Consider the following 55,501-nt stretch of genomic DNA (forward strand, 5'->3'; position numbering starts at 1 on the left):
GGCCAAGGGAATTCCAGTCCCTCAGCCCTGACGCGCCCGCCCTCTCCTCAAGAAAGCATGCCACCGTTTCGGCGCAACGGCCTGCTGACGTGCATACAGACGCACACCCGGCACTGACAGCGCAACGTCGGTGCCTCGTGCTGGCCTGGACCAGATGCGCAGGGTGCCGCCCAGGCGCGCTGAGCGCTCGTGCATTCCCTGCACGCCCCAGCGCCCCTGCTTCACGGTGCCCTCCACCATGCCCCGGCCGTTGTCGCGTACTCGCAGGCAGAAGGTGTGGCCGAAACTCAGCTCAATGTCAATGTCCGTGGCGGCCGAATGCGCCAACGCATTGCGGATTGCCTCGCGGCCGATCAGGAACACTTCTTCGGCGGCGGCGTCGTTCAGGCGCGGCGCTTCGCCCGAGACCACCACCCGCAACCGCGTGCCCGCCGGGTTCGTCTCTTCGTTGTAGACATGGGTGAGCGCCGCAGCGAGATCGAGCCCGGCGCCGGTGTCACTGCGCAGCGAAGCGACGCGTTCGCGGCCTTCCCGGAGACTGTCTTCCGCAGCCTGCATGGCCGATTCAAGCCGCGCCTGCGCCTCGTCCGGAAGGGAAGGCATGGCGCTGATCGCGTGCAGCCGCAACAACAGGCCCTGTCCGCCCTGCAGCAGGGTGTCGTGCAGGTCACGGGCAATGCGCTCACGTTCCTCCAGCCGCTCTTCGTAGCGCGCTTTGACCAGGGCGGTGATGTGGCGGCCCCGCACGCGCGCGGCCGCAGCGACCAGCACCACCAGCGCGATCAACAACAGCCCGCGGAACCAGAACGTCTGCGTCAGCAGCGGCTCGATCCGGAAGGCACGCGTGGTTGGGGCGCTCCCCCATACGCCGTCTTCGTTGGCAGCCAGCACCTCGAACGTGTAGCTGCCCGGTCCAAGGTTGGTGTAGTACGCCGTGGTGGCGCTGCCGGCGTCGCGCCAGCCGGAGTCCACGCCGGAAAGCCGGTACCGGTAGCGGTTGCGTTCCGGGCGGGCCAGCGACTGGGCGACGAAGTCGATCTGCAGCTGGGTGATGCCCGCGGGAACCACGGTGCCGTCGCGCAGGGGCAGGGTTTCATCACCGAAATGCACATCGCCGATGCGCGCGCTGGGGGCGGCGCGCGTGCGGTGGAGGCGGGTGGTATCCAGCCACGCCAGGCCCTGGTTGGTTGCAAGCCACAGCAGTCCATCCTTCGAAAGTTGCGCGGTGGGAATCGGGCCGCTCTGCAGCGCGATACCGGGCATGCCATCGACGTCATCGAACAGCCTCGGCGAAACCGCGTTTCCGGTGCGCGCGCTGTTGATCGCATCGGCAAGATCCAGGCGCACCAGGCCGCGCCCGCCGTTCAACCACACCTGCTGGTCCGGGTCGATGACGATGCCGGTAATGCCTTCCAGCACGCCGGGAATGTCGGCGGTTACCGCGCTGAACGTACCTCCGTTGCTGCTGATGCTGAAGCCCTTCTCGCCGGCAACCAGCAGCAGGTGCTCATGCGCAAGCACGGCGGTGACCGGGCCTGCGTCGAGGCCCCGGGTCGAGCCGATGCGGTGCACCCCGGTCGCGTCGCGCAGCACCAGCTCCCCGCTCGCATAGCCGAACAGCAGGCCCTGCGCGCTGCCCGGTGCAATGACGGTGCAGCCGGGCAGGGTGATGCGCGCGTCCTCCGTCCAGGAGCCGCGCAGGTAATGCACGACGCGGTTCTCGCCCACGCAGGCCCAGGCCTCTTCGGCGCCCGGAAAATGCAGTGCCTGCGGTTGCAGGCCGCGTGCAGTGCCGGGGAACTGCACTACCTCCAGCGCCGTTCCCATGCGCCGGGCGAGGCTGGTCCATTCGAACTGCCACAGCGGGCGGGTGTCCCTCAATGCCGCGCGCTGCAGACCGGCCCGATCCAGGCCAAGGCCGTGGCGGTCGAGGTCATACGGCACCATGTCTTCGCCATACCCGAACAGCGCGCCGCCCGCATTCCTCGCCAGGATGCGGTAAGGATCGTTGGGCCCTTCCGTGAGAGTGCGGACGCTCTGCGCGCGGAAGCGGTTGAGGCCGAGGTTGGTACCTACCCACACGTTGCCCTCGCGATCCTCGAAGACCGGCACGGCCGAGGTGGAGGTCAGCCCCTGCGGAACATCGAAGCGCTCCATGCGCACCGCGTGCTTGCCGTCGAACAGCACCCGCAGGATGCCGCCGCCCCCGCGCATGGGCGCCCACATGGCGCCGTCCGAGGTGAAATGCAGGCGGCTGGCCAGCACGTCCGGAAGCAGGCGGGCCTGCCGTTCAGCGGCCGGGAGCAGGCCGTTGGCATCGGCGATGGGCACCGCACCGCGGCGCCGGTCGGCCAGCCAGATCTCGCCCGACGGGCTTTCGGCCAGCGTCGCCATCAAGGAGACCTCGATGCCGGTGGTGACGAACGCAGCGCCGCCCTTGGGAATGAACCACACCTTCTGGCCGACCAGCGCCCAGAACCGGCCCCGGGAATCGTTGAGCAGCCAGTGCGCGTGGCGCTCGGGCAGGCCCATGGATGCGGGCGGTTTTTCCCAGCGCGTGCCGTTGAACCGGCGCAGGCCTTCGTCAACCGCTGCCCAGAGCACGCCGTTGCTGTCGTATGCAAACCCCGACACCACGCCCGGCGGCACCCCTTCATTTCGCTGGTAAGAGCGCAGGGTGCCGTCGCTGCCCAGATGGGCGATGCCGGCGTGGTAATACCCCAACCACAGGCCACCGCTCCTGTCGCCCCGCAGGGTCACCAGGTTGAGCGAGGGCTGCGCAGCACCGGCGTTCGTCTGCTGGCGTACGTACCGGTGCCCATCGAAGCTGTACAGCCCGGAGCCTGTCGCCAGCCACAGCGTGCCGTTGGGGTCCTGCTGGATATCCCAGATATCGCCCGGTGCGCCCTGGCCGGCCCGCCACGCGGTGTGGTGGTAGCCGGTAAACCCGGTACCAGGCGACGGATACTGTTGCGCAAGACCCGGCGGAGACAGGGTGAAAAGAACAACCAGCAGCAGCGCACGCATGGCTTGGCCGGGGAACGAAGACAACAGGGGCATGCGGTGAACTACGGGGCCGGGGCAGGGGCCCGCTGCGGTGACGACCGCAGCGGGACGCGCCGGAGCTTATCACCCGCCGCTGGGCGGCACCGGCGTGTTGAGCAGCTGCTGCTCCCACAGGTAGGCGATGCCACTGCCGGCGGCGTGCTGCTTGAATACCTCGGTCACTTCGGCCACGTGATCCAGCCGTGCCCAGTCGCGCTGCCATTCGCCAGCCAGGGCCATCCAGGTCATCACGTTGGCGCCGGCGGCGATCATGCGCTGGATGGCAACCTGGTGCGCTTCCACCGACACCGCGCCACATGCATCCGTAATGACGGTGACATCCCAGCCCTCGCCGAGCGCCTGGATGACCGGCATCGCCACGCAGATCTCGGTCCACAGACCGGCGATGATCAGCTGCTTGCGGCCGGTGGCCTTGACCGCATCCACCACCGCCTTGTGCTGCCAGGTGTTGATCAGGGTGCGGTCGATGACCTGCTGGTCTGGAAACACATCGGTGATGTGCGGGAAGATCAGCCCGCCGCGTTCGGCGATCACGCTGGTGAGGATGGTGGGAACGCGGTAAGCCTTGGCGGTCTTGGCCAGGGCCGTGGCACTGTTCACCACGGCATGCGGGTCGTGGCTGTTGAGGTTGGCCAGCTGGTAGGGCTGGTGGTCGATGAGCACGAGGACGGAATCTTCGGGGCGAAGCAGCGAGTCGAGGCCATTGCGGAAGGTCATGGATGCATCCTGTGTGGGTGGGGCAGAACAAGCCCAAACCTTGTCATTCCCCTCCGTGAGGCGGTAGCCGCGTTCCGTGCCAAGCTGTGTCGCGGAAAGTGGAACGCGCGTTGGGCCATTGCTGTGTCAGGCTGGTGGGCGAACCCGGGAGGAACGGCGTGGATATCGAAGACCTGCGGACATTCGTGGAAGTGGCCAGCGCCGGTGGCGTGTCACCGGCGGCGCGTCGACTCGGCGTGGCCAAGTCGATCGTCAGCCGACGGCTTGGGCGCCTCGAAGGCGAGCTGGGCGTGCAACTGCTGGCGCGGACCACGCGCGGTGCATCGCTGACCGAGGCCGGTGCCACGTTCCGTATCCACGCGGCCAAGGCCTGCGCCGAGATCGATGCGGCGCGCGATGCCATCCTGCCAAGTGGCGACCTGCGCGGGCGGCTGCGCGTTGCAGCGCCGCTGACTTTTGGTCCCACCCACTTCGCACCGGTCTTCGCGGACCTGGCACGGCGACATCCCCAGCTGCACGTGCATGCTACCTACAGCGATCGCTTCGTCGATCTGGTGGGAGAAGGCTATGACTGTGCGATCCGCGTGGGGTATCTGCAGGATTCCAACCTGATCGCGCGCTGCGTCGGGCCGCTCCACGGCGGCCTGGTCGCCAGCCCGGGCTATGTAACCGCGAACGGCTCCCCGCAGTCGCCGGACCAGCTGGCCGACCACGAGGCGCTGATGCAGGGCACCGAAGCGTGGCAGTTCATGGACGGCGACAGCGTGGTGACGGTGCATCCGCGTGGTCGCTTCAAGGCCGACAACGGTACCGCGCTGCTTGCCGCCGCCCTGGCCGGCCTCGGCATCGCGTGGCTGCCCGATGGCATCACCCGTGAGCACCTGGATGCGGGTGCGCTGGTGCCGGTCATGCCGCGCCATCCGCCACCGCCGGCCGGCATCTATGTCGTCAGGCCGCCGGGCCAGCACCCGTCATTGAAGGTGCGGGCGCTCACCGAGCTGCTGATCGCGTGTTTCGATCTGGCGCCTCTGCCAGTGAAGCATTCGAGGTAGTGCCTCAGGCTGGCCGCGTCGGGGCCATCATCTACGCTGTTTGATCGCGTGCTCGGCGGGAAAGAAGCGCCCGCCCAGCCCCAACGCCACGCGGACCAGCAGCACCAGCACGGGTACTTCGACCAGTGGTCCGATGACGGCGGCAAAGGCCACCGGGGAGGCAAGCCCGAAGGCGGCGATGGCAACGGCGATGGCCAGTTCAAAGTTGTTGCCGGCGGCAGTGAAGGCTATGGCCGTGGTACGCGGATAATCCCTGGCGATGAGCCGCCCCATGAAGAAGCTGAGGCCGAACTGGATGATGAAATAGAGCGTGAGCGGAATGGCGATGCGCACCGCATCGAACGGAAGGCGCAGCACGTCGGCGCCCTTCAGGCTGAACATCGCCACGATGGTGAGCAGCAGTGCGACAAGCGTGATCGGGCTGATCGCCGGCAGGAAGCGCTCTTCGTACCAGCGCTCACCCCTGGCGGCTCGCAGCCAGCGACGGGTGAGGTAGCCGGCGAGGAATGGAACGCCCAGGTAGATCAGCACCGCTTCGGCGATGGTCCACATGCTGACGTTGACCACGCTTCCCTGCAGGCCGAACATCGGTGGCAGCCAGGTAAGGAAGAACCAGGCGTACACGCTGAAAAACAGGATCTGGAAGATCGAGTTGAAGGCCACCAGCCCGGCCACGTACTGGTTGTCGCCGCGTGCAAGCTGGTTCCACACCAGCACCATGGCAATGCAGCGCGCCAGCCCGATCAGGATAAGCCCGGTCATGTACTCGGGGGAATCGCGCAGGAACAGCACCGCCAGGCCGAACATGAGGCACGGCCCCACGATCCAGTTCTGCAGCAGCGAGAGCGCCAGCACCCGTTTGTCGGCAAACACCTCTGGCAGCGCCTCGTACTTCACCTTGGCCAGCGGCGGGTACATCATCAGGATCAGGCCGATGGCAATCGGCACGTTGGTCGTGCCGATCGACAGGCGGTTCAGCGCGGTGGGAACGTCGTGGAACAGTGCACCCAGGCCCACGCCCACCGCCATCGCGGAGAATATCCACAGCGTCAGATATCGATCGAGGAAGGACAGGCGGGAGGTCTTCATGCGCATGGAAGGAACTCAGCAGCAGCCAGGCCGCTCGGACGGCGTGTCGTCAGCGCAGCAGTTCTCGGTGAGGTAGCCGACCAAGGCGTTCATCGCAGTGAAGTTCGCCCGATAGCAGATGGACCGGCCCAGGTGTTCGGCGGTAATCAGCTTGGCGGCTGACAGTGCCTTCAAGTGGAAGGACAGCGTCGCGCCAGGCAGGTTGAGTGCCTGGGCGATATCGCCCGCCGGTTTGCCGCCCGTACCGGCCTGTACCAGGAGACGGTAGATGGACAGGCGGGTGGCATGGCTCAGGGCACCAAGGGCCCGGGTTGCGTGCTTATGTTCCATAATTCTAGAATAGTCGAAATTATGTCGCGGGACAAACCATGACCGACCTCCCCAACCTGGTTCCGGGTGCGCTGGGTACTCCCATGGCCGCCCGGTTGGACGCAGGGACCGTGCTGGCGCATCGTCCGCGCATCCTGATCCTCTATGGCTCGCTGCGGCCCCAGTCGTTCAGTCGCAAGTTGGCCTTGGAGGCGCAGCGCCTGCTCGAACACCTCGGGGCTGAGACGCGGCTGTTCGATCCGCACGCGCTGCCGATGCTCGACTCGGTGCCCGCCACGCATCCCAAAGTGCAGGAACTGCGGCAGGCCTCGCTCTGGTCCGAAGGCCACGTGTGGATCAGCCCGGAACGGCACGGCACGCTGACGGCGGTGTTCAAGAACCAGATCGACTGGTTGCCGCTGGAGGAAGGCAGCGTGCGGCCCACCCAGGGACGCACGCTGGCGGTGATGCAGGTGAACGGTGGCTCGCAATCCTTCAATGTGGTCAACGCGCTGCGCGTACTGGGTCGCTGGATGCGGATGGTGACGATTCCAAATCAGTCGTCGGTCCCCAAGGCCTGGCAGGAGTTCGATGAGCAGGGGCGGATGAAGCCGTCGGCGTACTACGACCGCGTTGTGGATGTGATGGAAGAACTGGTCAAATTCACCCTGCTGGTTCGCGGCCGCAGTGACTACCTGGTAGAGCGCTACAGTGAGCGAAAGGGGGCAGTGGAAGCTGCGAGCCTGGCTGCTGCTGCCGGCGTCGTCGAAACCGTTCTTGATGAGGAGGGCACATGAAGGCCGTCATCTACCACAACCCGAAATGCGGCACCTCGCGCAACACGCTGGCGTTGATCCGGCATGCGGGGATCGAACCTGAGGTGATCGAGTACCTGGTTGATCCGCCAAGCCGTGCGCGCCTGGTCGAACTGATCAATGCCGCCGGCGTTAACGTACGCGGCGCCATCCGCAAGAAAGAGAAGCGCTACCTGGAATTGGGGCTGGACGACATTGCGCTCAGCGATGACGCATTGCTGGATGCGCTGATGGACAACCCGATCCTGATCGAACGGCCGTGGGTGCAGACCGATCTGGGAACGCGCCTGTGTCGGCCTTCCGAGGTCGTCCTGGAAATTCTTCCGACCGTCACCGCGCCCTTCGCCAAGGAAGACGGTGAGGTGGTGATCGATCAGGACGGCAAGCGGGTTTACTGATCACCGCCGTAGTGCAGCCAGGGTCAGCCCTGTTGGAGCCGAGAACATGTTGTCCTTCAAGCAGATGGCATTGAACGCAGAGGTCATTGCGTTGCTTCAACGCGTCGGGTTGCCCACCGAAGACCTCGACCCGGTGTCCACCACGTTCTGCGGTATGTGGGAAGACGAAATGCTGTGCGGGGTCATCGCGATCGAGCCGTACCACGATGTCGGACTGCTGAGGTCGCTCGCGGTCAGCCCCGCGTTTCGAGGCCGCGGCCAGGGTGAGGTGCTGGTGGGCAAGGCGGAGGAGCTTGCCCGCCGCGTGGGCGTGGAGGAGCTTTATCTGCTTACGGTCTCTTCCAGCACCCTGTTCGAGCGCTGCGGCTTTGCCCACGTTGGACGGGACGATGTCCCCGTTTCGATTCGGGAAACCAAGCAGTTCTCCGGCCTGTGCCCGGCCACCTGCGCGGTCATGCGCAAGCGGATCTGATACGCATCGCCCGCCGCACGGCGGGCGATGGTCGCAGGCCGCGCTTACTTCGCCGCCAGCCGCTTCAGCAGCACGGCGGCGGTTTCAGCGGACGACGCGGGGTTCTGGCCGGTGATCAGCAGGCCATCGCTGACCACGTAAGAGCCCCAGTCCGGCCCCTTCGAGTAGTCGCCGCCCAGCGCCTTGAGCGTGTCTTCGACCAGGAAGGGCACTACGTCGGTCAGGCCGACGCCGGCTTCCTCGCTGTTGGTGAAACCGGTGACCTTCCGGCCCTGCACCAGCGGCTTGCCGTTGGCGGCCTTGACGTGGCGAAGCACGCCCGGGGCGTGGCAGACCAGCGCGACCGGCTTTTCGGCGGCGATGAACGATTCGATCAGCGCGATGGACCGGCTGTCTTCGGCCAGGTCCCAAAGCGGCCCGTGGCCACCGGGATAGAACACGGTGTCGAAGTCGGCCTGCGAAACGCTGTCCAGGCGAACGGTGTTGGCCAGTTGTGCGGTCGCCGCCGCATCGGCCTCGAAGCGACGGGTGAGGTCGGTCTGGAAGTCGGGCTCGTTGCTCTTTGGATCCAGCGGCGGCTGCCCGCCGTTGGGCGAGGCCAGGGTGATGGTGGCGCCCGCGTCCTGGAACGCGTAGTAGGGCGCGGCAAGTTCTTCGAGCCAGAAGCCGGTCTTGCGACCGGTGTTGCCAAGCGCGTCGTGGGAGGTGAGGACGATCAATACCTTCATGGGGAACGGTTCCTGGTAGATGGAGGATTACAGTAGACCGGTCGTCTAGAATGCCGGCGTGAAAAAACGCCCACAGGGCGTGAAGTACCTTCGGCCTGGGGTCAGGCCGAAGGGTGGAGAATCTGTTGCGTGGTCCGCCACGCGGTGTCGAAGGGCTGGGTATCGCGCACGATTTTCACCATCAAGCTCGCCCCCAACCACAGCGCGTAGAGGCTCTGCGCCACTGTGTCGGGTTTGCCGGTGAAGGCAAGCGAGCCCTCGGCGGCGCCCGCTTCAATTACATGCGCCAGCCGCTCGATGATGCCGGCGGTGCCCCGCTGCAGCGTTGTGCGCATGCTGTGGGACAGGTCTGCCACTTCGGCGCCGAGTTTCACCGCCAGGCACTTGCCCTGGCAATCCTCGAACGACTGGTTGTCCTTCCAGGCGGCGAAATACGCCTCCAACTGCTGCGCGCGGTTCTTCCCGGGCTGGGCAAAGGTACGGTCCATGTCGGCCAGATAGGCCGCGAAGTAGTCGTCAAGCAGGGCGTCGCCGAAGGCTTCCTTGGACGCGAAGTAGTGGTAGAACGAACCTTTCGGTACGCCCGCGGCACTCAACACTTCATTCAAGCCCACCGCCGAGAACCCCTTGCCGCCCATGATGCGCTGGCCGGTGGACAGGATCCTGTCGCGGACGTCGGTGCTTTCAGTGACTGCGGTCGGGCTCATGGACCGCACTGTACTCTGGATTAGACCGGTCGTCTAGTGTCGCGGCACGGTCGGCCGGCGGCCAAGCTAGCTGGCCTTCCGGCTGCAGCCCAACGCACGCTCCACGTGGGACAGCAGGTCGTCTATCTCGAACGGCTTGGCGATGAACGGCACCGCCTTGTGTGCAGCGGGCACCGCCTGCAGGTACACGGCGGACGCAAACAGATACGGTGTGCCCAGGCGCGCAAGGCGATCAGCGACCGGGAACACGGCGCCGTCGCGCAGCTCAACGTCCAGGATCGCCGCGTCGAACGGCTGGTCGGCAATGGCGAACAGGGCATCGGTCACCGAGTAGGCCGGAACGACCGTGTAGCCCGCGCCACTGAGTACTTCAATGAAGAGTCTCGACAGCTCGATTTCATCCTCGACCACCAGGATGACCTTGTTTGTACGTGATGACGCCAGGGTGCTCATGAAGTGCGCAGGAACGGTAGATACGCCTAAGGTCTACCTTCAGGTGTCAACGCGGCGGAAAGTCCTCTAGTCGCGGTCTTCATCGCAGCGGTCGACCCTGCTGCGGGCAATGCGGGCCGAACCGCAGTAGAAGTACGGTTTTTGGCGCGCGGGGCCATTGCTACGCTCCAGCTTTCCGCGTTGGAGATCCCGCCGTGAATCACGACGTTACGCGCAAGTCCCACTTCGCCCTCCCGTTGGTCGCCCTCGCCTTCGCGGTGGCCATATCCGCCTGCCGACGGGAGCCGGACGCGCCCGCCGCAGATGCAGCCAGTGCGCCACCGGCGCCTGCTTCATCAACGGCGCCACCCGCACCGCCGCCCGCAGAGCCCAACCGCGCGCCAGAACCCGGAAGCGTGCCGGTGACCGCCGACAGCTTCGTGCGCGCCGAATCCGATCGCTATCTCGGCGCGCTGGTGAAGGAGCAGGGACTGGGCAAGCTGTTCCATCATCGCGAACCGGCATCGATCGACAGCCAGACCGTGGTCCGTTTGAATCGCGACACGCTGTACTCCAGCGCGGTGTTCGACCTCGATGCCGGCCCGGTCACGATCACGCTCCCCGATGCGGGTGATCGCTTCATGTCCATGCAGGTCATCGACGAGGACCAGTACACCACCCAGGTCAACTACACGCCCGGCGACTACACGCTCAGCCGTGGCAAGGACGGCACCCGCTACGTGGTGGTCGCCCTTCGAACGCTGGTGGATCCATCCAGCCCGGATGACGTCGCAAAGGTGCACGCGCTGCAGGATGCGATCAAGGTCCAGCAGGCCGCGCCGGGCAGCTTCGAGGTACCGAAGTGGGACACGGTGAGCCAGGACAAGGTGCGCGCCGCGCTGCTGACGCTGGCATCCACGCTGCCGGACACCCGGCACATGTTCGGCACCCGCGACACGGTCGACCCGGTGCGCCGCGTGATCGGTGCCGCCTCGGCCTGGGGCGGCAACCCTGACAAGGACGCGATGTACCTCAACGTGGTGCCGGCCCGGAACGATGGCAGCACCGTGTACCGGCTGCACGTGGCCGATGTGCCCGTGGACGGGTTCTGGTCGGTGAGCCTGTACAACGCCGACGGGTACTACGAAAAAAACCCGCAGAACGCCTACACACTCAACAACCTCACCGCGAAGAAGAGCGCCGACGGCTCGATCGACATCCAGTTCGGTGGCTGCGATGGCCAGGTGCCCAACTGCCTGCCCACCATGGCCGGCTGGAACTACATGGTGCGGCTGTACCGGCCCCGTGCGGAGATCCTGGAAGGGCGCTGGACCTTCCCTGACGCCGTGCCGGTGCAATAGCGCAGCCGGCCGCGGCCCCTCCGTACAGGTGCCGTGTACGCGGCACCTGCGATGCTGTGCGCATGAATCCGTCGACCCGTTCCGATCATGAAGCCAGTGTGGCAGCAGACAACCCGCCGCGCTCGCGAGCGTTCGCACTACGCCGCTGGCTGGGCTGGCTGGTGTTTCCGCTGCTGCTGGGCCTGGTGCTGCTGACCCTGTGGAATGGCGAGTGGCTCAAGGCGCCACGCGCGATGTGGGAGCTGTCGCGCATGCCCGCGCCGACGACGTTGCCGGTCCCGGTGGACGGGGTTGCGGCCCGGCGCATCGCCGATACGTTCGGCGCGCCGCGCGGACGCGACCGCACCCATGCCGGCGTGGACATCTTCGCCAAGCGCGGCACGCCGGTACGCAGCGCGGCGCCAGGCGTGGTGGTCGCGGTGCGCGACAGCGGGCTGGGCGGGCGCCAGGTATGGGTCATTGGACCGGCGCGCGAGCGCTACTACTACGCGCATCTCGAGGACTGGCGCGAGGGGCTGGCCGAGGGCGAGGTGGTCAGCGAAGGCACCGTGCTGGGCTACGTCGGTGACAGTGGCAATGCGGCCGGTACGCCGCCGCACCTGCACTGGGGGATCTACGGTGCCGATGGCGCCTACGATCCGCTGCCGCTGCTGAAGGCGCACCGCACGACCAACGGTCGTGCGCTACCCCGGTAGGTAACGACCGTTGGTCGTTACGCCTTCGACCGCCGGCCGGACACGTGCGCATGCCCGCGCACATGCCAGCGCCATGGGAACTCCACGGCGCGGCTGATGCCGATCCGCGGCCCAGCCACCGGATCGTCCGGTGGGGGCATGCCGTCCGACACGATGCGGATGCCTCGATCGTTCCTGACCAGATCCGCGCCATCCAATGCCTTGTTGATGCCCATCGCCTGCGACAGCCGCCCCGGGCCGCTGGCAAGCTCGTGGTCGCGGCGGATCGCGGGCCGCGCGTTCCGAATAAGGGCCAGACCGTGCACCGGTTCCAACGCCCGCAGGAGCACGCCCCAGCCCTGGCCCACCTCACCGCACACCGCGTTGCTGCCCCAGTGCATGCCATAGGTGAAGTAGACATACAGGTGGCCGCATTCGCCGAACATGCTGGCCGTGCGCGCGGTCATGCCCCGGAAGGAGTGTGCAGCCGGATCCTGATCGCCCGCATAGGCTTCCACTTCAACGATCCGGCCTGCACGGCCATCGTCGCGCACCAGCAGTTTGTTGAGCAGCTCGGGCGCGACCTCGGTGGGGTGTCGGCGGTAGAAGCGGCGCGGCAACGTGCGCCAGCGCGACGGAGGCAACAGGGCAGGTACGGCGTCGGTTACGGGCATGGCAGGCTCCAGCAGGGCGACCTCCACCATGCACCGGCGCCGGTGGTGGTGGCATCAAGCCGTGCAACGGCCTGTCTCACTGCAGCGGCGCCGCCTGCTGGGACGCGATCCGCGCCAGCTTGTTCGGATTGCGCTGCACCAGGACTTGGGTGATGCGTTCGCCATCGGTATCGAATGACATCGCCGAATCCAGGTGCTCGCCGAAGTAGCGCAGCAGCCCCATCCGTCCGTTGACGAAGGCCGGGACCATGCGCAATTCGGCCCGCCGCCGCAGCGTGGGCGCGAACAGGAGCCGGGCGATGCGCGCACCGCCAAGCATCGGCCTGGGGAAGCTGCTGACGACACCGCCGCCGTCGCCGATCAGCTGCGCCGACGTGTCCATCAGCGCGATCATCGACTTCAGGTCGCCCTTGTCCAGCGCCTCGGTGAACGCCTGCAGCAGTTGCTGGTGGGTGCGGTGCGGCACCGCGTGCAGCGGGCGCTCCTCGCGCAGGCGGGCGCGCGCGCGGTGCACGATCTGCCGGCAGGCTGCTTCGCTCTTGCCGAGGATGCGGGCGATCTCGGGATAGTCACGGTCGAACACATCGTGCAGCAAAAAGGCGGCGCGTGCTTCCGGCGCCAGCCGTTCCAGGACCGCAAGGAAGGCAACGGAGAGATCGCTGGCCGCTTCGTGCAGGCGCTCAGGCGTGCTGGCATCGTCGGTCAGTACCGGCTCGGGCAGCCAGATGCCCACATAGTGCTCGCGGCTGCGGCGCGCCATGCGCAGCTCGTCGATGGCGATGCGGGTGGTGGTGGCGACCAGCCAGGCTTCGGCGTTCTCGATGGCGTCGCGGTCGGTGCCGTTCCAGCGCAGCCACACCTCCTGCGCGACATCTTCGGCTTCGGCCATGGAGCCCAGCATGCGATAGGCCACGCCAAGCACGCGGGGGCGCAGCTGGGTGAAACGGTCGAGGGAAGTATCCATGGCGGCATTCAACACGAGCGCGCGCCGCAGGGACAGTGCCGTAAGCAGCACATTGTCGACCCACGGTGTTGAGCGCTGCGCACCAATTCAACAGACGGGGGCTGTCACAGGGCATCGCGCTGGTCCGTCTGCCTTGCATGAGCACCCTATCCACCGCCGACGCCGCAGGCCTGCCACGCCCCGCCGACCAGGTCTGGACCACGTTCCTGTCTGCGCTGGAGGCGCTGCCTGCCGACGCCCGCCTGCTGCTGTTGCTGCATGACGTGGCCGGTGCGTCCATCGAGGAGCTCATGCCGTTGCTGGGGTTGCCTGCTGCTGAATGCAGGCAAAGGCTGGAAGCGGCCCACGCCTGCCTGCGCGCACATGCGCGCCATCTTGGAGCGCCGCCCGCATGTCCCTGACTGATCCGGCCACCGTAGACGACGGTGTCGACCCGCTCACCACCGGCTTTTCGGCCAGCTACGCCGGGGTGATGGCGTTCATTGCCGTGGCCCACGAGGGCAGCTTCTCGCGCGCGGCCGACCGGCTCGGCATCGGCCGCTCGGCGGTCAGCCGCAGCGTGCAGAAACTGGAGGGGCAGCTGGGCGTGCGCCTGTTCCTGCGCACCACCCGGTCGACCTCGCTCACCCGCGAAGGCGAGCTGTTCCACGACGGCTGCCGCCCCGGTGTCGACCGCATCCTGCAGGCGCTGGAGGAAATGCGCGACCTGCGTGACGGGCCGCCACGGGGGCACCTGCGGGTGAGTGCCACGCATGGGTTCGGGCGCAAGGTGATCGCGCCGCTGCTGTCTGCATTCCGGGCCCACTTCCCCGAAGTCACGCTCGAACTGCAGCTGGAAGAGCGTCCGCTGGACCTGGCCGCCGACCGGATCGATGTGGCGTTCCGCGACGGCGTGCTGGAAGACAGCGAGGTCATCGCAAAACACCTGATCCCGATGCAGCTGCTGGTCTGCGCCGCACCGGACTACGTGGTGCGGCACGGCCTGCCGGCCACCGTGGGCGAGCTGGCCGCGCATGCCTGCATCAGCCAGCGCCAGGCCAACGGGCGGCTGCAGCCTTGGGAGTTTCGTGTGGACGGCCGGCCACTGAGCGTGGAACCGGCGTCGGCGCTGGTGTTCAACGACGCCGACCTGGCGCTGCAGGCGGTCCTGCAGGGACAGGGCCTGGCGCAGCTGCCGAACTACCAGGTGCGCGCTGCGCTGGATGACGGGTTGGCGGTCAGCTGCCTGGACCAGTACGCCGCCGACGACCGCGGGCACTACCTGTGCTATCTCAGCCGACGCCAGCTGCCCAAGCGCATCCGCGCGTTCATCGATTTCATCACCAGCGAGGTGCGTGCACTCGACCTGGACGTGGTGACCCATTGGGAAAGCGTGCAGCAGGCCAGTGCACCGGCGCGCGACGTCGATGCCGGCGCGTGGCAATGAACGCCATTGGTGCCTGACAGGCAACAGTGCGCGTCCGCGTGCGGACCTACTGCCGCCGCAGCGGCCTGCCTAGCATCGTCACATGCCCCGGCCACCGGGGTTCCTCCTTCCCCTTCTGGAGCAAGAACATGAAGATCCTGGTCATCGGCGGCACCGGCCGCATTGGCAGCAAGGTGGTCGACCGCCTGCGCGCGGGCGGCCATGACATCGTCATCGCCGCACCGTCCACCGGCATCGACATCATCAGCGGCGACGGCCTGGAGGCGGCCATGGCCGGCACCGACGTGGTCATCGACCTGGCCAACTCGCCGTCGTTCGAAGACGCGGCGGTGCTGGCCTTCTTCCAGACCGCCGGGCGCAACATCCTGGCCGCCGAAGCCAAGGCCGGCGTACGCCATCACGTGGCCCTCTCCGTGGTGGGCACCGACAAGCTGGCGGCCAGTGGCTACTTCCGCGGCAAGATCGCGCAGGAGAGGTTGATCCGCGAGGCGGGCATCGCCTACACCATCATCCATTCCACCCAGTTCTTCGAATTCCTGCCGGGCATCCTCCAGTCCGCCGGTGAAGCGCTGCGCCTGCCCACCGCGCTGGTGCAGCCGATTTCGGCGGACGACGTGGCCGACGCAGTGGCGCGCATCGCGCTGCAGCCTGCCGTCAACGGGGTGGTGGAGATCGCCGGCCCCGAGCGCGCACCGATGGACGAACTGGCACAGCGCTTCCTCGACCGTACCCACGATCCCCGCCAGGTGGTGGGCGACGCACAGGCACCGTACTTCGGTGCGCAACTGCAGAACGACACGCTGGTGCCGGTCGGCCAGGCGTGGCTGGGCCGGCAGGGCTTCGATGCCTGGCTGCAGCAGTCCGGGTTGGTACGCAGCAACTGATTGCCCGTCCGCCCGCACCTCGTGGAAACGCCATGTCCGACCTGAAGCCGCCGTCGCCCACCGTTCTCGACAAATACCGTGGCGACGAGGTGCGCCCGCTCTACACCGGGCGGGTGCGGGTGAGCGGCGGCGAGACGGGACACGGACGCGCTTCGGGCGTGGTCGTCTCCGACGATGGCGCCTTGGCACTCGACCTGCGCCTGCCTCCCTCGCTGGGCGGTCCAGGTGGCGGCAGCAACCCCGAGCAGCTGTTGGCTGCCGGCTATGCGGCCTGCTTCCACGGCGCGATGAACCTGCTGGCCAGCCGTGCCGGGCTGGTGCTGGTAGACCCCTGCATCGAGGTGTCGGTGACCTTCTCGCGCGACCCGATCGACGGCCTGTACCTGCTGTCGGCCGAGGTGGAAGCGTACCTGCCCGGCCTGGAGGCGGGCGTGGCCGCCGAGCTGGTGCGCAACACCGAACGTGTCTGCCCCTACGCAAAGATGTTCCGCAACGGCATCACCCACGTGGTGAGCGTGGTGCCCACCGCCGCCCCCTGAGCGGCGTTTCCCCCTGCTGGAGAAAACCCTCATGCACGCCGGCCGCTCCTATACCTTCACCGAATTCCTGCTGTGGACCCGCCGCCCGCTGTATCTGTTGATCCTGCTGGATGTGGCGCTGGTGGCGCTGTACCAGCTGGGCGGAATGCATTGGCTGGCGGTGCCATGGAACGTGATCTTCATGCTCGGTACCAGCGTGGCGCTGATCGCAGGCTTCAAGAACACCCAGACCTACAACCGGCTGTGGGAAGCGCAGCAGGTGTGGGCCTCCATCACGGCCGCCAGCCGCCTGTGGGGCACGATGAGCCGCGACTACGTGGCCCATCCCGAACACACCCGGCGGCTGGTATATCGCCACCTGGCGTGGCTGACCGCGCTGCGTTACCAGATGCGCGAAGCCAAACCCTGGGAGACCGTGCAGCTGGCGCCCAACGTCGAGTACCGCAAGCGCTATGACGTACCGGAACAGGTGCGCACGCTGGATGCCGAACTGATCAAGTACGTCACCCCCGAAGAACGCGCGCGCATCCTGGGCGCTGGCGGCAAGGCCACCGAAGTACTGTCGCTGCAGGGCGCATCGCTGCGTCAGCTGCTGGATGCAGGCGACCTGCCGCAGGCCAGCTTCGCCGAACTGCAGCGCGTACTTCGCGACCTGCACGACCAGCAGGCGCGCAGCGAACGGATCAAGAACTACCCCTATCCGCGCCAGTACGCGGTGATCAACGTGATCTTTGTGCGCATCCTGTGCCTGCTGCTGCCACTGGGCATGATCGACCTGCTGGCACCCATGAACGACACGGTGGGCGGGGCGATGGCCGGGCACAGGGTGTGGCTTGCGATTCCGCTGAGTGTGCTGGTGTCGTGGATGTATGCCGCGCTGGACCAGGTCGGCGAAAGCAGCGCCAATCCCTTCGAAGGTGGCGCCAACGACATTCCGATCTCGCAGCTGTGCACCTCCATCGAGCTGGACCTGCGCCTGCTGCTGGATGAGCGCGACATTCCGGTGCCGCAGGTGCCGGCCAGCCCCATCGTGATGTGATCGCGCCAGCGTTGCGCACTACGTTGGCCTCTGCCGCGGGTGCACCTTCCCAATCCAATGCCCGCACCGCCGACCGTCATCGTGCGGTCTTCAACGCCCGCTACAACGTAGGCACTGCGCGGACAGGGCAGGATGCAAACGGATCCTGCCCTAAAGTCCAGGCGAATGCGGCCGATACCGATGCGTCCTTCTGTCTGGAGTGCGTCATGTCGGCCATCCCCCGCCGTGTGCTGTCGTCCCTTGCCCGCAGGGCTGAACCCCTGCGCCGGCTCAGCGTGGCGCGCAAGCTGAAAATCAGCCTGGTGGCCTGTGCAGCGGGCCTGCTTCTGGTGGCCGCCGTGTACGCTTGGACAAGGTACAACAGCGAACGCGCCGCCGACACCTTCGCCACCCACCAGCAGGCGACCAGCCTGATGGCGCTGCTGGGCACCCAGGTGGCCGATGCCCGTCGCCTGCAGACCCGCTACGCGGCGAGCTTCGACGATACCGACCGGAACGCGCTGCAGCAGGCACGCCAACGCCTGCAGGTGTCGCTGGAGGCACTGCAGCGCACCGCCGCCGCCAACGGCAATGCGGCTTCACTGAGGGTCCTGGGCACCCGCATCGGCGAGTTTGCCGAGGGCATCAACGCGCTGAATGCACGCGTGGATGAAATGGGAAGGGGCGAGGCCGGGTTGCGCGCGCAGCTGGAGGCCGCCGCTGCTGCGATGGAGGCCGCGCTGGGCCCCCTGCAACGACCCGCACTGGACGCCCAGTGGGAGGCCATCCGCCGGCAGGAAGCGCTGCTGCTGCTCACCGGCGATTCCACCCATGCCGACCGCGCCAGCGACGCCAAGCTGCCGTTCGAACTGGCGCTGACAGCGCCGGGCGTGCCGGCGGCCGCACAGGACGCGCTTCGCACCGCGATGGACAGCTACCAGGGTGCACTGCTTGGCTACACCGCCGCGCGAGTGGGGCTGGATGTGGAAGCGCAGTCGCTGGCCGATACCGCTGCACAGATCGCGCCGTCGCTCGAGCAGGCGCAGCGTGCGCAGGAAACGGCACTGGAGGCCGCGCGCGGGCGCCTGCAGGCACAAGCGAGGGCGATGACGGTGGTGTTCGCGGTCACGCTGCTGCTGGTGGCTGCGTTGCTCATCGCCACGCTGCTGCTGACCCTGCAGGCGGTGCAGCGCCCGATCGCGAACACGTTGCGCTTCGCCGAGGACATCGCCGAGGACCGGCTGGATACGGTGCTGGTCGTGCATAACCCGCACGATGAATTCGGCCAGCTGGCGCAACGCCTGCGACATATGCAGGAACGACTGCGCGGCCGGATCGAGGCCGAGAGGGCCGCCGCGCGCGACAACACCCGTGCGCGCCAGGCGCTGGACAGTGCCCAGACCGGCTTGATGGTGCTGGAGCCTGACGGCCGCATCGGCTTCCTCAACCAGGCGCTGTGCACTGCGCTGGGCTGCACGCCCGGGCAGTGGCATGGCCAACCGGCGCAGGTGCTGCATCCGGTGTTTGCGGGCGTCGCCGCGCAGCTGCAGCGCGGCCATGCCAGTGCACACGAGATCGAGCAGGGCGGAATCCGCTATCAGCTGGTACTCAACCCCATCCTCGACCACGACCAGTTGCTGGGAGCCGCGGTGGAATGGCGCAGCCGCGCGCTGGAAACCACGGTCGAAACCGAAGTGGCCGCGCTGGTGGATGCCGCCGCGCAGGGTCAGCTGCAGGCGCGCATCGCGGTGAACGACAAGCAGGGCTTCGTGCTGACCCTGGCGGTGAGCATCAACCGCCTGCTGGATACCTTCCAGGGCAACCTGGCCGGGCTGCAGGCGCTGCTGTCCGGGCTGGCGCACGGCGACCTGGGCGTCCGCATGCAGGGTGACTACCAGGGCGTGTTCGCGCAGATGCGCGACGATGCCAACGCCAGCGTGGCACAGCTGGCCGACATCGTGGCGCGCATCCAGCACGCCACCTCGGCGATCAACGGCGCGGCCGGTGAAATCGTGGCCGGCAACCGTGACCTCGCCGAACGCACGGAACGGCAGGCGGCGCATCTTGAAGAAACCGCGTCCTCCATGGAGGAACTCACTGCAACCGTGCGCGAGAACGCGGATTCGGCGCAGCAGGCCAACCAGCTGGCGATGGATGCCGCTGCCATTGCGGGGCAGGGCGGCAACGCGGTGGCACAGGTCGTGTCCACGATGCACGACATCGCCGCCTCCTCACGGCACATCGGCGACATCACCGGGGTGATCGACGGCATCGCCTTCCAGACCAACATCCTTGCCCTCAACGCTGCGGTGGAAGCCGCACGGGCCGGCGAGCAGGGCCGGAGTTTCGCGGTGGTAGCGGGCGAAGTACGCCTGCTGGCCCAGCGCAGCGCCGATGCCGCCCGCCAGATCAAGCAGCTGATCGAAGCCTCGGTGGAGACGGTCAACGCCGGTACCCGCCTGGTAGGCGAGGCTGGTGCCACCATGCGCCGCATCGTCGGCAGCGTGGAGCAGGTCACCGCGATCAGCGCCAGCATCGCGGCGGCCTCGCAGCAGCAGAGCGTGGGCATCGAGCAGGTGGGCAGGACGTTGTTGCAGATGGACGGCAGTACGCAGCAGAACGCAGCGATGGTGGAGGAAGCCTCGGCGTCCGCGCAGGCGATGCAGCGGCAGGCGGCGCTGTTGTCCGAAGCGGTGGCGGCGTTCGTGTTGGCACGGCCTGCGCTGGTGCGCGGGCTTCGTCCGGCGGTAGTGTGATGGGTTTGTGATTGCGGCGTCTACGTGGGCCGCCCAACGGGCGGCACCACCGGCGGTATGCTTCCCACCATGAGCACACGTCGAAAAACATCGTCTCCCGCCCAGCCCCGCAACGCATTTGTCCGCGTGCGCGGGGCGCGCGAGCACAACCTGAAGAACGTCGACGTGGACATCCCGCGCGATGCGCTGGTGGTGTTCTCGGGAATTTCGGGATCCGGCAAGTCCTCGCTCGCCTTCGGCACACTGTATGCCGAAGCGCAGCGTCGCTACCTGGAGTCGTTGTCACCCTATGCGCGCCGCCTGATCGACCAGGTGGGCGTGCCTGATGTGGATGCCATCGACGGCCTGCCGCCGGCGGTGGCGCTGCAGCAGCAGCGCGGCACCGCGAGCATACGCTCCAGCGTGGGCAGCGTGACCACGCTGTCCAGCCTGCTGCGCATGTTGTATTCGCGCGCTGGTACGTACCCGGCCAGACAGCCGATGCTGTATGCCGAGGACTTTTCGCCGAACACACCGCAGGGCGCCTGCCCGAACTGCCATGGCCTGGGCCACGTGTATGAAGTGACCGAACAGTCCATGGTGCCCGATCCCTCGCTGACCATCCGCGAGCGCGCCATCGCCGCATGGCCGCCGGCGTGGCACGGGCAGAACCAGCGCGACATCCTGGTGACGCTGGGCTACGACGTTGACATTCCCTGGCGCGACCTGCCGAAGAAGCAGCGCGACTGGATCCTGTTCACCGACGAGCAGCCGGTGGCGCCGGTGTATGCCGGCTTCACCCCGGCAGAAACCCGCGCCGCGATGCGCCGCAAGGAAGAGCCCAGCTACATGGGCACCTTCAGTGGCGCGCGCCGCTATGTGCTGCACACCTTCGCCACCACCCAGAGCGCCATGATGAAGAAGCGCGTGGCGCGCTACATGGTGGGTACGGTCTGTCCGGTCTGCGATGGCAAGCGGCTCAAGCGTGCTGCCTTGTCGGTGACCTTCGCCGGCATGGACATCGGCGCGCTGTCCCAGCTGTCGCTGGCGGCGATGGCCGAGGCGCTGCGGCCGGCGGCGGAAGGTCGCTTCAACGCGCCGGCAAAGGGGGCAACGCGCAGCCGCGCAGCCGGGCGCAAGGCCGAACAGCTGCGGGTGGAGAACGGCGGGCCGCTGCATGCAGGCAGCAGTGACGTGCGCCGCACGCCGGACCTGTCCGAGGAGAAGCGTATCGCTGCCCAACGCATCGCGCACGATCTGGTGGAGCGTATCGGTACGCTCGAATCGCTGGGGTTGGGCTACCTGTCGATGGACCGCGCCACCCCGACGCTGTCGCCGGGTGAGCTGCAGCGTCTGCGCCTGGCCACCCAGATCCGCTCCAGCCTGTTCGGCGTGGTGTACGTGCTGGATGAGCCCACCGCCGGCCTGCATCCGGCAGATGGTGAGGCCCTGTATGGCGCGCTTGACCAGCTCAAGGCAGGCGGCAACACGTTGTTCGTGGTGGAGCACGATCTGGAGATGCTGCGCCGTGCCGATTGGCTGGTGGATGTCGGTCCCGGTGCGGGCCAGCACGGTGGGCAGGTGCTGTACAGCGGTGAGCCCGAGGGGCTGCGCGGCGTCGCCGCGTCGGCCACTGCACCCTACCTGTTCGGCAAGCACGACCGTGCCACCCGCAGCCCGCGCACGCCTGCCGGCTGGCTGGAGCTGCGCGGCATCCACCGCAACAACCTGCACGGGCTGGATTCACGCTTCCCGCTGGGCACGTTCTGCGCGGTTACCGGTGTCTCCGGCTCGGGCAAGTCCAGCCTGGTCAGCCAGGCGCTGGTGGAGCTGGTGGGTGAGCACCTGGGCCATGAGCCGGTGGCGCCCGATGCGGACGATGACCTGCCACAACCCAGCCGGATCGAGCGCACCCGCGGCCGCCTGCATGCCGGTCACACGGCGATCAAGCGCCTGGTGAACGTGGACCAGAAGCCGATCGGGCGCACGCCACGTTCCAACCTGGCCACCTACACCGGCCTGTTCGACCACGTGCGCAAGCTGTTCGCCGGCACCCGCATGGCCAAGGCGCGGCGCTACAGCGCCAGCCGTTTTTCCTTCAACGTGGCGCAGGGCCGCTGCGAAACCTGCGAAGGTGAAGGCTTCGTGCACGTGGAGCTGCTGTTCATGCCGAGCGTGTACGCGCCATGCCCGACCTGCCACGGCCAGCGCTACAACGCCAGGACGCTGGAGGTGGAGTGGAACGGCCGCAACATCGCGCAGGTGCTGGCGATGACGGTGGAGGAGGCGCTGGCGTTCTTTGCCGAGGAAACCGTGGTGCAGCGCCCGCTGCAGCTGCTGCGTGATATCGGGCTGGGCTACCTGCGCCTGGGGCAACCGGCCACGGAACTGTCCGGTGGCGAAGCGCAGCGGATCAAGCTGGCCACCGAACTGCAGCGCAGCCAGCACGGCAACAGCCTGTATGTGCTCGACGAGCCCACCACCGGCCTGCACCCGGCCGACGTGGACAAGCTGATGGTGCAGCTGCACGGGCTGGTGGATGCGGGCAACACGGTGGTGGTGGTCGAGCACGACCTGCGCGTGGTGGCCGATGCCGACTGGGTGATCGACGTGGGCCCCGGTGCGGGCGAGCAGGGTGGGCAGATCGTGGCGGCGGGAACGCCGGAGCAGGTGAGCCGTTCGAAAGCAGGCAGGACGGCGGGCTACCTGCGGCGGTTCTTCGCCTGAGTGGGCATCCGTACCCACCAACGGTGGGCACCTACCGCGTAGTCGCCGGCGCCCCGGCGGTAGGTACCGACCGTTGGTCGGTACTGCCCACCCACCGTTCGATTTCCCCGTCTGCGAACGGTCCCAGTTTCTGCTTGACGATCTTCCCGTCCGCACCTACCAGCACCGTGTAGGGCAGCAGACCCTGGGCGTTGCCCAAGCGCACGCTGGCGTCATCCGGCGCAGGCTGCTCGATCACGATCGGGTAGGTCACCGGCACGCGGTCAAGAAAATCGCGTACGCCGTCCGGCGTATCGATGGCCAGGCCCACCACCTGCACGCCATCGGTCGGCTGTGCAGCGGCAAACGCGGCCAGCATGGGCATCTCTTCCACGCACGGACCGCACCAGCTGGCCCACACGTTGATCAACAGGGGGCGGCCACCGAAGCGGGCGAAGTCCACGGGCTTGCCATCCACGTCCGGCAGGGTGATGGTCGGCATCGCATCGCCGGGTTGGGCCGGCGCGGCGGCCGGGCGGTCCACCGCGGGAAACCGCGTTTCCTGTGGCGTGCGTGCCACGTAGTACACGCCGGTGCCCAACCCCAGCGCCGCAGCCAGCGCCGCCACCACCATCAACGAGGTGCGGGGCGGCGGGGTGCTCATCGCGCGGTGCGCAGCAGCGCTTCTTCCACCAGCGCCTGGGTCAGCACGGTGGGCAGCACGGTCGGCGGTGCGCCGGGGCCGTAGACCACGTACAGCGGCACGCCGACCGCCTTGTGCTCTTCCAGGAACGCAGTGATTTCCGGGTCCACGTTGGTGTAGTCACCGCGCATGTACACCGCGTTGGTACGGCGCAGGGTTTCCTCGAAACCCTGGGTGCCCAGCACCGCGCGTTCGTTGGCCTTGCAGGTCACGCACCAGTCGGCGGTCATGTTGACGAACACCACGCGGTTGTCCTGGCGCAGCCGGTCGAGCATCTGCGGCGAATAGGCCACCACGTTGTCGGCGGCGGCCAGTGCGGCTTTGGCCGGTGCAGCGATGCGGGTCACGCCCCACACCGGCACGAGTGCGCCCAGCAGCAGCACCAGCGCCAATGCGGCACCGACGCGCTGGCTGCGCCAGCGGCTGCGCTCGAACCACCACAGCGCCAGGCCCAGCACCACCAGCCCGGCCAGCACCAGCGCCATCGCATCCACGCCACGCTGCTTGCCCAGCACCCACAGCAGCCACAGCGCGGTGGCGTACATCGGGAAGGCCAGCACCTGCTTCAGGGTTTCCATCCACGCGCCCGGGCGCGGCAGGCGCTTGGCCAGCGACGGCACGAAGCCGATCAGCAGGAACGGCAGCGCCAGGCCGAGGCCCAGCATCAGGAACACCAGCATCGCCGGCACCGCCGGTGCGGTGAAGGCATAGGCCAGCGGCGCCCCCATGAACGGCGCCACGCACGGGCTGGCCACCACGCAGGCGAGCACGCCGGTGAAGAAATCGCCCATCGGTCCGCTGCGCGAGGCCAGCGACTGGCCTACGCCGCCCAGACTGCCGCCCAGGGTGAACACCCCGGACAGGCTCAAGCCCACGGTGAACATCAGGTACACCAGTGCGGCAATGAACCACGGGTGCTGCAGCTGGAAGCCCCAGCCCGCCGCCTGCCCGGCGGCACGCAGCGCCAGCACCAGTGCGCCAATCGCGGCGAACGCCACCAGCACGCCTGCCGTGTACCAGAGCGCGTGGCTGCGCGCGCGCTGGCGGCTTTCGCCGCTCTGCGCCACGCCCAGCACCTTCAGCGACAGGATCGGCAGCACGCACGGCATGAGATTGAGGATCAGGCCGCCGGCCAGGGCCAGCAGCAACGCAGTGATCAGGGTGATCGGCGTGGCACTGCCGCTGCCGCCCGGCGGACGCGTGCGCTGGTCGTTGTCGGCGCTGGCGTCGGGCGTGCCGTCGGCGGGCAGCGCCAGCGCCGGTTCGTTCGGGCGGATCAGCATCGGCTGGGTCGCAATGCCGTTGGCCTCGCGTTCCTGCGCACGCTTATCGCGCGTCACCAGCGGGGCGATCACTTCGCTGCGGCGCGCTTCTTCACCCGCACTGGCGTTGACCTTGCCGGCCGGCAGCGCCAGCTTCACCCGCCGGGTCATCGGCGGGTAGCAGATGCCATCGGTCTGGCAGCCCTGGAAGGTGATCACCAGCGTGGCATCGGCGGCCTCGGCCACGCTGCGGCGCAGCGGCAGCTTCACATCGACCTGGTCGAAATACACCGACACATCGCCGAAGTGCTCGTCGCGGTGCGACTTGGCGGCCGGCCACAGCGGCTTGTCCGCGCGGATGCCCGGGGCGCCTTCCAGCTTCAGCGACGTGCGGTCGCGGTAGAGGTAGTAGCCCGGCGCCGGACTGAAACGCAGCAGCACGGTATTGCCATCGCCGACGATGGCTTCGAAGCCGAAGGCGCGTTCGGACGGAAGCGGCAGTGACGGGGTGCTGGCCGCGCCGGGCAGGCGCAGGCCAGCGGCGGCATTGCCGGCCAGCGGGTTGTTGAACGGCGACGCGGCCGGGCCGCCCAAGGCCGGGGTCATGGCGCTGTCGGCGCGGGCGCCGCCACCCGGCAGCGTGACCTGCACGCTGCGCTTCTGCGGCGGGTAGCACACGCCGGCATCGGCGCAGCCCTGGTAACGCACTTCCAGCGTCACCGTTTCAGCACCGTCGGCAGCCTTGCCGGGCAGTACGGCGGTCAGCCGCTCACGGTAGGTTTCCACTTCGCCGAAGAAGTCATCGTGGTGCTTTTTGCCGGCCGGCATCTGCAGCGCCTCGGCACTGAAGCCGGCGTCGCTCTTGACCGTGGTGCGGTGGCGATAGAGGTAGTAGCCCGGCGCGATCTTCCAGCTCACCTCGATACGGTCGCGGTCGCGCGCCTGCGCGCTCAGCCCGAAGGCTTCATCCACCGGCAGCAGGTCTTTCTCGCTGACGGCCAGTGCCGGCAGGGACACCAGGAACAGCGCGCACAGCGCGGCAACACGACGAAACAGCGTCATCAATCAGTTTCCTCTCGGGTCTGGGCCCGAATCCAATCCAGGTACGCCGGCAGGCCGGCGCGGGTTTCGACCGCGATGCACTCGGGGAGTTCATACGGGTGCAGCACCTGCACGCGCGCGATGGCCGCATCCAGGCGGCTGCCGGTGGTCTTGATCAGCAGTTGGACCTCAGCGTCCTCGGTCACCTCACCGTGCCAGCGGTAGGTCGAGTGCGCCCCGTCCAGCCGGGTCACGCAGGCGGCCAGGCGTTCCTCCACCAGCGCATGCGCCAGCCGCGTGGCGGTAGCCGCATCGGGGCAGGTGGTCAGGAGGATGAATACGGGCTCGGGGGTCGACATGACCGCCGAGTATAGAGATCGCGGCGTGGCGATGCCGGCCGGTTCCGCTTGGGAACCGGCCGGAGAATCGAATCCCGGTGGCACCGGCGGGTGGCCGGCGCACCGTATTGCCCTGGTGCCGGCGCCTGGCCGGCAACCCGGGATGCCTCAGTTCGCCAACTCGCAGGTTGCCGGCTTGGCCGACGTGAACAGGGCAGGCGTACCCCATTCCGGGTGGTCGATGAACGGGTTGCGGTTGCCCTGGAAGCTGTAGATCACTTCATTGCGGGCTTTTTCTGCAGCATCCGGCGGGTCGGACAGGTGCCAGTCGATCAGGGTCGAGAGCAGGCCCATGTAGGCCGGCGAGGCCGAGGTCTTCACGATCCTGCTGCGGTCGTCGGTCAGCTCCAGGTCCGGTTCGGACTGGCCGGTGGCTGCGTCCTTGCCGCCCTCATAACGGATCGCCATGTACATCACCGCACGCGCCATGTCGCCCTTGCGGTGGCCCCACACCTCGAAGGTGCCGGCATTCCCGTCCGGGGTGCGTACCCAGTTGGAATTGCCCGGGTAGCCGCCACTGCCGCCGCCGGTGCCGTTGTTGGCTTCGGTGGCGCGCTCGCCGCAGTTGCTGTCGCACTTGGCGAACGGCTTGTTGCCGCGGTCCGCGTTCCACTGCGCGTCGGTCAGGTACAGCATGTGGGTGTCGGTATAGGGCGCGTACGGCAGGCCCTTGTCGCCGGTGGTGCTGGCAAAGCCCAGTGAATTGGGCCAGGTGTGCTCGCGGTTGTAGGTCAGCCCGCTGCCGGTGCCGGCCCGGTCGGTGACCTTGGCGTAGCTGCGGTTGCGGTACGCGTCCAGGATGCGGCCGCTGTTGTTGGGATCCTCGTCGGCGATTTCCAGGATGGTCCACGTGCTGGTGCCCGTGCCGCTGTACGGGTACGAAGTGTGGCCCTTGATGGTGGCGTGCAGCGAGCAGCGCAGCTGGCTGGGGCTGGAGGTGTTGACCTTCGAGTAGTAGCTGCCCGGATCCGGGTCCGGACCGGGATCGGTACCGCCGGCGGCCACGGTGAACGCGATGCGCGTGTCGGCCGCCGGTCGTGCGCCCTGGGCGTCCTTGATGCGCGCGGCACGGATGTCGAAGCGGCAGGCTTCACCGGCCACCAGCGCGGTGTTGGTCGACAGGGTGAAGCGGGTACCGCTGCTGGCGTGGGTGAGCGGCACCGTGCCGGACTGGCCGCAGCTCAGGGTGAACGCACCGGCGCTGACGGTGACGCTTTCACTGAAGGTCACGGCCAGGTCGGCAGCGGCCGGGAAGCTGGTTGCGCCCTGTTCCGGGGTGGTGGTGCTCACCGACGGCGGGGTGTTGGGCCCGGTGCCGCCGCCGCCGCTGAAGGTCTGGCCGGTGTTGCAGGCACCGAAGGTCTGCGCCGCCGATCCGGCCCAGGTGAAGTGGGTGTACTGGCTGCCGCTGCCGGTGAGCTGCAGGGACGTGCCCGGGGCGGTGCTGTTGCTCTCGCTGACCGGGATGTTCTGGCTGGTCAGGCCGGCGGCCGGGCCGCCGGAGGCGGTGATGGTGCCTTCGTAGCTGATGAACTGGACGACCTTGCCGCTGGCATCCACCAGCGCGATGCCGTCGTTGGCGCCGTTCTGCAGGCCGTTGGTGGGGTAGGTGACGGTGGCGATGCTGGCCTTGCCGCAGCCGGCGGCGGTACCGGCCGGCACGGCGTTGTTGGCATAGACCGTGGCCGCCGACGGAGTGCTGCCGTTGTACAGGTACAGCCGGTAGGTACTGAGGTCCTCCCCGCCGGTGGCGACCACCTCGATGGCTTCGCCGACATCCCCGGCCGGGGTGCTGTCGTCGTAATGCAGTTCATTGATGAATACGCCCGCATGGGCGGAACCAGCGGCCAGCGCCAACAGGCACCCCAGGGACAGCGGTGTGAGCAACCTCATCTACGTCTCCTTGTGATTGGGTTTTGCCGGCCGAATCTAGCTAATCCATATGACACATCTATCGATTTGTCGGATTCGGCACTCCGCAGTGGGACGTGCGTCAAGAAAATGGCGGTCTGGGGGAATTCGTCGGCCCCCCCTTGAAAGGGCTCGGGACAGCACCATCTCTGCCCTGTCCCGCACTGGCGGGTTTTTTCACGAGCGGTGCTGGCAGTCACCTGGGGTGAGTGCTAAGATCGCCGGACTTTTTCAAACCAATCAACAACTTAAGAGGCACGCATGAACATCAAGCCGCTTCACGACCGCGTTGTGGTCAAGCCGATCGAAGCCGACGAAGTCTCCGCCGGCGGCATCGTCATCCCCGACTCGGCCAAGGAAAAGTCGACCAAGGGTGAAGTCGTGGCCGTGGGCCCGGGCAAGCCGCTGGACAACGGCAGCGTGCGCGCGCCGTCGCTGAAGGTTGGCGACAAGGTGATCTACGGCCAGTACGCCGGCAGCACCTACAAGAGCGAAGGCGTGGAATACAAGGTCCTGCGCGAAGACGACATCCTCGCCGTCATCGGCTGAGTTTGCGCCGCCGGGCTCGCCCCGCCGCTTCTTCTTTTTTCAGATCAACGCAGCCGGGCATCGCCCGGCGCCACATAAAAGGTAATCGCAATGGCTGCCAAGGAAATTCGTTTCGGTGAAGACGCCCGCGCCCGCATGGTGCGCGGCGTCAACGTTCTCGCCAATGCCGTCAAGGCCACCCTCGGCCCGAAGGGCCGCAACGTCGTGCTCGAAAAGAGCTTCGGCGCCCCGACCATCACCAAGGACGGCGTGTCCGTCGCCAAGGAAATCGAACTGGCTGACAAGTTCGAGAACATGGGCGCGCAGATGGTGAAGGAAGTCGCCTCGCGTACCAACGATGACGCCGGCGACGGCACCACCACCGCCACCGTGCTGGCCCAGGCCCTGATCCGCGAAGGCGCCAAGGCCGTGGCTGCCGGCATGAACCCGATGGACCTCAAGCGCGGTATCGACAAGGCCGTGGTCGCCGCCGTCGCCGAGCTGAAGAACATCTCCAAGCCCACCGCCGACGACAAGGCGATTGCCCAGGTCGGTACGATCTCGGCCAACTCGGACGAGTCGATCGGCAACATCATCGCCGAAGCGATGCGTGAAGTCGGCAAGGAAGGCGTGATCACCGTTGAAGAAGGCTCGGGCCTGGAAAACGAGCTGGACGTGGTCAAGGGCATGCAGTTCGACCGCGGCTACCTGTCCCCGTACTTCATCAACAACCAGCAGGCGCAGACCGCCGACCTGGATGATCCGTACATCCTGCTGCACGACAAGAAGATCTCCAACGTGCGTGACCTGCTGCCGGTGCTGGAAGGCGTCGCCAAGGCCGGCAAGCCGCTGCTGATCGTGGCCGAAGAAGTCGAAGGCGAAGCGCTGGCGACCCTGGTGGTCAACACCATCCGCGGCATCGTCAAGGTCGTGGCCGTCAAGGCACCGGGCTTCGGCGATCGTCGCAAGGCGATGCTGGAAGACATGGCCACCCTGACCGGCGGCACCGTGATCTCCGAAGAAATCGGCCTTTCGCTGGAGAAGGCGACCATCGCCGACCTCGGCCGCGCCAAGAAGGTGCAGGTTTCCAAGGAAAACACCACCATCGTCGACGGCCAGGGCGACCAGGACGCGGTGCAGGCACGCGTGGCCCGCATCAAGACCCAGATCGAAGACACCTCGTCCGATTACGACCGTGAGAAGCTGCAGGAACGCGTGGCCAAGCTGGCCGGCGGTGTTGCCGTGATCAAGGTCGGTGCGTCGACCGAAATCGAAATGAAGGAAAAGAAGGACCGCGTCGACGACGCCCTGCACGCTACCCGTGCGGCGGTCGAAGAAGGCGTGGTGCCGGGCGGCGGTGTTGCCCTGGTCCGTGCGGTCACCGCGCTGGCTGGCCTGAAGGGCGCCAACGAAGACCAGAACCACGGCATCCAGATCGCCCTGCGCGCGATGGAAGCCCCGCTGCGTGAAATCGTCGCCAACGCCGGCGAAGAGCCGTCCGTGATCGTCAACAAGGTCAAGGAAGGCACCGGCAGCTACGGCTACAACGCCGCCACCGGCGAGTTCGGCGACATGCTGCAGTTCGGCATCCTGGACCCGACCAAGGTGACCCGTTCTGCCCTGCAGAACGCTGCCTCGATCGCCGGCCTGATGATCACCACCGAAGCGATGGTGGCCGAAGCCCCGAAGAAGGACGAGCCGGCCATGGGCGGCGGCGGCATGGGCGGCATGGGTGGCATGGGCGGCATGGACTTCTAAGGTCCCCGCACACGCGACATCCCGTCGTGCTGTAAACGAAGAACCCCGCCGAAAGGCGGGGTTCTTTCGTTATGGGACAAACACCTTGTTGCCGTATTCCCAGGTCCACGGCGCGCCGGTGTCACCCAGGACGTAGCGCACCAGTGCGGGGAATGCCGCCTCCGCACGCACATCGTTGCCCAGGATCACCACGCAGCGCTGGCCACGTGCCAGGCAGACCATCGTGTTGCCCACCGCGTCGTCATGCCCGCCTTTGTAGAAACCATGGCCCTGCGGGCCGTCGAACACCACCACGCCCAGCCCGGCGGCAAGGTCGGCACGCCGCTTCGCCGGGGGCAGTTCGTCCTGCAGCGTGGGGAACTGCGAGGCGGTGGTGATCGGCCACTGCGCGCGCACCAGCTCACGTCGCGATGCGGGCGAAAGGCCTTCACCGCTCACCAGCGCTGCGGCAAGCCGCGCGATATCGGTGATGGTGGTGTCCATCGAACCCGCCGCCCGCACACGGCTGCGCTCGTCATGCGGTTCGGTGCTGCCATCCTGGGTCCAGCCGTCGGCCAGGTTGCCGGCGAAGTCCGCGCGCCAGGTCATGCTGGTACGGGTCATGCCGAGGCGATCAAACACCCGCCGCTGCATTTCCTTGCCCACGTCCAGGCCTACGCCCTGTTCGAGCACGAACTGAAGCAGGATCAGCCCTTCCCCGGAATACGCATATCGCGTGCCCGGGTCGAAATGCAGCCGCAGTTTTCCCTCCGGTTCAAGGAAGGCGAAGTTGGAGAAACCGCTGCGATGGCTGAGCAGCATGCGCGGGGTGATCTGCTGCCAGCGCGGGTCATCCTTCAGGTCGGGCCAAGGCGCGTAGCGCTTGTCGGCCGGATACTCCGGCAGTGGACGGTCCAGGTAGGCGGCGATGGGGCGATCCAGATCCACGATGCCGTCGTCCACCAGCTGCAGCACCATGTAGGCAAACGCCGCCTTGGTCAGCGACGCGGCATACATGATGGTGTCCGGCTGCAGCGGCTCGCCGGCCGCATTGCGCTTGCCGGCCGCGTGCACCTGCACGACCTTGCCGTCATCGATCACGGCCAACGCCAGCCCCTGGGCCTGGGTTGCCCGCATCAGACGCTGCATCTGCGCATCCACTGCGGGCGGGGACGGCAGCGCGTGGGGTGGGGCGGCGGCCAGCGCAACGGACGCGGGCATCAACAGGGAGAACATCAGGACGAACGGGCGCATGCACGGCACTCCTCCGGGTCTCGGCGCCAATCGTACCGTCGGGCCTGCAGCCCTGAACACTGCACCCCAGTTGCGAATGAAACAGTTGGCACTCCCAAACCCCTGTGCTATCAATACTCCCCAATGAACGCACGCCACGCCAATTCCTACTTTTGGTATTACTTTCCGAAGCCACCGGCGGAGGAAGGCATGCGCTCACCCTGAAGAAACCTTCAGACGCATTCCCGAAAGCCGCCAGCGCACCTGGCGGCTTTTTTGTTGCCGCCGCGCTGGGGACCCCCACCTTCCAGGAGACACCCCCATGCCCCCCCACACCGACGACCTGCGCATCCGCAAGATCGAACCGTTGACCCCGCCGGCGCAGCTGTTGGCGATGCTGCCCTGCGACGATGAAGCTTCCTCCACGGTGAGCGCCTCGCGCGCCGCACTGCACGAGATCCTGCACGGCCGCGATGACCGCTTGGCAGTGGTGATCGGCCCGTGCTCGATCCATGACCCGGTCGCGGCGATCGAATACGCCCAGCGCCTGAAGCCGCTGCGCGATGCGCATGCGGGCGAACTGGAAATCGTCATGCGCGTCTACTTCGAAAAGCCGCGCACCACGGTGGGCTGGAAGGGCCTGATCAACGACCCCGACCTGGATGGCAGCTTCCAGATCAACAAGGGCCTGCGCGTTGCGCGCGGCCTGCTGCGCGACATCAACAAGTTGGGCCTGCCGGCCGGCGTGGAGTTCCTGGATGTGATCTCGCCGCAGTACATCGCCGACCTGGTTGCCTGGGGCGCGATTGGCGCGCGTACCACCGAAAGCCAGGTGCATCGCGAGCTGGCGTCCGGGCTGTCGTGCCCGGTCGGCTTCAAGAACGGTACCGACGGCAACATCAAGATCGCCGCCGACGCGGTGGGGGCCGCATCCAACCCGCATCATTTCCTGTCGGTGACCAAACAGGGCGATACGGCCATTGTCGCTACCGCCGGCAACCCGGATTGCCACGTGATCCTGCGCGGCGGAAAGGTGCCCAACTTCGATGCCGCCAGCGTGGATGCCGCCAGCCAGACGCTGGCCAAGGCGCAGCTGCCGGCGCGATTGATGATTGATGCCAGCCACGCCAACAGCAGCAAGAATCCGGAGAACCAGCCGAAGGTGATCGCCGATATCAACGCACAGCTGGCGGCAGGCGAAGAGCGCATCGTGGGCGTCATGGTGGAAAGCCATCTGGTGGCCGGCCGCCAGGAACTGGTGGAAGGCCAGCCGCTGGTGTACGGCCAGAGCATCACCGATGGCTGCATCGGCTGGGACAGTTCGCTGCAGGTACTCGAAGCGCTGGCCGAGGCCGTGCGTGCGCGGCGCGCGCGGCGTCTGGCCGAGGCGGCTTGACCCCGCAGGGAGCCGGCCGCCGGCCGGCTCCACGAAAGATCCGCTCTACCGGAAGCCTGGTTTTGTTAAACAGAATCAATTGGATACTGCGCGCCCGGGACCGCAGACTGCAGGCCTCACTTGAGGGCCCTACAGGGTGTATGTACAATGTATGCACAGTCCAGCAACGTGCGGGTGCTTCCCATGGGAACCGCAAGCAAAGTCATCAATTTCCGGGCCCCTGCCGATAAGCAGGATCTGATCGATCGTGCCGTAGCAATCAGTGGCGTGAATCGCACCGAGTTCATCCTGGATGCCGCGTGCGACAGGGCGCGCGAGGTGCTGGCCGACCAGACGCAGTTCACGTTGAATGCTGAGCAGCTGCAGCGTTTCAATGCGCTGCTGGACGCGCCGCTGGAGGACAACCTGGCGCTGCGCCGGTTGTTGAGCACGCCGGCGCCCTGGGAACGCTGAGCCCTTGTGGCTCTCCGCTCCAACACCGCTGCATGCGGATCATCTGTTGGATGACTTCCGCTGCAGTGCTCCCGCCCTGGCGAAATGGCTGCTTGAACGCGCACGCCAGAACCAGGCATCCGGCGCGTCCAGATGCTTCGTTGCCTGCGATGAGAAGCGTCGCGTCGTCGGTTACTACGCGCTCTCAGCCGGTTCGATAGCGCATGACGCCGTGCCCGGACGAATCCGCCGCAACATGCCCGATCCCATTCCGGTCATCGTGTTGGGGCGGTTGGCGGTACATCCGGACAGGGCGGGGCAAGGCATTGGCCAGGGCTTGTTGAAGGATGCGGTGCTACGTTCGCTGCAGGCGTGCGCTCAGGTCGGCGCACGGGCGTTGCTCTGCCATGCCATCGATGAGCCCGCCAAGGCGTTCTACCTCAAGCACGGTTTCATCGCTTCACCCATTCACCCTCTCACGCTGATGCTGCCCCTTGCGTGCTAATGCACCTCGTCGCGGTACACGAACTTCGGCATCTCCCACTTGAAATGGATCGCCAGCAGGCGGAAGGCGAAGCCGCCGCCCAGGCACCACAGCGTGGCGGCGTTGAGCGACACACCCAGTTCGAGCAGGCCCAGCCATGCCGCGCCGGTAAGCAGGGTGATCACCGCGTACAGCTCCTTCTGGAAGATCAGCGGCACCTCGTTGCACAGCACGTCGCGCAGCACGCCGCCGAAGGCGCCGGTGAGCATGCCGGCGATGAGCACGATCGGCACCGCGTGGCCGCCGTCGCGCGCCACCGCGCAGCCGATCAGGGTGAAGCAGATCAGGCCCAGGCCATCGAGCACCAGGAAGGTGCGGCGGAAGTGGTGCATCCAGCGCGCCACCCAGGTGGCGATCAGTGCCGCGCAGATGGTGAAGCCCAGGTACTCGGGGTGCTTGACCCAGCCCAGCGGGTAGTGGCCCAGCACGATATCGCGCAGCGAACCGCCGCCCAGCGCGGTGACGCAGGCGATGATGACCACGCCGAACAGGTCCATCCGCCGCCGGCCGGCGGACAGCGCGCCGGTCATGGCTTCGGCGGAAATGGCGATGAGGTAGATGATGGACAGCAGCATGCAACGGCTCCGGAGGGGCAGGCGGGGACGGAAACGCGCACGCGCCAGCGCCGTAGCACTGTCGTGGGGTGGGATTCCGTTGCCGCTCCCGCTGTCCTTTTGCCTGAGAGTTCAGTGGCCAGGCCACGTGCCCCTTCGGCGGGTCATTGAAGACCTCTCTCCAGATCGGCGTGTTGGATGCATGGTTGGTGGCGTATCGAACCACCGGCCTGAGCGATTATGGGAGCCTGCGCCTTCGGCGGGCGCCAACGCGGCGCCTCTCTCCTGCATCCGGGTCGAATTCTAGCAGCCAGCGCGCCCGTGCCGGTGGATAATCCCGGTATGCCCGCTGAACCCGCCCCCTGGTATGTCTATCTGCTGGAATGCCGCAACGGCAGCTATTACGCCGGCATCAGCAACGACGTGGACGCCCGCTTCCAGGCACACCTGTGCGGCAAAGGCGCGCGCTACACCCGCGCCAACCCACCGGTGAAGCTGCTGGCCATGCGCGCCTACCCCGACCGCTCGGCGGCCTCCAAGGCCGAATGCGAGCTCAAGCGCCAGCCGCGCGCACGCAAGCTGGCCTGGCTGCAGCAACGGAGTGCCGAAACATGACCGGAATCGACCCGGCCAAGGCGCGCGCGATGATCGGCAAGACCGTGCTCGCCGGCATGACCTACCTTGACGCCCAAGGCAACGCCCTGGAGCACCGCCAGATGGCCGGGCAAGTGCTGCGCATCAATGACGAAGAAGGCGTGGTACTGGCCAGTGCAATGGACGGCGAGGAAGTGTTCCTGCCGCCCACGCTGGACCACTACACCCCGGCCGCACCGGGCGACTACACGCTGCGCTCAATGGCACTGACCATCAGCGATCCGGACTACCTGTGCACCTGGGACGTTCACCTCGCGCCCGGCAACGATCCCTGATCGGATGGCTTCGGCCGCCGGTCCTCGCGGTCATCACCGAAGATGATCCGCGCGCTGCGCTGGTAGCTCCAATACGCCACCGCCCAGTTGAGCAGCACCACGATCCGGTTGCGGAACCCGATCAGGAAGAACACGTGCGCGGCCAGCCAGAACCACCACGCCAGCACGCCCGACAACTGCAGCCGGCCCAGGTGCACGATGGCGGCCATGCGCCCGATCGTGGCCAGGTTGCCGAAGTCCTGGTACTTGAACGGCCCGGGTGTCGGCTTGCCCTCCAGCCGTGCACGAATTGTCGCGGCCACATGCTTGCCCATCTGCTTGGCGGCCGGGGCAACGCCCGGCACCGGCCGGCCATCGGCCTGCTGCAGCGCGGCCAGGTCGCCGGCGACGAAGATATCCGGGTGCCCGGCCAGGGTCAGGTCGGGCTGCACCGGCACGCGTCCGGCGCGGTCCAACGGCACCTCCAGCGTCCGCGCCAGCGGCGAAGCGGCCACGCCCGCGGCCCACACCACGGTGCGCGCGGCAACGAACTGCTCGCCGAGCTGGAAGCCCTCGCCGTCGATGTGATTGACCGCTGTACCCGTCAACACCTCCACCCCGAGCTTCTCCAGCTGGCGCCGCGCTTTCAGCGACAGCACCTCGGGGAAGCTGGACAGCACCCGCGGCCCGGCTTCGACCAGCCGCACCTTGGCGCTGGCCGGATCGATATGGCGGAACTCGTTGCGTAGCGTGTGCCGCGCGATCTCGGCCAACGTGCCGGCCAGTTCCACCCCGGTGGGGCCGCCGCCGACCACCGCAAAGCTCAGCCACGCCGCTTTGCGTGCCGGATCCGGCTCGGCCTCGGCGCGTTCGAAGGCCAGCAGCAGTTTGCGGCGCAGTGCGATCGCATCGTCCAGGGTCTTCAGGCCAGGCGCGTCGGCGGCCCACTCGTCGTGCCCGAAATACGCGTGGGTAGCGCCGGTGCACAGCATCAGGGTGTCGTAGCCGAGCTGGCTGCCGTCGGCCAGGGTGATCTGGCGGCTGGCCTTGTCGATCGAGGTCACCTCGCCCAGCCGCACTTCAACATTGCGCTGGTCGCCCAGGATGTGGCGCAGCGGCGCGGCGATGTCGGGTGCGGACAGGCCGGCGGTGGCGACCTGGTACAGCAGCGGCTGGAACAGATGGTGGTTGCGACGGTCCACCAGGGTGATGCGGATGCGCGCGCTGGCCAGCGCACGGGTGGCCCAGAGGCCGGCGAAGCCGCCACCGATGATGACCAGGTGGGGCAGGGAATTGCGGGTCATGCAATCACTCCTTGGCGGGGGTCGAAGCGAAGCACTGCATGTTCGCACGTGACGCGCGATATTCACGTGGATGGCAGATACTGGGTTCAGCAGCCGTCGCGCCTGCCGGCGGCCGATCCGTTCGTTGCCTGGAAAGTCCACCTGCGCGCGCGCATTTCCGAAAGAAGACCCGTCAACACCGGCGCGTTGATCGGCGTATCGTATCGGCGCCTATCGACAACCGGGAACACCAACATGCTGAAGATCTGGGGCCGCCGCAATTCCAGCAACGTGCGCAAAGTGCTGTGGTGCGCGGAGGAAATCGGCCTGGCGTACGAATCCATCGAAGTGGGCGGCCCCTTCGGTGGCACCCAGTCGCCGGAATACGTGGGCATGAACCCCAACGGCCTGGTGCCGGTGATCGAAGACCACGGCCTGCCGCTGTGGGAATCCAACACCATCGTGCGTTACCTGAGCGCGCGCTACGCGCTGGGCACGCTATACCCGGAAGATGCGATGGCGCGCGCCCAGGCCGAGAAGTGGATGGACTGGAGCACCTCGCGCATGGCACCGCTGTACACCGACCTGATCTGGGGGATCATGCGCACCGCCCCGGCCGACCGCGACGAGGCCCGCATCAATGCCGCGATCACCCGTGCCGGCGAGTTGCTGGGCATGGCCGATGCCACCCTGGCGCAGCAACCGTGGTTGTCCGGCGAGCAGTTCGCGATGGGCGACATTCCGTTGGGCGCGCTGGTCTATGCGTGGTTCGAGCTGCCGATCCAGCGGCCGTCGTTGCCGCACCTGGAAGCGTGGTACCAGCGCCTCCAGCAGCGCCCGGCGTACGTCAAAGCGGTCATGACGCCGTTGACGTGAGGTAACGGACGGCAGGTGCGGACCGTTGGTCCGCACGGTTTCAATACAGGTCGGTGGGATCGACGTCCAATGACCAGCGCACCTTGCGCGCCTGCGGCAAGCCGTAAACCAGCGGCATGATCTGATCCAGCAGCGCGTGCAGCGGCCGCCGCGCCGGGGCCGACAGCAGCAGCTGCGTGCGCTGGTAACCGGCGCGGCGCGGCATCGGCGCCGGCATCGGACCGAAGCGTTCCACGGGGCACTCATGCGCGATCAGCTCGCGCACCGCCATCAGCATGGCGTTGGCGTGCTCCACCTGCTGCGCCTCGGCGCGCATCAGCGCCAGGTGCGCGAACGGCGGGAAGCCGGCCGCTTCGCGCTGCTGCAGCTCGGCGTCGGCGAAAGCGTGGTAGCCCCCATTGACCAGGGTTTCCAGCAACGGGTGCCCGGGGTGATGGGTCTGCAGCCAGACCTCGCCGGCGTCGGTGGCGCGTCCCGCGCGCCCGGCCACCTGGATCAGCTGCTGGGCCAGTTTCTCGCTGGCGCGGAAATCGGCGGAGAACAGTCCCTCATCGATGCCCACCACCACCACCAGGGTCAGCTTGGGCAGGTCGTGCCCCTTGGCCAGGATCTGCGTGCCGACCAGGATGCCGGCGCGGTCGCCCAGCGTGGCAAGTTGGGTCTCCAGCGCGTCGCGCCGGTTGGTGGTGCCGCGGTCGATGCGGATCACCGGGAAATCGGCGAAGGCTTCCACCAGGCGTTCTTCCAGCCGCTCGGTGCCGATGCCCTGTGGCTGCAGCGCCAGGCTGGCGCAGTCGGGGCAGGCCAGTGGCGCCGGCTGGCGCGCGCCGCAGTGGTGGCATTGGAGCCGGCGGCCGCCGGCGTGCACGGTCATCGGCGCATCGCAGCGTTTACAGGGCGCGGTCCAGCCGCAGTCGTGGCACAGCAGCACCGGCGCGTAACCGCGGCGGTTCTTGAACACCAGCACCTGGTGGCCGGCCGCCAGGTGCTGGCCGATGCCTTCCATCACCTCGGCCGAAAGGCCGTCCTTCAACGGGCGCTTGCGCACGTCCAGCACCCGCACGCGCGGCGGGCGGGCCTCGCCTGCGCGCTGTTTCAGGCGCAGATGGGTGTAGCGGCCGGCATGGGCGTTGTGCAGTGATTCCAGCGACGGCGTGGCGCTGCCCAGTACCACCGGCACATCCAGCGCCTTGGCCCGCACCAGCGCGAAATCGCGCGCGTGGTATCGAATGCCGTCCTGTTGCTTGTAGCTGCCGTCGTGCTCTTCATCGACCACGATCAGGCCGGCGTTGGGCAACGGGGTGAACACCGCCGAGCGCGTGCCCACGATCACCTGTGCCTCGCCGCGCGCGGCGGCCGCCCAGACCCGTGCGCGCTCGTTGTCGTTCAGGCCCGAATGCAGCACGTGCACCGCAATGCCCAGGCGGCTGCGGAAGCGCGCCAGCGTCTGCGGGGTCAGCCCGATCTCGGGCACCAGCACCAGCGCCTGCCGGCCGCGGGCCAGGCACTCCACGATGGCCTGCAGGTACACCTCGGTCTTGCCGCTGCCGGTCACCCCGTCGAGCAGGAACGCGCCGAACCGCGCGTAGGCGGTGATCGCGGCGATGGCGTTGGCCTGCTCCGCATTCGGGGTCGGGCCCGGCCGCAGGGCCGGCAGCGCCGGAGCGTGCTCCAGCGCGATGCGCTCGACCAGGCCGCGCTTGGCCAGCGAGCGCGCCGCGCTGCGCCAGTCGTCCATTGCCTCGTCGAGCAGGTCCTCGTCCACGCTGCCCCCGGCCAGCTGTTCGGCCAGGCGGTGCGGACGGGTGCCGGCCCGCAGCCTGGCGCGGTGTTCGAGTCCTTCGGGGGTGAGCTGCCAGCCCCAGCGGTGGGTGTCGGGCACCGGCTCACCACGGCGCAATGGCGCGGGCAGGGCGGTGCTGACCACCTCGCCCAGCGGCGCATGGGTATAGCGTGCCAGCCACTGCAGCGAGGTCCACAGCTCGCCGCCCAGCAGCGGCGCCGGGTCCAGCCATTCCACGGCAGCGCGCAGCGCGTTGCCGTCGGTCACCGTACCGATCCCGGCCACCACGCCCACCAGCTCGCGCGAGCCGAACGGCACCCGCAGCCGGCGACCGACCATGCCAGGCCCGGGCGGTGCGCCCGGCGGCGGCGCGTAGTCGAACCACTGCGGTAGCGGCAGGGGCAGGGCAACCTGGAGGGAGGGGGCATCCGGCAGCGGCGCCGGGGCACTTTCCAGGGGCAGCAGGGGGGCTGGATCGGGGGGCAGCATCGCGCCAGTGTAGCGGCCCGAACCGGCCCTGTTCAGCGCACGAAACCGATCGCCGCATGGCGCCGTGGAACCTAAATAGGAGCTAAATATCCGTGGCCATTGGAGATTCGGTCTTATCCACATCTTCTGTGGATAAGTCTGTGTGCGAGTGCCGAACTCCGAGCTGTTTGTCAGGGAGTTCCGCAGTGAAGCCTGGGTTGGTCAAAAAATAGCCACACAACTAAATGTATGAAAATCAAGAAGATGGCTGTGAAACACAGCTGACACATGGGTGACGCCGGCTTCACCTGCCGGTTTTCTGCCGATTTTGTTGGTGCTGTGCACAACCTGCGCCGCTGTCAAGCCATCTACATCACCGCGGTAGTCGCACGTGACCCATATCGGCATCCCCCTGCGCGGGCGCACTCGCTATCATTTCGGCACTTGATGGAGTTGCTATGACGGCTGTGAACGCCCCTGTTTCCTCTACTGCAGCGGGTGCCCTGTCCGCATTCCTGCGAGGCGTCGAACGCCGTGCCCTGGTGGTTGCCGAGCTGCAGTGCGGCGACCCCACCGTCGCCGAACAGGCACTGGTGGCGGTGATGCGCGCCTTCGCCGGCATCGCCAGCGATGTGCCGATGGCACAGTGGCCGGACCGGTTCTGGATCCTGCTCGCCCACCGCACCCCGATCCGCATGCCGGCCCCTGGCGGCCAGTGGGCCCCTGGCCTGGCGCACCTTCCCAGCCTGGCGCCGCCGGCACGTCTGGCGCTGCTGCTGCGGGTAGGGGGCGGGCTGGACGAGGCGGCCGCCGCGCAGATCCTGGACCTGCCGGTCGCCGACTACCAGCAGGCGCTGGCCCAGGCCTGCCCACGCGATGCGCAGGGCCACCCCGATGCGGCAGGCTGGCGTGCCCTGGCCGAACAGGTGCAGCAGCGCCTGCGTGACCTGCCGGCCAGCAGGCTGCAGCAACTGCACCAGCCCGCGCCGGCCCCCGCGCCGGGCAAGGGTCCGGCCTCATGGCGCGCGCCGGCCCCGGCCGATGCGGCGCCCCGGCGCACGCCGGTGCGCCGTCACAATCGCCGGCCGCTGTGGCGTGGCCTGCTGATCCTGCTGGTCACCATCGCCGTGCTGCTGGGCGGTGCGGCGTGGTGGAAGCACCGCAGCCCGGCGCTCGCCCCCGAGGCCAGCGTGCCCGACGGCGCGGTCTCCACCGCCGACCCGGTGCGGGTCGAACCGTTGGCGGCTGAAGACCTGCCGGTGACGGCGCCGGCCGATCCGGCCCACGCCGCCAGTGACGCGGCCATGCTGGCCGACCCGGACCTGATGCTCGCCCGCGATGCGGACCTGTACGCGTGGGCCGCCGCCGGTGGGCCGGTCCCGGTGGACGAGTCGCAACCGCAGCCCAGCCGCCCCGAACCTGCCACCGCCGGCCTGGAGACGGCAGCCGCTGATGAATAAGTCGATCCTGCTGCTCGCCATGGGCCTGGCGACCGGTGCGCATGCCGCGCCACAGCCGCTGCCCCTGCCATCGGCCACGCCTGTGCCGGTTACCACACCCGCCATTCCCGCCACCCCCGCCGCGCTGGACCCGGCCCAGCTGCGTGAACTGCGCAGCCGCTATGCGCAATGGCAGGCATTGCCTGCAGCCGAACGTGCCCGTATCCGCGAGGCCGCCGGCCGTATTGCCGCGATGCCCGCTGCACAGCAGCAGGCGCTGCGGGCCCGCTTCGACGAACAGGACCAGCGGTTCCGCGACGGCTGGCTGCTGGGCCCGCAGCTGGGCCAGCATTTCCCCAAGCTGCAGGGTCTGTTCGGCTACCTGCCCGCTGACCAGCGCGAACCCGCCCTGGCCGCGCTGCGCCAGCTCAACGAGGGCCAGCTGGCCCAGCTCACGCTGATCGCCCAGCGCACGCCGCCGCAGGAGCGCGACCAGGTGCGCGACCAGTTCCTGGGGCTGGCGCCGGCCGCGCGCGATGCCTGGTTGAAGGAAAACCTGGTGCGTTGAGCGTAAGATGACCGGCCGCAACCCGGTGCCTGTGCCCTCCGCGCGCTGCCGTAGTTGCCGTCTGTGATCCCATGTCTACCGTTACCGCAACGCCGCGCCTCTCCCGGGAAGTGCGCGCCACCGGCCTGCTTGCGCTGCCGCTGGTCCTTGGCCACATCTCCACTGGCCTGATTTCCTTCGTCGACAATGTCATTGCCGGCCACCACGGCACCCAGACCCTGGCGGCGGTCACCATCGGCACGGCGCTGCTGTGGCTGCCGATGCTGATCCCGATCGGCACGTTGATCTCACTCACCGCCTCGGTGTCGCAGCTGCATGGCGCCGGCCGCGAGCGGGAGATCGGCCCGCTGTTCCGCCAGGCGCTGTGGCTGGCGCTGGGCCTGGGCCTGATCATGTTCACCTTCCTCACGGTGGTGCCGCCGTTGCTGCCCGCGTTCGGCATCGCCCCGGACATCGTGCCGGGCGCGACCGCGTTCCTGCATGCGGTGCGATGGGGTGGCCCGGCGCTGACCCTGTACTTCTGCATGCGTTACCTCAGCGAAGGCATGCACTGGACGCTCCCGACCATGCTGCTCGGCTTCGGCGGTCTGCTGGTGCTGGCGCCGCTGGGTTACGTGCTGTGTTACGGCAAGCTGGGCTTCCCGGAAATGGGCGCCGAAGGCCTGGGCATCGCCTCGGCCACCATGATGTGGATCCAGGCGCTGTGCTTTGCCGGCTACCTGTGGAAGACCAAGCGCTTTGCCCACCTGGAACTGTTCTCGCACCTGGAGCTGCCGCGCTGGGCGGCGATCTGGGACCTGCTGCGTACCGGCCTGCCGATCGGCATCACGGTGCTGATGGAGGGCGGGCTGTTCATCGTTACCGCCCTGCTGATCGGTCGCCTGGGCGCCACCGAGGCGGCCTCGCACCAGATCGCCATCAACGTGGCCCAGCTGTGCTTCATGATCCCGATGGGCGTGGCCGAAGCCACCACCGTGCGCGTGGGCCATGCGGTAGGCAGCGGCAACGGGCTGGGCGTGCGGCGCGCTGCCATCGCCGGCCTGCTGATCATCCTGGGCACGCAGACGCTGTCGGCGCTGGTGCTGCTGTTCGGGCACGACGCCATCGTCGGGGTGTATACCGCCGACATGGGCGTGGCCGCGCTGGCCTCCACCCTGCTGCTGTATGCGGCCGCGTTCCAGTTCCCGGATGGCATCCAGGTGCTGTCAGCCGGCGCGCTGCGCGGCCTGAAGGACACCCGCGTGCCGATGTTCATCGCCATGTTCTCCTACTGGGGGCTGGGCATGCCGCTCGGCGCCGGGCTCGGCCTGGGCCTGGGCATGGGTCCGCAGGGCATGTGGCTGGGCCTGATCCTGGGGCTGACCGCAGCGGCGATCCTGATGGGCTGGCGGCTGCGCGTGAGCAGCCGTCGTGTCGGCAATGACCTGAACCTGCCGGCCTGATGGCCCCCTTACTTGTGTCCGATGCCGGGCTGTCCGGCACGGGCTATGCTGGTACCACGGCAAGAAGCCAACTGGAGTTTTCCCCATGAACCAACCCGTGCGTCGCAATCCCGTCGCCAGCTTCTTCATCGGGCTGTGGGATGTGATGAACTTTACCCGCAGGCTGATCCTCAACCTGCTGTTCTTCGGCCTGTTGCTGCTGATCCTGGTCCTGTTCGTCTTCGCGATGGGCAAGGGCGCCAGCAGCGGCCGCACCCTGCAGGACCGCACCACGCTGGTGATCGCGCCGGAAGGCCGCCTGGTCGAACAGTTCAGTGCGGATCCGGTCAGCCGTGCGCTCGCAAAGGCCATTGGCGACAACAGCGCCGAGGAAGTGCAGCTGCGCGACCTGGTGCGCGCGCTGGATGCGGCGCGCGAGGACAAGAAGATCGAACGCGTGGTCCTGCAGTTGGACAAGCTGCAGCCGAGCGGTTTTGCCTCGATGCGTGAAGTAGCCGCGTCGCTGCAGGAACTGCGCGCGTCGGGCAAGGACATCGTGGCCTACAGCGACAACATGAGCCAGTGGCAGTACCTGCTGGCCGCGCAGGCCAAGGAGATCTACCTCGACCCGATGGGCGGGGTGGTGCTGGAAGGCCTCGGTCGTTACCGCCAGTACTTCCGCACCGGCCTGCAGGACAAGCTGGGCGTGGACGTGCACCTGTTCAAGGTAGGCGAGTACAAGTCCGCCGCCGAACCGTACGTGCTGGACGCGGCGTCGCCGCAGGCCAAGGAAGCCGACCTGTTCTGGATGAACGACGTGTGGCAGCGCTACCTGGCCGACATCGCCACGGCGCGCAAGCTGGACGCCGCGCAGCTGGCCGCCGGCATCGACACCATGCCCGAAGGCATCGCTGCTGCCGGTGGCGACCTGGCCAAGTTCGCCCTGCAGCAGAAGCTGGTGGATGGCCTGAAGACCCGCGAGGAAGTCGAAGACCTGCTGGCCGATCGTGGCGTGGCCGATGAAGATGCCGACGGTGGCTTCCGCAGCATCAACCTTGACGAATACCTGACCCAGATCGACACCCGTCGTTCGCCGGTGGATTCGCGGCCGCAGGTGGCGGTGGTGGTGGCGTCCGGAGAGATCGCCGGTGGCGACCTGCCGGCCGGCCGCGTGGGCGGTGAGTCGACCTCGGCGCTGTTGCGCGAAGCGCGCGACGACGACAACGTGAAGGCCGTGGTGCTTCGCGTGGATTCGCCCGGCGGTGAAGTGTTCGCCTCCGAGCAGATCCGCCGTGAGGTGGTGGCGCTGAAGGCGGCCGGCAAGCCGGTGGTGGTGTCGATGGGCGACCTGGCGGCATCGGGCGGCTACTGGATCAGCATGAATGCCGACCGCATTTACGCCGATCCGTCGACGATCACCGGTTCGATCGGCATCTTCGGCATGATCCCCAACCTGTCGCGTTCGCTGGACAAGATCGGCGTGCACACCGACGGCGTGGGCACCACCCGCTTCGCCGGTGCGTTCGACATCACCCGCCCGATGGACCCGGCCGTGGGCCAGGTGATCCAGTCGGTGATCAACAAGGGCTACGCCGATTTCACCGGCAAGGTGGCCGATGCACGCAGCAAGCCCGTCGAAGCGGTGGACGAAGTCGCCCGCGGTCGCGTGTGGAGCGGTGCACAGGCCAAGGAACGCGGCCTGGTCGATGCCTTCGGCGGCCTCAAGGCGGCCATCGCCGACGCCTCCAACCGCGCCAAGCTGGGCGGCCCGGACAAGGTGCGCGTGCGCTACATCGAAAAGCCTGCCACTCCGTTCGCGCAGTTCCTCAGCGGCTTCGCCGGCAGTCATGCCGGTGCCTGGATGCTGGGCGAATCAGGCGTGGCGCGGATGATGCTGGCCCGGTCGATGCCGGAAGTGGACACCCAGCTGCGCTTCGTCGAAGACGCCGCCCGCGACCCGCGCGGCAGCGCCCCGGTCAAGGCGCTGGCGTACTGCTTCTGCGGTTTCTGATGGCGGATCACGACCAACGGTCGTGATCTACCCGTTGCACGACCAACGGTCGTGATCTACCCGATGCGATTGTCCCGGTAGGTCACCACCGTTGGTGGTGACGCGCTTCAACAAAAAACCCGGCCAAGGCCGGGTTTTTTTATTCTTTACCGGCCCGCTTCGGCCTCATCGGCGGCGCTGGTGTCCGGTGCTTTTTCCAGCGTTTCGCGTGCGGCCTTGGCTTTGTCGAGCGGTTGCTGCATGGCGTTGCGAAGTGCCGTGGCCTGCGGTTCGGGTGGCTTGTCCGGGGCCGGAGGCACCGGGCGGTTGCAGCCGCACAGCGCAAGCAGGCCGGCCATCGGCAGGGCGATACGGATCAACATGGCAACCTCGCAGGCGAACCCAGGGACGCGCAGTTTCGCACCGCTTTGCCGCCCGTGTGTGATGGGGTGCGCCGCACCGGCATGCGGGCTATCCTGCAGTGCCCCAAGGCAGGAGAAGCAGGTGAGTGCGCATCGTTGGCGACTGGATGGACAGACCGCATTGATCACCGGCGCCAGCGCCGGTATCGGCCTGGCGATCGCGCGCGAGCTGCTGGGATTCGGCGCCGACCTGCTGATCGTGGGGCGCGACGCGGACGCATTGGAAATGGCCCGCGATGAGCTGGCCGATGCCTATCCGGATCGTGAGATCCACGGCCTGTCCGCCGACGTTTCCGACGACGAGGATCGTCGCGAGATCCTGGACTGGGTGGAAGACCACAGCGATGGGCTGCACCTGCTGATCAACAACGCGGGCGGCAACATCACCAAGCCGGCCACCGAATACACCGAAGACGAGTGGCGCGGCATCTTCGAGACGAACCTGTTTTCCGCGTTCGAACTGTCGCGTTATGCGCACCCGTTGCTGGCCCGCCACGCCGCCTCGGCCATCGTCAATGTCGGCAGTGTCTCCGGGCTCACCCATGTGCGCAGTGGCGCGGTGTACGGGATGACCAAGGCGGCGATGCACCAGATGACCCGCAACCTGGCGGTGGAGTGGGCCGAAGACGGCATCCGGGTCAACGCGGTGGCGCCGTGGTACATCCGCACCCGCCGCACCTCCGGCCCGCTGGCGGACCCGGATTACTACGAACAGGTGATCGACCGCACTCCGATGCGGCGCATCGGCGAGCCTGAGGAAGTAGCCGCCGCCGTCGGGTTCCTGTGCCTGCCTGCGGCCAGCTATGTCACCGGCGAGTGCATTGCCGTGGACGGTGGATTCCTGCGCTACGGGTTCTGAGGCGTACCGACCAACGGTCGGTACCTACCGGGGTACCGCGCAGTTGCTTTCCGACAGCACGCCCTGCAGGCGCTCGCGTTCGGCGGTAGCGGCGGCGGCGGTGCCGGGCGAGGCGAAGCGTTCCCGCCCACGTGCATCGCGGAAGCGCTGCTGCCACGCATTGCAGCGCTGGTCTTCAGCCAGCGGCTCGCAGGTATCGCGGACCACTTCGCAGCTGGCGGCGTTGACCGGCGTGTTGCCGCCCAGCGCTGTGACCGACAGCAGCACGCAGGTCGGCGGTGCCGGCTCACGCTCGTGCAGGTAGCGTCCGCCGTCCTGGCCTTGGCACTGGTAGATCTCCGGCAGTGGCGGTTTTGCCGGGCCGTCGCCGGGCAGCTCGTCGCCGGGCCTGGGCAGGTTCGCACTATCCAGGATCGCAGTGCCCCGTGGCACTTCGTACGCCTCTGAAATCATGCGCTCCATCGGCTGCGCCTTGCCGGGGACCTGCGGCGGCATCGTTGCGGGTGACAACGGCTGGACCGTTGGCGCGGCAGGCGGCGGGGGCGTCGCCTGGGCCGACACGGACACCTCCGCGCGCGATGGCGCGGCATTCATGCGCTGGATGACCTGGTGGCTGCCGGCCGGGCAGGGCTTGCCCTGCACGGTCACGTTGTCGTCTGCATCGGTGCAGCGGAACACGATCGGCTCATCCGCCATCGCCGACGACGCCACGCACAGCAGCAACAGGAGCCAATACGGTTTCATCGGCGAAGGATACAACGCGCCGGCTGCCGCGCCCTACCGGCAATCCCGGTCAAGGCGCGCATCCACGCCACGCTGCTCGCGGCTGATCGCATCGCGCTCGCTCTGCAGCGCGCTGTTGTAGCGCCGCACCAGCTCCCAGCGGCGGTCGCGCAGGATCGAACACACTTCGCTGGCGGGCAACGGGTGGCACTGGTCGCGCACCAGCACGTTGCCGGCCGGAACCACCACGTCCTGGTAGGTGCCCGGGTACGCCGACCCTTCGCTGTGCCACTGGGTACTGCCGCTGCCGACGGAGAGGCTGCCGCCGACCCGTGAGCCGCCGCCGGAGACGGTCAGCGAGCCGCCACTGGAGCTGACCGAGCCGCTGCCCATCGGCGCGATCGGGGGCAATGGGCGAGGTCCCGGCCCCGGCCCCGGTCCCGGGCCGGGATGGATGCCACCGGGCCGGCGTCCTGGGATCCAGGCGCTGGTCCACACCGGCACCCAGCGCGGATTGCCCTCGCTGGTTTCGCTGGTATAGCGGCTGCCGTCGTCGCGGATGCATTCGTACATCGGCTGCGGTGGCTGTACCTGCACGTAGCGCACCTCGCGTTCGGGTGCGGCAGGCGCGGGCGTGGCGGGGGCGCGATCGCTGCGCACCACGCGCGGCGCCGGATCGCGCGGGCGCTGCATCTCGCGCACTTCCTGGCGGCCGTTGCGGCATGGGGCGTCCTGCAGCGATACCGCCCCGTTGCTGCCTACGCAGCGGTAGACACGCACGCTGCTGTCCTGCGCCGCCAGCGGGGCGCTGCACAGCAGCAACAGGTACAGCGGGAGGGCAGGGTGTGGGCGCATGGCCGCAGTGTGCGGCCTTGCCTGTGCAGGCGCAAAGAACGCCATGCGGCTCAGGTGCGCAGGACGTGGCCGGTGAGGGCGTCGCGGATCGGGGTGGGCTGGTCCAGGCCACCGGTGGCGCCGTCAACCAGCCCGTCCAGGTCGCGCAGCAGGTTCGGGTCCAGTCCGGCACGGCTGCGCGCCGGCGGCTGGCCGGCCAGGTTGGCGCTGGTGGACACCAGCGGCCCGCCCCAGGCGCGGCACAGCGCCGCCACCAGCGGGTGGGCGCTGACCCGCACGGCAATGCCGGTGTGTTCCCCTGTGATCCATCGTGGCGCGCGAGGCCCGGCGGGCAGGATCCAGGTGTTGGCGCCGGGCCAGCTGGCCAGTACCTCGGCCCTGCGCTCGGCAGGCAGCGCGTCGATCCGCACCCAGCCTTCCAGCTGGGCGAGGTCGGCAGCGACCAGGATCATGCCCTTCTCGACCGGCCGCTGCTTGAGCTGCAGCAGCTTCAGCACGGCCGCTTCGTTGGCCGGGTCGCAGCCCAGTCCCCACACCGCTTCGGTGGGGTAGGCGATCACGCCGCCGGCGCGCAGCGCGGGAGAGGCAGAGTCGACGGTGAGTTCATTCATGGTGACGACCGTTCCAGTGCGCCGTGTTGTCGCCCGACCAGCGGTCGGGCGCTACCGCGGTCAGGCCTTCTTTACTGCTTTCTTCGCTGCGGCCTTCTTCGTGGCGGCCTTCTTGGTCGCCGCCTTCTTCGCAGGTGCCTTCTTGGCAGGGGCCTTCTTGACGGCGGCCTTTTTCGCCGCCGGCTCCTTCTTCACTGCCGCCTTCTTCGCCGGGGCCTTCTTGGCCACGACCTTCTTGGCGGCCTTCTTTCCGAAGCCCTTGCGCACCGGCTTGCCGGTTTCTTCCATCAGCTGCTGCACTTCGGCCAGGGTCAGCGAGGCCGGCTCGCGATCCTTCGGGATCTTGCCGTTCATCTTGCCGTCGCTCAGGTACGGGCCGAAACGGCCGTTCAATACCTGGATCTCGCTGCCGTCGAATTCCTTGATGATGCGGTTGCGGGCGATCTCTTCCTTCTCTTCGATCAGGAACACCGCGCGGGCCAGATCGATGGTGTAGGGGTCATCTTCCTTCTTCAGCGAAGCGTAGGTGCTGCCACGCTTGGCGAACGGGCCGAAGCGGCCGATGCCCACGCTGACGTCCTCGCCCTTGTCCTCACCCAGCGCGCGCGGCATGAGGAACAGCTCCAGCGCGTCTTCCAGATTGATGGTGTGCATCGACTGGCCCGGGCGCAGCGAGGCGAACTTGGGCTTGTCCTCGGCGTCCTCGGCGGTGCTGCCGATGGCCGCGTACGGCCCGAACCGGCCCAGCCGCACGCTGACCGGCTTGCCGGTCTTGGGGTCGGTGCCGAGCTCGCGCGCGCCACTGGCCTCGGCGCGGTCGACCGATTCCTTCTTCTCTTCCACCAGCTGGTTGAAGGGTTCCCAGAAGCGGGCCATCAACGGAATCCAGTCTTCTTCGCCGCGCGACACCGCATCGAGCTCGTCTTCGAGCTTGGCGGTGAAGTCGTAGTCCACGTACTGGGTGAAGTGGCTGGAGAGGAACTTGGAGACCGCACGGCCCACGTCGGACGGGCGGAAGCTGCGGCCTTCCATTTCCACGTACTTGCGGAACAGCAGGGTCTGGATGATCGACGAATAGGTCGACGGACGGCCGATGCCATACTCTTCCAGCGCCTTGACCAGCGCCGCTTCGGTGAAGCGCGGCGGCGGCTGCGTGAAGTGCTGTTCGGCCAGGATGCGCTCCAGCGGCACGCGGTCGCCGGGCTTCATCGCCGGCAGCTTGCGGCCTTCGTCGTCGTCCTCGGCGCTCTTGTTGTCCTTGCCTTCCTCGTACACGGCCAGGAAGCCGGGCACCACCACGGTGGTGCCGCTGGCGCGGAACACGTGTTCGCTGCCGGCCGACAGGTCCACGCTGACGGTGTTGAGCGTGGCCGGAATCATCTGGCTGGCCACCGCACGCTTCCAGATCAGCTCGTACAGCTTGCGCTCGTCGTCGGTGAGGTAGCGCGCCACCGACGCCGGGGTGCGCAGCGCGGCCGTCGGGCGTACCGCTTCATGCGCTTCCTGGGCGTTCTTGGACTTGGTCTGGTAGGTGTTGGGCTTGTCCGGCAGGGCGGCAATGCCGTAATCGCGGGCGATCACGTCGCGGATTTCGGCCAGCGCATCCTGGGACAGGTTGACCGAGTCGGTACGCATGTACGAAATCAAGCCTACGGTGCCTTCGTCGCCGATCGCCACGCCTTCGTACAGCTTCTGCGCCACCTGCATGGTCTTGCGGGTGGTGAAGCCCAACTTGCGCGAGGCTTCCTGCTGCAGCGTGGAGGTGGTGAACGGGGCGGCCGGGCGGCGCTTGCGCTCCTTGCTGGCCACGTCGGTGACGTGCAGGTTGCCCTGGGCGGCCTGCTGGATGCGCAGGCGCGCGGCCTCGGCGGTGTCGCCGTCGGTCACCGTGAACTGCTCGAACTTCTGGCCGTCCAGCTTGATCAGGCGGGCATTGAACGGCTGCGAGGGGTGCGCGCAGGCGGCATCGATGCTCCAGTATTCGCGGGCGATGAAGGCTTCGATTTCCTCCTCGCGCTCGACGATCATGCGCAGCGCCGGGCTCTGCACGCGGCCGGCGGACAGGCCGCGCTGGACCTTGCGCCACAGCACCGGGGACAGGTTGAAGCCGACCAGGTAATCCAGCGCGCGGCGCGCCTGCTGGGCATCGACCAGGTCGCTGGCGATGGCGCGCGGCTGGCTCATGGCCTCCTTGATCGCGCGCGGGGTGATCTCGGTGAAGACCACCCGCTGCATCGGCTTGTCCTTGACCAGCCCGCGCTCCTTCAGGATCTCGGCGATGTGCCAGCTGATCGCTTCACCCTCGCGATCCGGGTCGGTGGCCAGGAAGATGTCGTCGGCGCCCTTGGCGGCCTTGGCGATCGCATCGACGTGCTTCTCGTTCTTCTCGATCAGGTCATAGCGCATCGCGAAGTTGTTGTCGGGGTCGACCGCACCTTCCTTGGGGACCAGGTCGCGCACATGCCCATACGAGGCCAGGACGGTGAAGTCCTTGCCGAGGTATTTGTTGATCGTCTTGGCCTTGGCGGGCGATTCGACGATGAGCAGGTGCTTGGGCATGTCGTTGATTTCTGTGGGCAGCAGCCCGGGAGAGGGCGCTAGGGTGGAGCAAATGGCCGCATTAGTGAAGGGCAGCCGTCGAATTCCATATGCTGAACGCCCGGGTATGCGCCGGGCGTTCAGGTTTTGCGCCTGCTAGAGGAATCACGCCGGAGCCGCCTGTGTCAAGCGTCCGGGTGTGAGGGCCGGTCAGGACATGGACGCGGCAATGGCCCCGAAACCGAGGATCAACAGGCCGATCATGGCCACCGTCAGGATGCCGCTGATGACCAGGATCACGATGGTGACCGTGCCCAGGCCGCGTTCCTGGAACTCGGCGTTCTCGGTGAAGGCCCACTTGTCCACCACCAGCGTGTCGCACAGCATGTCGTGCAGTGCCTGCTTGCGCTCGGTGAAGGCGGCCATGATGAAGCCGATGAAAAGGGTCAGGCTGCTCAGGATGAAACCGAAGTAGCGGCTCACGCCGCGCAGGAAGGTGATCCGCTCGCCGTCGCTGCGCACCACCTTGATGCCCACGGCCATCTTGCCCAGGGTGGCGCCGCCGCGCGAGGCGTGGAAGCCGGCGTAGTAGCCGATGCCGATGGCGAAACCGCTCAGCATGGCCACCAGGCTCATCGCCAGGGCCAGGCTTTCATTGCCGCTGGACGCGCCGATCAGGTTGAACACCACGCTGACCGGGACGTTGATGATGCCCACCACGATCGAGTCCAGGAAGTACGCCGCGTAACGCTTCCAGAAGCCGGCGTAGACCACCTCGCCACCGCCCACCACGGCCGCGCCGTAGCCGCCGGTGGCCGCAGGCGCGGTATACGGCGAATAGGTGCCGCCGCCGGTGCCGGGCAGCGGTGCGGTGCCGTTGTCGATGGCGGTGTAATCCCCGCGCAGGTCGAAGCCGCTGCCCAGGTTGCTCGCGGCGCTGGTCAGGTTCTGCAGCTGCAGTTCCTCGACCGCCTCGGACAGCGGCTTCCACTGCGGGTAGCCTTCGCGCCATACCAGCGTAGTGAGGCTGATTTCACCGCGCTGGAAGCGCTGGCGCAGGTCTTCGACCAGCAACGGACCCTGGCGGTCCTGGCCGTCTGCGTAATACCACTCAGTCATTGCGTGCTTCCCCTCTCATCCATAATTGAAGTGCTGCTCAACCGGGGCACTGCGCGGGCAGATACTTGGTGTCGAGATCGCTGCTGCAGGTCCACGCCTGGCTCTGCATGTCGTATTCGAACCACAACATTTTGCCATCGAGTGCCCGCTTGCCCGGCACGGCAAATTCCATTTCGATGCCGCACTTGTCTTCGCCGATGCGGCCGATGCGCACCGCACCCACGTAGTCGCCGGCGTACGAGGTCGGGCTCTGGAAGCCATCGTCGCCGTTGACCGGGCAGCGGTCGGTGCTCATGGCGAACTCGGTCACCTGGTTCTTCAGCTGCGACACGATGCCCACCGCATTGGCCACGCGGGCACGGTGCTGGTAATCGCTGTAGGCAGGAAGCGCGATCGCGGCGAGGATGGCGATCACCACCAGGAACACCAGGCCCACCACCAGCCCGATGATCAGGCACCCGGAGGTCTTCTTCGGCGGCGGCGCGGCGCGCGGGTAACCCGGCGCCGAGGCATAGGCGGGCGCGGCCGGCCCGGGTCCGGTGGCGCGCGGCGCAGGCGTGTCGAACCCGGGAATCCTCGGCGGGCTGGGCACGACCGGCTCCAACTGCGGGCCGTCCAGCGGGAGCGGCGGCTCCACCGCCGGCGGCGGTGCGATCACCAGGCCGATCTCGTCGGCGACAGTTCGCAGGGGCTGCCATTGGGCAAGCCCGTCGCGCCATACCAGGGTATCCAGCGCAATGCGGCTGGACTGGTACAGCGCGATCAACTCTTCAGATGTCAGCGGACCCCGCTGCTGACGATTCCCTTCTGCATAGAACCACTGGCTCACTTTCCATTCCCCTGAATGCGCGAAGCACCCAGTGTACGGTCAGTGAAGGGGTTCCGGTTCGTCGACGAACATCTGGGTTTCCATCCAGGCATACGCTGCCTCGGCGCCGGGCTGGTTGAACAGCACCATCAGCACCACCCACTTGAGGTCGTCCAGGTCCAGTTCGTCCTGGTCCAGGGCCATGGCGCGGTCCAGCACCAGCTCGCGCTGGTTGGCATCCAGGATGCCGTGCTGTTCCAGGAACATCAGGAAGCCACGGCCTTCCACGTCGAGCTTGTCCAGCTCCGGGCCATGGAAAATGCGCACGGGACCGTCGACGCGGGCCAGGGTCACGGCCGGGCGCTGCTCGGCCAGGGCGTCCAGCCAATCGAAGGCTTTGTTGATTTCGGTGGGGCTGAAGCCGGCCTGTATCAGGCCGTTCTGGAGGGAGTCGCGGTCGCGGATGAGGTCCGCGTCCTCGCTGAAATAATGTTCGAACAGGTACAGCAGGACATCCAGAATGCTCTCTTTCATTGCCCCTCGGCCTGCGTCAACGACGCTGTGGAGGTGAAGAAACTAGGGTTTTCGACAGTAGCGGCCATGGTTGGCGACCACCTTTCCATCCAGTTCCATGATCAGCAGCATGGCCGACAGCTGGTCCGCCGTCAATCCGCTGCGCTGGATCAATGAATCCATACCCGTTGGGTTTTCATCCAGCACGTTCCACAAGCGCTGGTAGTCGGGGAGGGGGAAGGGGGAAGCGCTGCCATGCGCCGACCGTGCCTGTTCAGTGGGGGCGTCCAGACGCCAACGCAAGGCCTGCCCCAGGCTGGCGGCGGCCCCGGTCAGCCCGGCGACGACCTCGGCCGGGGTTTCCACCAGCTGGGCGCCATCACGGATCAGACGGTGGCAGCCGCGCGCGCGCGGGTTTCGCACCGAGCCGGGCAGCGCGAATACCTCACGGCCGATCTCCGCGGCCAGGCGCGCCGTGATCAGGGCCCCGGAGCGGGCTGCCGCCTCGATCACCAGGGTGCCCAGGGTCAGCCCGGCCACGATCCGGTTGCGGGCCGGGAACTGCCCCGGGCGCGCCACGGTGCCGGGCGGATATTCGCTGACCACGGCCCCGCGCTCGGCGATGCGTGCCTGCAGCGCTTCGTGCCGGGGCGGGTAGGTCAGGTCCAGGCCGGTGGCCACTACGGCCACGGTGCGCCCGCCGGGTACGTCCAGGGCGGCCTGGTGGGCCCGCGCATCGACCCCGGCGGCCAGCCCGCTGACCACGCCCAGGCCACTGCGGGCCAAGGCGCCGGCGAACTCGGCGGCCAGCTCGGCACCCGTGGGCGATGGGGTGCGGCTGCCGACCACGGCCACCGCGGGGTGCCAGAGGGTGGCCGGGTCGCCGTGCACGAACAGCGCCAGCGGCGCTGGTTCCAGCGGGCGCAGCAGGGTGGGGTAGTCGTCGGTTTCTATCGACAGCAGGTGCCGGCCGGGTTGCGACAGCCAATGCAGGCCGCGAGCGAGCGCGTCGCGGTCGGGCAGCGCCAGCAGTGCCCGCTGGTGCGGGCTGCAACCGGCGGCGCGCCATGCGGCAGGGCCGGCACGCAGGGCCTGGGCGGGATCAGCGAAGCGGGCCAGCAGGGCGCGGCGGGGCGCCGGGGCGCCACCGGCAAGGACCAGGCGCAGCAGCGCCTCTCTAGAACAGGGCAGGTCATCGGGCATCGGCTCAGGCTAGCCCGCATACGACGACGGCGCCCTGGGGCGCCGTCGTGTTGTTGCGTCAGGATGTGTACCGACCAACGGTCGGTACCTACCGCGTGGTGGGGTCGGCAGCGCCGACCCGGCGCGGTTATTGCGCGTCGGGGTGCTTGGCCGAATAGCCGACCAGCACCGGCTTCACGCCCTGCATCACCAGCGCATAGCTGACCTTGTCGAAGGTGCGGAACACCATCGCGTGGGCGGCGTACTCATCGGGCAGGGAAACGCGCCCGGCACCGTCGGTGAGCGAGTCGTCCATGCGCGAGGAGCCCGGGTACTTCATGCGGTGGGCCACATGCCGCCCTTGGCGCCACAGCGAAACCACGGTTCCGTTGTCGATGCCGTTGGCGCTGCCTGCCGAGATCGCGATGACGTCGCGCGGGCCGCCGGCCAGGTACATGTCCGTCACCGCCAGCACGCGAACGTCCAGGCCTTCGGTCTGGGCGGCGGGGGCGTGCGGGAAGAACTGCAGGTCATACGGGGTGGCTTCCACCGGCACCAGGCGGTCGCCGGCGCGCACTTCACGCCCGTCGGTCCGGCCCTGCAGCGCGATGGAGGTCACGTCCGACTTAT

At 67.7% G+C, this 55,501-nt stretch carries 53 protein-coding genes and 2 riboswitches (1 of these 55 cut by a window edge); of the genes, 26 read left to right on the forward strand and 27 right to left on the reverse strand.

Annotated features, from left to right (window positions below):
- Positions 1-21: 21 nt before the first annotated feature.
- Together KVS69_RS10045 and KVS69_RS10050 are read right to left on the reverse strand one after the other, a co-directional pair.
- Positions 22-3,060: a sensor histidine kinase gene (locus KVS69_RS10045; protein WP_217537946.1), complete on the reverse strand. Its 3,039-nt coding sequence runs from the start codon at positions 3,058-3,060 to the stop codon at positions 22-24.
- A gap of 69 nt (positions 3,061-3,129) precedes the next feature.
- A complete protein-coding gene (locus tag KVS69_RS10050) occupies positions 3,130-3,783 on the reverse strand; it encodes an isochorismatase family protein (protein ID WP_217537947.1) in 654 nt (217 codons plus the stop codon).
- Between the two features lie 158 nt (positions 3,784-3,941).
- On the opposite strand from KVS69_RS10050, the gene KVS69_RS10055 reads away from it, so the two are divergent.
- Positions 3,942-4,835 (forward strand): LysR family transcriptional regulator, encoded by an 894-nt coding sequence (locus KVS69_RS10055; RefSeq protein WP_217537948.1) that lies wholly within the window; start codon positions 3,942-3,944, stop codon positions 4,833-4,835.
- Positions 4,836-4,862: 27 nt separating this feature from the next.
- Here the strand turns inward: KVS69_RS10055 and arsB are convergent, their stop codons facing one another.
- Both arsB and KVS69_RS10065 read right to left on the reverse strand, forming a co-directional pair.
- Complete coding sequence (arsB, locus tag KVS69_RS10060) at positions 4,863-5,924, reverse strand: ACR3 family arsenite efflux transporter (RefSeq protein WP_254622118.1); 1,062 nt, start codon at positions 5,922-5,924, stop codon at positions 4,863-4,865.
- A 15-nt stretch (positions 5,925-5,939) separates the two neighbouring features.
- Positions 5,940-6,254 carry a metalloregulator ArsR/SmtB family transcription factor gene (locus KVS69_RS10065; RefSeq protein ID WP_217537950.1) on the reverse strand — a complete coding sequence of 105 codons (315 nt, stop codon included), beginning with the start codon at positions 6,252-6,254 and terminating at the stop codon, positions 5,940-5,942.
- A gap of 38 nt (positions 6,255-6,292) precedes the next feature.
- On the opposite strand from KVS69_RS10065, the gene arsH reads away from it, so the two are divergent.
- The 3 genes from arsH to arsN2 are packed head-to-tail and all read left to right on the forward strand — an operon-like array spanning position 6,293 to position 7,918.
- Positions 6,293-7,030: an arsenical resistance protein ArsH gene (arsH, locus tag KVS69_RS10070; RefSeq protein ID WP_217537951.1), complete on the forward strand. Its 738-nt coding sequence runs from the start codon at positions 6,293-6,295 to the stop codon at positions 7,028-7,030.
- The gene (gene arsC, locus KVS69_RS10075) at positions 7,027-7,446 is read left to right on the forward strand and encodes an arsenate reductase (glutaredoxin) (RefSeq protein WP_217537952.1); all 420 of its coding nucleotides are present in this window, start codon (positions 7,027-7,029) and stop codon (positions 7,444-7,446) included. The genes arsH and arsC overlap by 4 nt, the downstream gene beginning before the upstream one ends.
- Positions 7,447-7,492: 46 nt before the next feature.
- Positions 7,493-7,918, forward strand: a complete 426-nt coding sequence (gene arsN2, locus KVS69_RS10080) for an arsenic resistance N-acetyltransferase ArsN2 (RefSeq protein ID WP_217537953.1) — start codon at positions 7,493-7,495, stop codon at positions 7,916-7,918.
- 44 nt (positions 7,919-7,962) lie between these two features.
- Here arsN2 and KVS69_RS10085 read toward each other — a convergent pair whose 3' ends face one another.
- From KVS69_RS10085 to KVS69_RS10095, 3 genes are all read right to left on the reverse strand, one after another.
- Entirely contained in the window at positions 7,963-8,646 is a 684-nt protein-coding gene (locus KVS69_RS10085; RefSeq protein ID WP_217537954.1) for a type 1 glutamine amidotransferase domain-containing protein, read from the reverse strand.
- A 101-nt stretch (positions 8,647-8,747) separates the two neighbouring features.
- Positions 8,748-9,353: a TetR/AcrR family transcriptional regulator gene (locus KVS69_RS10090; protein WP_217537955.1), complete on the reverse strand. Its 606-nt coding sequence runs from the start codon at positions 9,351-9,353 to the stop codon at positions 8,748-8,750.
- Between the two features lie 66 nt (positions 9,354-9,419).
- Complete coding sequence (locus tag KVS69_RS10095; protein ID WP_217537956.1) at positions 9,420-9,806, reverse strand: response regulator; 387 nt, start codon at positions 9,804-9,806, stop codon at positions 9,420-9,422.
- 401 nt (positions 9,807-10,207) lie between these two features.
- Here KVS69_RS10095 and KVS69_RS10100 point away from each other — a divergent pair, with 401 nt between their 5' ends.
- Both KVS69_RS10100 and KVS69_RS10105 read left to right on the forward strand, forming a co-directional pair.
- Complete coding sequence (locus KVS69_RS10100) at positions 10,208-11,146, forward strand: DUF1254 domain-containing protein (protein ID WP_345776801.1); 939 nt, start codon at positions 10,208-10,210, stop codon at positions 11,144-11,146.
- 176 nt (positions 11,147-11,322) lie between these two features.
- On the forward strand, positions 11,323-11,841 hold the full coding sequence (locus KVS69_RS10105; protein ID WP_254622123.1) for a M23 family metallopeptidase: 519 nt from the start codon (positions 11,323-11,325) through the stop codon (positions 11,839-11,841).
- 17 nt (positions 11,842-11,858) lie between these two features.
- Here KVS69_RS10105 and KVS69_RS10110 read toward each other — a convergent pair whose 3' ends face one another.
- Together KVS69_RS10110 and KVS69_RS10115 are read right to left on the reverse strand one after the other, a co-directional pair.
- Complete coding sequence (locus tag KVS69_RS10110) at positions 11,859-12,494, reverse strand: DNA-3-methyladenine glycosylase (protein WP_217537993.1); 636 nt, start codon at positions 12,492-12,494, stop codon at positions 11,859-11,861.
- A gap of 76 nt (positions 12,495-12,570) precedes the next feature.
- A complete protein-coding gene (locus KVS69_RS10115; protein WP_217537959.1) occupies positions 12,571-13,458 on the reverse strand; it encodes an RNA polymerase sigma-70 factor in 888 nt (295 codons plus the stop codon).
- A 137-nt stretch (positions 13,459-13,595) separates the two neighbouring features.
- Between KVS69_RS10115 and KVS69_RS10120 the strand changes: the two genes are divergently transcribed.
- From KVS69_RS10120 to KVS69_RS10150, 7 genes are all read left to right on the forward strand, one after another.
- Positions 13,596-13,859: an RNA polymerase subunit sigma-24 gene (locus KVS69_RS10120; RefSeq protein ID WP_184125856.1), complete on the forward strand. Its 264-nt coding sequence runs from the start codon at positions 13,596-13,598 to the stop codon at positions 13,857-13,859.
- Positions 13,850-14,884 (forward strand): LysR family transcriptional regulator, encoded by a 1,035-nt coding sequence (locus tag KVS69_RS10125; protein ID WP_217537960.1) that lies wholly within the window; start codon positions 13,850-13,852, stop codon positions 14,882-14,884. Before KVS69_RS10120 ends, KVS69_RS10125 begins: the two co-directional genes overlap by 10 nt.
- A 128-nt stretch (positions 14,885-15,012) precedes the next feature.
- Positions 15,013-15,768, forward strand: coding sequence for an SDR family oxidoreductase (locus tag KVS69_RS10130; RefSeq protein WP_217537961.1), 756 nt, complete (start codon positions 15,013-15,015; stop codon positions 15,766-15,768).
- A 32-nt stretch (positions 15,769-15,800) separates the two neighbouring features.
- Positions 15,801-16,307: an Ohr family peroxiredoxin gene (locus KVS69_RS10135; protein ID WP_068854202.1), complete on the forward strand. Its 507-nt coding sequence runs from the start codon at positions 15,801-15,803 to the stop codon at positions 16,305-16,307.
- A 31-nt stretch (positions 16,308-16,338) separates the two neighbouring features.
- On the forward strand, positions 16,339-17,346 hold the full coding sequence (locus KVS69_RS10140; RefSeq protein ID WP_217537962.1) for a bestrophin family ion channel: 1,008 nt from the start codon (positions 16,339-16,341) through the stop codon (positions 17,344-17,346).
- 206 nt (positions 17,347-17,552) lie between these two features.
- The gene (locus KVS69_RS10145; RefSeq protein WP_217537963.1) at positions 17,553-20,081 is read left to right on the forward strand and encodes a methyl-accepting chemotaxis protein; all 2,529 of its coding nucleotides are present in this window, start codon (positions 17,553-17,555) and stop codon (positions 20,079-20,081) included.
- Positions 20,082-20,150: 69 nt separating this feature from the next.
- Complete coding sequence (locus KVS69_RS10150; protein ID WP_217537964.1) at positions 20,151-22,787, forward strand: excinuclease ABC subunit UvrA; 2,637 nt, start codon at positions 20,151-20,153, stop codon at positions 22,785-22,787.
- A 31-nt stretch (positions 22,788-22,818) separates the two neighbouring features.
- Here the strand turns inward: KVS69_RS10150 and KVS69_RS10155 are convergent, their stop codons facing one another.
- The 4 genes from KVS69_RS10155 to KVS69_RS10170 form a co-directional block, all read right to left on the reverse strand.
- Positions 22,819-23,430, reverse strand: a complete 612-nt coding sequence (locus tag KVS69_RS10155) for a TlpA disulfide reductase family protein (RefSeq protein ID WP_217537965.1) — start codon at positions 23,428-23,430, stop codon at positions 22,819-22,821.
- Positions 23,427-25,793 carry a protein-disulfide reductase DsbD domain-containing protein gene (locus KVS69_RS10160; RefSeq protein ID WP_217537966.1) on the reverse strand — a complete coding sequence of 789 codons (2,367 nt, stop codon included), beginning with the start codon at positions 25,791-25,793 and terminating at the stop codon, positions 23,427-23,429. Before KVS69_RS10160 ends, KVS69_RS10155 begins: the two co-directional genes overlap by 4 nt.
- Positions 25,793-26,131 carry a divalent-cation tolerance protein CutA gene (gene cutA, locus KVS69_RS10165; RefSeq protein ID WP_217537967.1) on the reverse strand — a complete coding sequence of 113 codons (339 nt, stop codon included), beginning with the start codon at positions 26,129-26,131 and terminating at the stop codon, positions 25,793-25,795. Before cutA ends, KVS69_RS10160 begins: the two co-directional genes overlap by 1 nt.
- Positions 26,132-26,278: 147 nt before the next feature.
- Positions 26,279-28,063: an endonuclease gene (locus tag KVS69_RS10170; RefSeq protein WP_217537968.1), complete on the reverse strand. Its 1,785-nt coding sequence runs from the start codon at positions 28,061-28,063 to the stop codon at positions 26,279-26,281.
- A gap of 279 nt (positions 28,064-28,342) precedes the next feature.
- Between KVS69_RS10170 and KVS69_RS10175 the strand changes: the two genes are divergently transcribed.
- The gene (locus tag KVS69_RS10175) at positions 28,343-28,630 is read left to right on the forward strand and encodes a co-chaperone GroES (RefSeq protein WP_068854195.1); all 288 of its coding nucleotides are present in this window, start codon (positions 28,343-28,345) and stop codon (positions 28,628-28,630) included.
- Positions 28,631-28,720: 90 nt separating this feature from the next.
- On the forward strand, positions 28,721-30,367 hold the full coding sequence (gene groL, locus KVS69_RS10180) for a chaperonin GroEL (RefSeq protein ID WP_217537969.1): 1,647 nt from the start codon (positions 28,721-28,723) through the stop codon (positions 30,365-30,367).
- Between the two features lie 69 nt (positions 30,368-30,436).
- On the opposite strand, the gene KVS69_RS10185 is transcribed toward groL, so the two are convergent.
- Positions 30,437-31,600 (reverse strand): serine hydrolase domain-containing protein, encoded by a 1,164-nt coding sequence (locus KVS69_RS10185; protein WP_217537970.1) that lies wholly within the window; start codon positions 31,598-31,600, stop codon positions 30,437-30,439.
- 301 nt (positions 31,601-31,901) lie between these two features.
- On the opposite strand from KVS69_RS10185, the gene KVS69_RS10190 reads away from it, so the two are divergent.
- From KVS69_RS10190 to KVS69_RS10200, 3 genes are all read left to right on the forward strand, one after another.
- Positions 31,902-32,975: a 3-deoxy-7-phosphoheptulonate synthase gene (locus tag KVS69_RS10190; RefSeq protein WP_217537971.1), complete on the forward strand. Its 1,074-nt coding sequence runs from the start codon at positions 31,902-31,904 to the stop codon at positions 32,973-32,975.
- A 147-nt stretch (positions 32,976-33,122) separates the two neighbouring features.
- Entirely contained in the window at positions 33,123-33,428 is a 306-nt protein-coding gene (locus KVS69_RS10195; protein ID WP_068854191.1) for a DUF1778 domain-containing protein, read from the forward strand.
- A 46-nt stretch (positions 33,429-33,474) separates the two neighbouring features.
- Complete coding sequence (locus KVS69_RS10200) at positions 33,475-33,912, forward strand: GNAT family N-acetyltransferase (RefSeq protein WP_254622119.1); 438 nt, start codon at positions 33,475-33,477, stop codon at positions 33,910-33,912.
- On the opposite strand, the gene KVS69_RS10205 is transcribed toward KVS69_RS10200, so the two are convergent.
- Entirely contained in the window at positions 33,909-34,526 is a 618-nt protein-coding gene (locus tag KVS69_RS10205) for a trimeric intracellular cation channel family protein (protein WP_068854189.1), read from the reverse strand. The genes KVS69_RS10200 and KVS69_RS10205 overlap by 4 nt on opposite strands.
- An 83-nt stretch (positions 34,527-34,609) precedes the next feature.
- Positions 34,610-34,700: riboswitch (glycine riboswitch) on the reverse strand.
- A gap of 8 nt (positions 34,701-34,708) precedes the next feature.
- A riboswitch (glycine riboswitch) is annotated at positions 34,709-34,803 on the reverse strand.
- A 44-nt stretch (positions 34,804-34,847) separates the two neighbouring features.
- Between KVS69_RS10205 and KVS69_RS10210 the strand changes: the two genes are divergently transcribed.
- On the forward strand, positions 34,848-35,120 hold the full coding sequence (locus KVS69_RS10210) for a GIY-YIG nuclease family protein (protein ID WP_095363055.1): 273 nt from the start codon (positions 34,848-34,850) through the stop codon (positions 35,118-35,120).
- Positions 35,117-35,434 (forward strand): hypothetical protein, encoded by a 318-nt coding sequence (locus KVS69_RS10215; protein ID WP_210131157.1) that lies wholly within the window; start codon positions 35,117-35,119, stop codon positions 35,432-35,434. Before KVS69_RS10210 ends, KVS69_RS10215 begins: the two co-directional genes overlap by 4 nt.
- Here the strand turns inward: KVS69_RS10215 and KVS69_RS10220 are convergent.
- Positions 35,407-36,717 carry an NAD(P)/FAD-dependent oxidoreductase gene (locus tag KVS69_RS10220; RefSeq protein ID WP_217537973.1) on the reverse strand — a complete coding sequence of 437 codons (1,311 nt, stop codon included), beginning with the start codon at positions 36,715-36,717 and terminating at the stop codon, positions 35,407-35,409. The two genes, KVS69_RS10215 and KVS69_RS10220, sit on opposite strands and share 28 nt — an antisense overlap.
- Before the next feature lie 234 nt (positions 36,718-36,951).
- Here KVS69_RS10220 and KVS69_RS10225 point away from each other — a divergent pair, with 234 nt between their 5' ends.
- Complete coding sequence (locus tag KVS69_RS10225) at positions 36,952-37,572, forward strand: glutathione S-transferase (protein WP_217537974.1); 621 nt, start codon at positions 36,952-36,954, stop codon at positions 37,570-37,572.
- Positions 37,573-37,612: 40 nt separating this feature from the next.
- On the opposite strand, the gene KVS69_RS10230 is transcribed toward KVS69_RS10225, so the two are convergent.
- The gene (locus KVS69_RS10230) at positions 37,613-39,844 is read right to left on the reverse strand and encodes a primosomal protein N' (RefSeq protein ID WP_217537975.1); all 2,232 of its coding nucleotides are present in this window, start codon (positions 39,842-39,844) and stop codon (positions 37,613-37,615) included.
- A gap of 437 nt (positions 39,845-40,281) precedes the next feature.
- Between KVS69_RS10230 and KVS69_RS10235 the strand changes: the two genes are divergently transcribed.
- From KVS69_RS10235 to sppA, 4 genes are all read left to right on the forward strand, one after another.
- Positions 40,282-41,283 (forward strand): hypothetical protein, encoded by a 1,002-nt coding sequence (locus tag KVS69_RS10235; protein ID WP_068854184.1) that lies wholly within the window; start codon positions 40,282-40,284, stop codon positions 41,281-41,283.
- A complete protein-coding gene (locus KVS69_RS10240; protein WP_217537976.1) occupies positions 41,276-41,830 on the forward strand; it encodes a DUF3106 domain-containing protein in 555 nt (184 codons plus the stop codon). Before KVS69_RS10235 ends, KVS69_RS10240 begins: the two co-directional genes overlap by 8 nt.
- 71 nt (positions 41,831-41,901) lie before the next feature.
- Positions 41,902-43,272, forward strand: a complete 1,371-nt coding sequence (locus KVS69_RS10245) for an MATE family efflux transporter (RefSeq protein WP_217537977.1) — start codon at positions 41,902-41,904, stop codon at positions 43,270-43,272.
- Between the two features lie 85 nt (positions 43,273-43,357).
- A complete protein-coding gene (gene sppA / locus KVS69_RS10250; RefSeq protein WP_068854181.1) occupies positions 43,358-45,262 on the forward strand; it encodes a signal peptide peptidase SppA in 1,905 nt (634 codons plus the stop codon).
- Between the two features lie 146 nt (positions 45,263-45,408).
- Here sppA and KVS69_RS10255 read toward each other — a convergent pair whose 3' ends face one another.
- Complete coding sequence (locus tag KVS69_RS10255) at positions 45,409-45,624, reverse strand: hypothetical protein (RefSeq protein WP_217537978.1); 216 nt, start codon at positions 45,622-45,624, stop codon at positions 45,409-45,411.
- 121 nt (positions 45,625-45,745) lie between these two features.
- On the opposite strand from KVS69_RS10255, the gene KVS69_RS10260 reads away from it, so the two are divergent.
- Complete coding sequence (locus KVS69_RS10260; protein WP_068854179.1) at positions 45,746-46,522, forward strand: SDR family oxidoreductase; 777 nt, start codon at positions 45,746-45,748, stop codon at positions 46,520-46,522.
- Positions 46,523-46,546: 24 nt separating this feature from the next.
- Here KVS69_RS10260 and KVS69_RS10265 read toward each other — a convergent pair whose 3' ends face one another.
- The 9 genes from KVS69_RS10265 to KVS69_RS10305 form a co-directional block, all read right to left on the reverse strand.
- Entirely contained in the window at positions 46,547-47,266 is a 720-nt protein-coding gene (locus KVS69_RS10265) for a DUF4124 domain-containing protein (RefSeq protein WP_217537979.1), read from the reverse strand.
- Between the two features lie 33 nt (positions 47,267-47,299).
- Positions 47,300-48,100 (reverse strand): DUF4124 domain-containing protein, encoded by an 801-nt coding sequence (locus KVS69_RS10270; RefSeq protein WP_217537980.1) that lies wholly within the window; start codon positions 48,098-48,100, stop codon positions 47,300-47,302.
- Positions 48,101-48,150: 50 nt separating this feature from the next.
- A complete protein-coding gene (locus KVS69_RS10275; protein WP_217537981.1) occupies positions 48,151-48,711 on the reverse strand; it encodes a Sua5/YciO/YrdC/YwlC family protein in 561 nt (186 codons plus the stop codon).
- Positions 48,712-48,771: 60 nt separating this feature from the next.
- Positions 48,772-51,270 (reverse strand): DNA topoisomerase I, encoded by a 2,499-nt coding sequence (locus KVS69_RS10280; RefSeq protein ID WP_068854175.1) that lies wholly within the window; start codon positions 51,268-51,270, stop codon positions 48,772-48,774.
- 189 nt (positions 51,271-51,459) lie between these two features.
- Positions 51,460-52,368 carry an RDD family protein gene (locus KVS69_RS10285; protein WP_217537982.1) on the reverse strand — a complete coding sequence of 303 codons (909 nt, stop codon included), beginning with the start codon at positions 52,366-52,368 and terminating at the stop codon, positions 51,460-51,462.
- Between the two features lie 37 nt (positions 52,369-52,405).
- The gene (locus tag KVS69_RS10290; RefSeq protein ID WP_217537983.1) at positions 52,406-53,197 is read right to left on the reverse strand and encodes a pilin; all 792 of its coding nucleotides are present in this window, start codon (positions 53,195-53,197) and stop codon (positions 52,406-52,408) included.
- Positions 53,198-53,236: 39 nt separating this feature from the next.
- Positions 53,237-53,710 carry a DUF494 family protein gene (locus KVS69_RS10295; protein WP_068854172.1) on the reverse strand — a complete coding sequence of 158 codons (474 nt, stop codon included), beginning with the start codon at positions 53,708-53,710 and terminating at the stop codon, positions 53,237-53,239.
- Between the two features lie 42 nt (positions 53,711-53,752).
- Entirely contained in the window at positions 53,753-54,892 is a 1,140-nt protein-coding gene (dprA, locus tag KVS69_RS10300) for a DNA-processing protein DprA (RefSeq protein ID WP_217537984.1), read from the reverse strand.
- Positions 54,893-55,019: 127 nt separating this feature from the next.
- Positions 55,020-55,501 carry the 3' portion of a LysM peptidoglycan-binding domain-containing protein gene (locus tag KVS69_RS10305; RefSeq protein WP_068854170.1) on the reverse strand. It continues 652 nt past the right edge of the window, so 482 of the gene's 1,134 nt are visible here — the last part of the coding sequence; its start codon lies beyond the right edge, outside the window — the gene reads right to left on this strand; the stop codon is at positions 55,020-55,022.

Source organism: Stenotrophomonas sp. GbtcB23, from assembly GCF_019091045.1.
GTDB classification, from domain to species: Bacteria; Pseudomonadota; Gammaproteobacteria; order Xanthomonadales; family Xanthomonadaceae; genus Stenotrophomonas; species Stenotrophomonas rhizophila_A.

Bases quoted from the DNA above. Each gene is read 5' to 3' on its own strand.
- KVS69_RS10275 (WP_217537981.1), bottom strand. From the start codon at position 48,711: ATGAATGAACTCACCGTCGACTCTGCCTCTCCCGCGCTGCGCGCCGGC.
- KVS69_RS10280 (WP_068854175.1), bottom strand. From the start codon at position 51,270: ATGCCCAAGCACCTGCTCATCGTCGAATCGCCCGCCAAGGCCAAGACG.
- KVS69_RS10240 (WP_217537976.1), top strand. From the start codon at position 41,276: ATGAATAAGTCGATCCTGCTGCTCGCCATGGGCCTGGCGACCGGTGCG.
- arsC (WP_217537952.1), top strand. From the start codon at position 7,027: ATGAAGGCCGTCATCTACCACAACCCGAAATGCGGCACCTCGCGCAAC.
- KVS69_RS10235 (WP_068854184.1), top strand. From the start codon at position 40,282: ATGACGGCTGTGAACGCCCCTGTTTCCTCTACTGCAGCGGGTGCCCTG.
- KVS69_RS10245 (WP_217537977.1), top strand. From the start codon at position 41,902: ATGTCTACCGTTACCGCAACGCCGCGCCTCTCCCGGGAAGTGCGCGCC.
- KVS69_RS10265 (WP_217537979.1), bottom strand. From the start codon at position 47,266: ATGAAACCGTATTGGCTCCTGTTGCTGCTGTGCGTGGCGTCGTCGGCG.
- KVS69_RS10050 (WP_217537947.1), bottom strand. From the start codon at position 3,783: ATGACCTTCCGCAATGGCCTCGACTCGCTGCTTCGCCCCGAAGATTCC.
- KVS69_RS10285 (WP_217537982.1), bottom strand. From the start codon at position 52,368: ATGACTGAGTGGTATTACGCAGACGGCCAGGACCGCCAGGGTCCGTTG.
- KVS69_RS10155 (WP_217537965.1), bottom strand. From the start codon at position 23,430: ATGAGCACCCCGCCGCCCCGCACCTCGTTGATGGTGGTGGCGGCGCTG.
- KVS69_RS10085 (WP_217537954.1), bottom strand. From the start codon at position 8,646: ATGAAGGTATTGATCGTCCTCACCTCCCACGACGCGCTTGGCAACACC.
- KVS69_RS10065 (WP_217537950.1), bottom strand. From the start codon at position 6,254: ATGGAACATAAGCACGCAACCCGGGCCCTTGGTGCCCTGAGCCATGCC.
- KVS69_RS10130 (WP_217537961.1), top strand. From the start codon at position 15,013: ATGAAGATCCTGGTCATCGGCGGCACCGGCCGCATTGGCAGCAAGGTG.
- cutA (WP_217537967.1), bottom strand. From the start codon at position 26,131: ATGTCGACCCCCGAGCCCGTATTCATCCTCCTGACCACCTGCCCCGAT.
- KVS69_RS10270 (WP_217537980.1), bottom strand. From the start codon at position 48,100: ATGCGCCCACACCCTGCCCTCCCGCTGTACCTGTTGCTGCTGTGCAGC.
- KVS69_RS10195 (WP_068854191.1), top strand. From the start codon at position 33,123: ATGTATGCACAGTCCAGCAACGTGCGGGTGCTTCCCATGGGAACCGCA.
- KVS69_RS10145 (WP_217537963.1), top strand. From the start codon at position 17,553: ATGTCGGCCATCCCCCGCCGTGTGCTGTCGTCCCTTGCCCGCAGGGCT.
- KVS69_RS10205 (WP_068854189.1), bottom strand. From the start codon at position 34,526: ATGCTGCTGTCCATCATCTACCTCATCGCCATTTCCGCCGAAGCCATG.
- KVS69_RS10220 (WP_217537973.1), bottom strand. From the start codon at position 36,717: ATGACCCGCAATTCCCTGCCCCACCTGGTCATCATCGGTGGCGGCTTC.
- sppA (WP_068854181.1), top strand. From the start codon at position 43,358: ATGAACCAACCCGTGCGTCGCAATCCCGTCGCCAGCTTCTTCATCGGG.
- KVS69_RS10115 (WP_217537959.1), bottom strand. From the start codon at position 13,458: ATGGATACTTCCCTCGACCGTTTCACCCAGCTGCGCCCCCGCGTGCTT.
- KVS69_RS10095 (WP_217537956.1), bottom strand. From the start codon at position 9,806: ATGAGCACCCTGGCGTCATCACGTACAAACAAGGTCATCCTGGTGGTC.
- arsN2 (WP_217537953.1), top strand. From the start codon at position 7,493: ATGTTGTCCTTCAAGCAGATGGCATTGAACGCAGAGGTCATTGCGTTG.
- KVS69_RS10110 (WP_217537993.1), bottom strand. From the start codon at position 12,494: ATGCCCGTAACCGACGCCGTACCTGCCCTGTTGCCTCCGTCGCGCTGG.
- KVS69_RS10150 (WP_217537964.1), top strand. From the start codon at position 20,151: ATGAGCACACGTCGAAAAACATCGTCTCCCGCCCAGCCCCGCAACGCA.
- KVS69_RS10125 (WP_217537960.1), top strand. From the start codon at position 13,850: ATGTCCCTGACTGATCCGGCCACCGTAGACGACGGTGTCGACCCGCTC.
- dprA (WP_217537984.1), bottom strand. From the start codon at position 54,892: ATGCCCGATGACCTGCCCTGTTCTAGAGAGGCGCTGCTGCGCCTGGTC.
- groL (WP_217537969.1), top strand. From the start codon at position 28,721: ATGGCTGCCAAGGAAATTCGTTTCGGTGAAGACGCCCGCGCCCGCATG.
- KVS69_RS10120 (WP_184125856.1), top strand. From the start codon at position 13,596: ATGAGCACCCTATCCACCGCCGACGCCGCAGGCCTGCCACGCCCCGCC.
- KVS69_RS10190 (WP_217537971.1), top strand. From the start codon at position 31,902: ATGCCCCCCCACACCGACGACCTGCGCATCCGCAAGATCGAACCGTTG.
- arsH (WP_217537951.1), top strand. From the start codon at position 6,293: ATGACCGACCTCCCCAACCTGGTTCCGGGTGCGCTGGGTACTCCCATG.
- KVS69_RS10225 (WP_217537974.1), top strand. From the start codon at position 36,952: ATGCTGAAGATCTGGGGCCGCCGCAATTCCAGCAACGTGCGCAAAGTG.
- KVS69_RS10215 (WP_210131157.1), top strand. From the start codon at position 35,117: ATGACCGGAATCGACCCGGCCAAGGCGCGCGCGATGATCGGCAAGACC.
- KVS69_RS10230 (WP_217537975.1), bottom strand. From the start codon at position 39,844: ATGCTGCCCCCCGATCCAGCCCCCCTGCTGCCCCTGGAAAGTGCCCCG.
- KVS69_RS10295 (WP_068854172.1), bottom strand. From the start codon at position 53,710: ATGAAAGAGAGCATTCTGGATGTCCTGCTGTACCTGTTCGAACATTAT.
- KVS69_RS10185 (WP_217537970.1), bottom strand. From the start codon at position 31,600: ATGCGCCCGTTCGTCCTGATGTTCTCCCTGTTGATGCCCGCGTCCGTT.
- KVS69_RS10175 (WP_068854195.1), top strand. From the start codon at position 28,343: ATGAACATCAAGCCGCTTCACGACCGCGTTGTGGTCAAGCCGATCGAA.
- KVS69_RS10160 (WP_217537966.1), bottom strand. From the start codon at position 25,793: ATGACGCTGTTTCGTCGTGTTGCCGCGCTGTGCGCGCTGTTCCTGGTG.
- KVS69_RS10140 (WP_217537962.1), top strand. From the start codon at position 16,339: ATGCACGCCGGCCGCTCCTATACCTTCACCGAATTCCTGCTGTGGACC.
- KVS69_RS10045 (WP_217537946.1), bottom strand. From the start codon at position 3,060: ATGCCCCTGTTGTCTTCGTTCCCCGGCCAAGCCATGCGTGCGCTGCTG.
- KVS69_RS10210 (WP_095363055.1), top strand. From the start codon at position 34,848: ATGCCCGCTGAACCCGCCCCCTGGTATGTCTATCTGCTGGAATGCCGC.
- KVS69_RS10255 (WP_217537978.1), bottom strand. From the start codon at position 45,624: ATGTTGATCCGTATCGCCCTGCCGATGGCCGGCCTGCTTGCGCTGTGC.
- KVS69_RS10135 (WP_068854202.1), top strand. From the start codon at position 15,801: ATGTCCGACCTGAAGCCGCCGTCGCCCACCGTTCTCGACAAATACCGT.
- arsB (WP_254622118.1), bottom strand. From the start codon at position 5,924: ATGAAGACCTCCCGCCTGTCCTTCCTCGATCGATATCTGACGCTGTGG.
- KVS69_RS10090 (WP_217537955.1), bottom strand. From the start codon at position 9,353: ATGAGCCCGACCGCAGTCACTGAAAGCACCGACGTCCGCGACAGGATC.
- KVS69_RS10170 (WP_217537968.1), bottom strand. From the start codon at position 28,063: ATGAGGTTGCTCACACCGCTGTCCCTGGGGTGCCTGTTGGCGCTGGCC.